This window comes from Candidatus Thioglobus sp. (assembly GCA_028228555.1).
Classification (GTDB): Bacteria; Pseudomonadota; Gammaproteobacteria; order PS1; family Pseudothioglobaceae; genus Thioglobus_A.
In genome coordinates, this window is sequence record JAOJBP010000006.1 from 1 (window position 1) to 56,854 (window position 56,854).

Annotated in this window: 67 protein-coding genes, 1 tRNA gene and 1 riboswitch (1 of these 69 cut by a window edge); of the genes, 32 read left to right on the forward strand and 36 right to left on the reverse strand. The window is 37.3% G+C overall.

Features of this window, described 5'->3' with window-relative positions:
- The 8 genes from N9Y32_04145 to fdx all read left to right on the forward strand — a co-directional run.
- Positions 1-550 (forward strand): serine O-acetyltransferase (locus N9Y32_04145; GenBank protein MDB2590203.1); only part of this gene is annotated, 550 nt, incomplete at its 5' end.
- A gap of 112 nt (positions 551-662) precedes the next feature.
- Complete coding sequence (locus N9Y32_04150) at positions 663-1,082, forward strand: Rrf2 family transcriptional regulator (GenBank protein MDB2590204.1); 420 nt, start codon at positions 663-665, stop codon at positions 1,080-1,082.
- 4 nt (positions 1,083-1,086) lie between these two features.
- A complete protein-coding gene (locus N9Y32_04155; protein MDB2590205.1) occupies positions 1,087-2,301 on the forward strand; it encodes an IscS subfamily cysteine desulfurase in 1,215 nt (404 codons plus the stop codon).
- A gap of 75 nt (positions 2,302-2,376) precedes the next feature.
- The gene (iscU, locus tag N9Y32_04160) at positions 2,377-2,754 is read left to right on the forward strand and encodes a Fe-S cluster assembly scaffold IscU (protein MDB2590206.1); all 378 of its coding nucleotides are present in this window, start codon (positions 2,377-2,379) and stop codon (positions 2,752-2,754) included.
- 6 nt (positions 2,755-2,760) lie between these two features.
- Complete coding sequence (iscA, locus tag N9Y32_04165) at positions 2,761-3,084, forward strand: iron-sulfur cluster assembly protein IscA (GenBank protein MDB2590207.1); 324 nt, start codon at positions 2,761-2,763, stop codon at positions 3,082-3,084.
- A 25-nt stretch (positions 3,085-3,109) separates the two neighbouring features.
- Positions 3,110-3,625 carry a Fe-S protein assembly co-chaperone HscB gene (gene hscB, locus N9Y32_04170; protein ID MDB2590208.1) on the forward strand — a complete coding sequence of 172 codons (516 nt, stop codon included), beginning with the start codon at positions 3,110-3,112 and terminating at the stop codon, positions 3,623-3,625.
- A 3-nt stretch (positions 3,626-3,628) separates the two neighbouring features.
- Positions 3,629-5,473, forward strand: coding sequence for a Fe-S protein assembly chaperone HscA (gene hscA, locus N9Y32_04175; protein ID MDB2590209.1), 1,845 nt, complete (start codon positions 3,629-3,631; stop codon positions 5,471-5,473).
- 25 nt (positions 5,474-5,498) lie between these two features.
- Positions 5,499-5,837, forward strand: a complete 339-nt coding sequence (gene fdx / locus N9Y32_04180) for an ISC system 2Fe-2S type ferredoxin (protein MDB2590210.1) — start codon at positions 5,499-5,501, stop codon at positions 5,835-5,837.
- 130 nt (positions 5,838-5,967) lie between these two features.
- Here the strand turns inward: fdx and N9Y32_04185 are convergent, their stop codons facing one another.
- Both N9Y32_04185 and apbC read right to left on the reverse strand, forming a co-directional pair.
- Positions 5,968-6,390: a hypothetical protein gene (locus N9Y32_04185; protein MDB2590211.1), complete on the reverse strand. Its 423-nt coding sequence runs from the start codon at positions 6,388-6,390 to the stop codon at positions 5,968-5,970.
- A 78-nt stretch (positions 6,391-6,468) separates the two neighbouring features.
- Complete coding sequence (gene apbC, locus N9Y32_04190; GenBank protein ID MDB2590212.1) at positions 6,469-7,554, reverse strand: iron-sulfur cluster carrier protein ApbC; 1,086 nt, start codon at positions 7,552-7,554, stop codon at positions 6,469-6,471.
- Between the two features lie 83 nt (positions 7,555-7,637).
- Here apbC and metG point away from each other — a divergent pair, with 83 nt between their 5' ends.
- From metG to N9Y32_04210, 4 genes are all read left to right on the forward strand, one after another.
- A complete protein-coding gene (gene metG, locus N9Y32_04195; GenBank protein ID MDB2590213.1) occupies positions 7,638-9,641 on the forward strand; it encodes a methionine--tRNA ligase in 2,004 nt (667 codons plus the stop codon).
- 193 nt (positions 9,642-9,834) lie between these two features.
- Positions 9,835-9,922 (forward strand) — tRNA-Ser (locus tag N9Y32_04200).
- A 99-nt stretch (positions 9,923-10,021) separates the two neighbouring features.
- On the forward strand, positions 10,022-11,941 hold the full coding sequence (locus N9Y32_04205) for a M3 family metallopeptidase (protein ID MDB2590214.1): 1,920 nt from the start codon (positions 10,022-10,024) through the stop codon (positions 11,939-11,941).
- Between the two features lie 36 nt (positions 11,942-11,977).
- A complete protein-coding gene (locus tag N9Y32_04210) occupies positions 11,978-12,193 on the forward strand; it encodes a hypothetical protein (protein ID MDB2590215.1) in 216 nt (71 codons plus the stop codon).
- A gap of 49 nt (positions 12,194-12,242) precedes the next feature.
- On the opposite strand, the gene fabF is transcribed toward N9Y32_04210, so the two are convergent.
- The 11 genes from fabF to N9Y32_04265 all read right to left on the reverse strand — a co-directional run bounded on the left by fabF (position 12,243) and on the right by N9Y32_04265 (position 24,079).
- Positions 12,243-13,481, reverse strand: a complete 1,239-nt coding sequence (gene fabF / locus N9Y32_04215; protein MDB2590216.1) for a beta-ketoacyl-ACP synthase II — start codon at positions 13,479-13,481, stop codon at positions 12,243-12,245.
- 79 nt (positions 13,482-13,560) lie between these two features.
- Entirely contained in the window at positions 13,561-13,788 is a 228-nt protein-coding gene (acpP, locus tag N9Y32_04220; GenBank protein ID MDB2590217.1) for an acyl carrier protein, read from the reverse strand.
- 85 nt (positions 13,789-13,873) lie between these two features.
- Positions 13,874-14,560: a 7-cyano-7-deazaguanine synthase QueC gene (gene queC / locus N9Y32_04225; GenBank protein MDB2590218.1), complete on the reverse strand. Its 687-nt coding sequence runs from the start codon at positions 14,558-14,560 to the stop codon at positions 13,874-13,876.
- Entirely contained in the window at positions 14,553-16,436 is a 1,884-nt protein-coding gene (gene parE, locus N9Y32_04230; protein MDB2590219.1) for a DNA topoisomerase IV subunit B, read from the reverse strand. Before parE ends, queC begins: the two co-directional genes overlap by 8 nt.
- A gap of 90 nt (positions 16,437-16,526) precedes the next feature.
- Positions 16,527-18,155 (reverse strand): chaperonin GroEL, encoded by a 1,629-nt coding sequence (gene groL, locus N9Y32_04235; GenBank protein MDB2590220.1) that lies wholly within the window; start codon positions 18,153-18,155, stop codon positions 16,527-16,529.
- Between the two features lie 11 nt (positions 18,156-18,166).
- Entirely contained in the window at positions 18,167-18,454 is a 288-nt protein-coding gene (groES, locus tag N9Y32_04240) for a co-chaperone GroES (protein MDB2590221.1), read from the reverse strand.
- A 147-nt stretch (positions 18,455-18,601) separates the two neighbouring features.
- Positions 18,602-19,453 (reverse strand): formyltetrahydrofolate deformylase, encoded by an 852-nt coding sequence (gene purU, locus N9Y32_04245; protein MDB2590222.1) that lies wholly within the window; start codon positions 19,451-19,453, stop codon positions 18,602-18,604.
- Positions 19,450-20,634, reverse strand: a complete 1,185-nt coding sequence (gene argJ, locus N9Y32_04250; protein ID MDB2590223.1) for a bifunctional glutamate N-acetyltransferase/amino-acid acetyltransferase ArgJ — start codon at positions 20,632-20,634, stop codon at positions 19,450-19,452. Before argJ ends, purU begins: the two co-directional genes overlap by 4 nt.
- Before the next feature lie 42 nt (positions 20,635-20,676).
- Positions 20,677-22,284, reverse strand: a complete 1,608-nt coding sequence (locus N9Y32_04255; protein ID MDB2590224.1) for an iron ABC transporter permease — start codon at positions 22,282-22,284, stop codon at positions 20,677-20,679.
- Positions 22,285-22,368: 84 nt separating this feature from the next.
- Positions 22,369-23,388 (reverse strand): extracellular solute-binding protein, encoded by a 1,020-nt coding sequence (locus N9Y32_04260; GenBank protein MDB2590225.1) that lies wholly within the window; start codon positions 23,386-23,388, stop codon positions 22,369-22,371.
- A gap of 40 nt (positions 23,389-23,428) precedes the next feature.
- Positions 23,429-24,079, reverse strand: a complete 651-nt coding sequence (locus N9Y32_04265; protein ID MDB2590226.1) for an ABC transporter ATP-binding protein — start codon at positions 24,077-24,079, stop codon at positions 23,429-23,431.
- Between the two features lie 156 nt (positions 24,080-24,235).
- Between N9Y32_04265 and N9Y32_04270 the strand changes: the two genes are divergently transcribed.
- Entirely contained in the window at positions 24,236-25,375 is a 1,140-nt protein-coding gene (locus tag N9Y32_04270; GenBank protein MDB2590227.1) for a cation diffusion facilitator family transporter, read from the forward strand.
- On the opposite strand, the gene ruvC is transcribed toward N9Y32_04270, so the two are convergent.
- The gene (gene ruvC, locus N9Y32_04275; protein ID MDB2590228.1) at positions 25,372-25,842 is read right to left on the reverse strand and encodes a crossover junction endodeoxyribonuclease RuvC; all 471 of its coding nucleotides are present in this window, start codon (positions 25,840-25,842) and stop codon (positions 25,372-25,374) included. The two genes, N9Y32_04270 and ruvC, sit on opposite strands and share 4 nt — an antisense overlap.
- A gap of 100 nt (positions 25,843-25,942) precedes the next feature.
- Between ruvC and trxA the strand changes: the two genes are divergently transcribed.
- On the forward strand, positions 25,943-26,299 hold the full coding sequence (gene trxA / locus N9Y32_04280) for a thioredoxin (GenBank protein MDB2590229.1): 357 nt from the start codon (positions 25,943-25,945) through the stop codon (positions 26,297-26,299).
- An 8-nt stretch (positions 26,300-26,307) separates the two neighbouring features.
- Here the strand turns inward: trxA and N9Y32_04285 are convergent, their stop codons facing one another.
- The 13 genes from N9Y32_04285 to N9Y32_04345 form a co-directional block, all read right to left on the reverse strand.
- On the reverse strand, positions 26,308-26,637 hold the full coding sequence (locus N9Y32_04285) for an arsenate reductase (GenBank protein MDB2590230.1): 330 nt from the start codon (positions 26,635-26,637) through the stop codon (positions 26,308-26,310).
- An 8-nt stretch (positions 26,638-26,645) separates the two neighbouring features.
- Complete coding sequence (locus tag N9Y32_04290; protein ID MDB2590231.1) at positions 26,646-27,164, reverse strand: hypothetical protein; 519 nt, start codon at positions 27,162-27,164, stop codon at positions 26,646-26,648.
- 101 nt (positions 27,165-27,265) lie between these two features.
- Complete coding sequence (locus tag N9Y32_04295) at positions 27,266-27,676, reverse strand: PGPGW domain-containing protein (protein ID MDB2590232.1); 411 nt, start codon at positions 27,674-27,676, stop codon at positions 27,266-27,268.
- Positions 27,670-28,107, reverse strand: a complete 438-nt coding sequence (dtd, locus tag N9Y32_04300; protein ID MDB2590233.1) for a D-aminoacyl-tRNA deacylase — start codon at positions 28,105-28,107, stop codon at positions 27,670-27,672. Before dtd ends, N9Y32_04295 begins: the two co-directional genes overlap by 7 nt.
- 6 nt (positions 28,108-28,113) lie before the next feature.
- Positions 28,114-30,153 carry a glycine--tRNA ligase subunit beta gene (glyS, locus tag N9Y32_04305; protein ID MDB2590234.1) on the reverse strand — a complete coding sequence of 680 codons (2,040 nt, stop codon included), beginning with the start codon at positions 30,151-30,153 and terminating at the stop codon, positions 28,114-28,116.
- Positions 30,154-30,161: 8 nt separating this feature from the next.
- Positions 30,162-30,875: a septum site-determining protein MinC gene (gene minC / locus N9Y32_04310; protein MDB2590235.1), complete on the reverse strand. Its 714-nt coding sequence runs from the start codon at positions 30,873-30,875 to the stop codon at positions 30,162-30,164.
- Positions 30,872-31,288: a DUF2384 domain-containing protein gene (locus N9Y32_04315; GenBank protein ID MDB2590236.1), complete on the reverse strand. Its 417-nt coding sequence runs from the start codon at positions 31,286-31,288 to the stop codon at positions 30,872-30,874. Before N9Y32_04315 ends, minC begins: the two co-directional genes overlap by 4 nt.
- On the reverse strand, positions 31,288-32,214 hold the full coding sequence (locus N9Y32_04320; protein ID MDB2590237.1) for a TonB C-terminal domain-containing protein: 927 nt from the start codon (positions 32,212-32,214) through the stop codon (positions 31,288-31,290). Before N9Y32_04320 ends, N9Y32_04315 begins: the two co-directional genes overlap by 1 nt.
- Positions 32,214-32,666, reverse strand: a complete 453-nt coding sequence (gene tolR / locus N9Y32_04325; protein ID MDB2590238.1) for a protein TolR — start codon at positions 32,664-32,666, stop codon at positions 32,214-32,216. The genes N9Y32_04320 and tolR overlap by 1 nt, the downstream gene beginning before the upstream one ends.
- A gap of 9 nt (positions 32,667-32,675) precedes the next feature.
- Complete coding sequence (gene tolQ, locus N9Y32_04330) at positions 32,676-33,344, reverse strand: protein TolQ (GenBank protein MDB2590239.1); 669 nt, start codon at positions 33,342-33,344, stop codon at positions 32,676-32,678.
- Entirely contained in the window at positions 33,334-33,735 is a 402-nt protein-coding gene (gene ybgC, locus N9Y32_04335) for a tol-pal system-associated acyl-CoA thioesterase (protein MDB2590240.1), read from the reverse strand. The genes tolQ and ybgC overlap by 11 nt, the downstream gene beginning before the upstream one ends.
- The gene (ruvB, locus tag N9Y32_04340) at positions 33,732-34,754 is read right to left on the reverse strand and encodes a Holliday junction branch migration DNA helicase RuvB (protein ID MDB2590241.1); all 1,023 of its coding nucleotides are present in this window, start codon (positions 34,752-34,754) and stop codon (positions 33,732-33,734) included. Before ruvB ends, ybgC begins: the two co-directional genes overlap by 4 nt.
- Before the next feature lie 22 nt (positions 34,755-34,776).
- Positions 34,777-35,286, reverse strand: coding sequence for a hypothetical protein (locus N9Y32_04345; protein ID MDB2590242.1), 510 nt, complete (start codon positions 35,284-35,286; stop codon positions 34,777-34,779).
- A gap of 96 nt (positions 35,287-35,382) precedes the next feature.
- Between N9Y32_04345 and hemA the strand changes: the two genes are divergently transcribed.
- Together hemA and prfA are read left to right on the forward strand one after the other, a co-directional pair.
- Positions 35,383-36,633 carry a glutamyl-tRNA reductase gene (hemA, locus tag N9Y32_04350; GenBank protein MDB2590243.1) on the forward strand — a complete coding sequence of 417 codons (1,251 nt, stop codon included), beginning with the start codon at positions 35,383-35,385 and terminating at the stop codon, positions 36,631-36,633.
- A complete protein-coding gene (gene prfA, locus N9Y32_04355; protein ID MDB2590244.1) occupies positions 36,633-37,724 on the forward strand; it encodes a peptide chain release factor 1 in 1,092 nt (363 codons plus the stop codon). Before hemA ends, prfA begins: the two co-directional genes overlap by 1 nt.
- Here prfA and N9Y32_04360 read toward each other — a convergent pair.
- On the reverse strand, positions 37,716-38,504 hold the full coding sequence (locus N9Y32_04360; GenBank protein MDB2590245.1) for a metal ABC transporter permease: 789 nt from the start codon (positions 38,502-38,504) through the stop codon (positions 37,716-37,718). The genes prfA and N9Y32_04360 overlap by 9 nt on opposite strands.
- A 15-nt stretch (positions 38,505-38,519) precedes the next feature.
- Positions 38,520-38,927, reverse strand: coding sequence for a ferric iron uptake transcriptional regulator (gene fur, locus N9Y32_04365; protein MDB2590246.1), 408 nt, complete (start codon positions 38,925-38,927; stop codon positions 38,520-38,522).
- Positions 38,928-38,990: 63 nt separating this feature from the next.
- Here fur and bamE point away from each other — a divergent pair, with 63 nt between their 5' ends.
- The 11 genes from bamE (at position 38,991) to miaB (ending at position 49,598) form a co-directional block, all read left to right on the forward strand.
- On the forward strand, positions 38,991-39,782 hold the full coding sequence (gene bamE, locus N9Y32_04370) for an outer membrane protein assembly factor BamE (protein ID MDB2590247.1): 792 nt from the start codon (positions 38,991-38,993) through the stop codon (positions 39,780-39,782).
- Positions 39,783-39,788: 6 nt separating this feature from the next.
- Positions 39,789-40,391: a cytochrome c biogenesis heme-transporting ATPase CcmA gene (ccmA, locus tag N9Y32_04375; GenBank protein MDB2590248.1), complete on the forward strand. Its 603-nt coding sequence runs from the start codon at positions 39,789-39,791 to the stop codon at positions 40,389-40,391.
- A complete protein-coding gene (ccmB, locus tag N9Y32_04380; protein MDB2590249.1) occupies positions 40,388-41,053 on the forward strand; it encodes a heme exporter protein CcmB in 666 nt (221 codons plus the stop codon). The genes ccmA and ccmB overlap by 4 nt, the downstream gene beginning before the upstream one ends.
- 156 nt (positions 41,054-41,209) lie before the next feature.
- The gene (gene metK, locus N9Y32_04385; protein ID MDB2590250.1) at positions 41,210-42,343 is read left to right on the forward strand and encodes a methionine adenosyltransferase; all 1,134 of its coding nucleotides are present in this window, start codon (positions 41,210-41,212) and stop codon (positions 42,341-42,343) included.
- 33 nt (positions 42,344-42,376) lie between these two features.
- Positions 42,377-42,454: riboswitch (S-adenosyl-L-homocysteine riboswitch) on the forward strand.
- A 21-nt stretch (positions 42,455-42,475) separates the two neighbouring features.
- On the forward strand, positions 42,476-43,846 hold the full coding sequence (ahcY, locus tag N9Y32_04390) for an adenosylhomocysteinase (GenBank protein MDB2590251.1): 1,371 nt from the start codon (positions 42,476-42,478) through the stop codon (positions 43,844-43,846).
- Positions 43,847-44,069: 223 nt separating this feature from the next.
- Positions 44,070-45,053 carry a hypothetical protein gene (locus N9Y32_04395; protein MDB2590252.1) on the forward strand — a complete coding sequence of 328 codons (984 nt, stop codon included), beginning with the start codon at positions 44,070-44,072 and terminating at the stop codon, positions 45,051-45,053.
- Between the two features lie 120 nt (positions 45,054-45,173).
- Positions 45,174-46,073 carry a glycine--tRNA ligase subunit alpha gene (gene glyQ, locus N9Y32_04400; protein MDB2590253.1) on the forward strand — a complete coding sequence of 300 codons (900 nt, stop codon included), beginning with the start codon at positions 45,174-45,176 and terminating at the stop codon, positions 46,071-46,073.
- Positions 46,074-46,079: 6 nt separating this feature from the next.
- A complete protein-coding gene (locus N9Y32_04405; GenBank protein MDB2590254.1) occupies positions 46,080-46,652 on the forward strand; it encodes a VTT domain-containing protein in 573 nt (190 codons plus the stop codon).
- Entirely contained in the window at positions 46,642-47,208 is a 567-nt protein-coding gene (locus tag N9Y32_04410) for a M23 family metallopeptidase (GenBank protein ID MDB2590255.1), read from the forward strand. The genes N9Y32_04405 and N9Y32_04410 overlap by 11 nt, the downstream gene beginning before the upstream one ends.
- A 17-nt stretch (positions 47,209-47,225) precedes the next feature.
- Positions 47,226-48,263, forward strand: coding sequence for a mechanosensitive ion channel family protein (locus N9Y32_04415; protein MDB2590256.1), 1,038 nt, complete (start codon positions 47,226-47,228; stop codon positions 48,261-48,263).
- 15 nt (positions 48,264-48,278) lie between these two features.
- Positions 48,279-49,598: a tRNA (N6-isopentenyl adenosine(37)-C2)-methylthiotransferase MiaB gene (gene miaB, locus N9Y32_04420; protein ID MDB2590257.1), complete on the forward strand. Its 1,320-nt coding sequence runs from the start codon at positions 48,279-48,281 to the stop codon at positions 49,596-49,598.
- Here the strand turns inward: miaB and N9Y32_04425 are convergent.
- The 4 genes from N9Y32_04425 to N9Y32_04440 all read right to left on the reverse strand — a co-directional run bounded on the left by N9Y32_04425 (position 49,591) and on the right by N9Y32_04440 (position 51,631).
- Positions 49,591-50,049 carry a hypothetical protein gene (locus N9Y32_04425; protein MDB2590258.1) on the reverse strand — a complete coding sequence of 153 codons (459 nt, stop codon included), beginning with the start codon at positions 50,047-50,049 and terminating at the stop codon, positions 49,591-49,593. The two genes, miaB and N9Y32_04425, sit on opposite strands and share 8 nt — an antisense overlap.
- A complete protein-coding gene (locus tag N9Y32_04430) occupies positions 50,039-50,728 on the reverse strand; it encodes an SCO family protein (GenBank protein ID MDB2590259.1) in 690 nt (229 codons plus the stop codon). Before N9Y32_04430 ends, N9Y32_04425 begins: the two co-directional genes overlap by 11 nt.
- Positions 50,729-51,223, reverse strand: a complete 495-nt coding sequence (locus N9Y32_04435; GenBank protein MDB2590260.1) for a copper chaperone PCu(A)C — start codon at positions 51,221-51,223, stop codon at positions 50,729-50,731. It lies immediately after the preceding gene.
- A gap of 69 nt (positions 51,224-51,292) precedes the next feature.
- A complete protein-coding gene (locus N9Y32_04440; protein MDB2590261.1) occupies positions 51,293-51,631 on the reverse strand; it encodes a hypothetical protein in 339 nt (112 codons plus the stop codon).
- A gap of 154 nt (positions 51,632-51,785) precedes the next feature.
- On the opposite strand from N9Y32_04440, the gene N9Y32_04445 reads away from it, so the two are divergent.
- The 5 genes from N9Y32_04445 (at position 51,786) to N9Y32_04465 (ending at position 55,061) form a co-directional block, all read left to right on the forward strand.
- Positions 51,786-52,703, forward strand: coding sequence for a PhoH family protein (locus N9Y32_04445; protein MDB2590262.1), 918 nt, complete (start codon positions 51,786-51,788; stop codon positions 52,701-52,703).
- Positions 52,696-53,781 carry a tRNA 2-thiouridine(34) synthase MnmA gene (gene mnmA / locus N9Y32_04450; protein MDB2590263.1) on the forward strand — a complete coding sequence of 362 codons (1,086 nt, stop codon included), beginning with the start codon at positions 52,696-52,698 and terminating at the stop codon, positions 53,779-53,781. Before N9Y32_04445 ends, mnmA begins: the two co-directional genes overlap by 8 nt.
- Positions 53,774-54,415 carry a high frequency lysogenization protein HflD gene (gene hflD / locus N9Y32_04455; GenBank protein ID MDB2590264.1) on the forward strand — a complete coding sequence of 214 codons (642 nt, stop codon included), beginning with the start codon at positions 53,774-53,776 and terminating at the stop codon, positions 54,413-54,415. The genes mnmA and hflD overlap by 8 nt, the downstream gene beginning before the upstream one ends.
- 81 nt (positions 54,416-54,496) lie before the next feature.
- Complete coding sequence (gene rpsT, locus N9Y32_04460; protein ID MDB2590265.1) at positions 54,497-54,757, forward strand: 30S ribosomal protein S20; 261 nt, start codon at positions 54,497-54,499, stop codon at positions 54,755-54,757.
- Positions 54,758-54,821: 64 nt separating this feature from the next.
- Positions 54,822-55,061 (forward strand): TIGR02450 family Trp-rich protein, encoded by a 240-nt coding sequence (locus N9Y32_04465; GenBank protein ID MDB2590266.1) that lies wholly within the window; start codon positions 54,822-54,824, stop codon positions 55,059-55,061.
- 19 nt (positions 55,062-55,080) lie between these two features.
- On the opposite strand, the gene N9Y32_04470 is transcribed toward N9Y32_04465, so the two are convergent.
- The 3 genes in view from N9Y32_04470 to N9Y32_04480 are tightly spaced (at most 20 nt apart) and all read right to left on the reverse strand, a layout consistent with a single transcriptional unit that may run on beyond the window.
- Entirely contained in the window at positions 55,081-55,944 is an 864-nt protein-coding gene (locus N9Y32_04470; protein ID MDB2590267.1) for a DUF6279 family lipoprotein, read from the reverse strand.
- A gap of 1 nt (position 55,945) precedes the next feature.
- Entirely contained in the window at positions 55,946-56,626 is a 681-nt protein-coding gene (folE, locus tag N9Y32_04475; protein MDB2590268.1) for a GTP cyclohydrolase I FolE, read from the reverse strand.
- Positions 56,627-56,646: 20 nt separating this feature from the next.
- Positions 56,647-56,854: the 3' portion of a glutathione peroxidase gene (locus N9Y32_04480; protein MDB2590269.1), read on the reverse strand. It continues 344 nt past the right edge of the window; the window shows 208 of its 552 coding nt (coding positions 345-552); its start codon lies beyond the right edge, outside the window — the gene reads right to left on this strand; the stop codon is at positions 56,647-56,649.

Genomic DNA, 56,854 nt, shown 5'->3' on the forward strand with positions numbered 1-56,854 from the left:
TGCTCGTTTTATCTCGATGCTTTCTCGCTGGATTACTGGTATTGAAATCCATCCTGGTGCGATTATTGGCCGTCGATTTTTTATCGATCATGGTATGGGTGTAGTGATTGGTGAAACGGCTGAAATTGGCGATGATGTTACCCTTTATCATGGTGTTACTTTGGGTGGAACTACTTGGAACAAGGGTAAGCGTCATCCAACTTTAGGTAACAATGTTGTCATTGGTGCTGGCGCTAAAATCTTAGGCCCTATCACTTTAGGTGACCATGTTAAGGTGGGTTCAAATTCTGTTGTGGTTAAGTCCATTGAGGCTGGAAAGACAGTTGCTGGTGTACCAGGGAGAGTTCTTAAAGATAAGACTATTAAGTCAGATAAGTTTGATTCTTACGCAGTAGGCGGTAGTGAAGATGATCCTACTGTTAAAGCGATTAATTCAATTTTGTTGCATTTGCATGATGTAGACTCTCAATTGCATAAAGTTTCTAAAGAATTAAATATTAAAGATCAAAAAGATAGCTCTGTTAACGACTTAGAAATAGAGAGTAAATAAGCTTATTTTTAATGAATTATATACCTGACTAAAATAGTGTATTTTTTACTTGACTAAAAAAGTTGGTTAAGTATATAATGATATTCTGTTTACTTTTATATACGAGACCAATATGCAATTAACAACAAAAGGACGTTACGCAGTAACTGCTATGTTAGATTTAGCATCTAATGATACGGGCAAGCCTATTACCCTAGATATTATCTCCCAACGACAAAATATTTCTTTGTCTTATTTAGAACAACTTTTTGCTAAATTGCGTCGTGCAGAATTAGTCAAAAGTGTTCGTGGCCCTGGTGGCGGGTACTTGCTAGACGCTGAAGCTAAAGATATTAATTTAACTCAAATTATTGAAGCAGTTGATGAAAATATTGATCTACGTCGTTGTAAAGGCATGTCGACTTGTCATAATGGACGTCAGTGTATTTCTCACCAATTATGGTGTGAAGTAAGCGAACAAATTAGAACTTTCTTGATCGGCAAAACCTTGCAAATGGTGATGGACGATCACAACTTAACTAAAGGATTATAAGATTATGGCAAACCCTATTTACATGGATTACTCATCAACTACTCCAGTTGATAAACGTGTTGCAGAAGAAATGATGAAACACTTGACAATGGAAGGTGATTTTGGCAACCCCGCTTCAAACTCTCATTTTTATGGATGGCAAGCAGATGCTGCAGTTAAAAAAGCTCGTCAGCAGGTTGCAGATTTAATTGGTGCTGATACGAAAGAGATTGTTTGGACTTCTGGCGCAACTGAATCAAATAATTTAGCTATTAAAGGTATTGCACATTTTTATCATAAAAATGGCAAACATATCATTACCCTAAAAACAGAACATAAAGCTGTTTTAGATACTTGTCGTCAGCTTGAGCGTGAAGGCTATGAGGTAGATTATCTTGATCCATTGCCTAATGGCTTATTAGATATCAATGTCTTGAAGGCTGCTATGCGTGAAGATACAATCTTAGTGTCAATCATGCATGTGAATAATGAAATTGGTGTGATTCAGGATATTGAAACAATTGGTAACTTGTGCCGTGAAAATAAAACTTTCTTTCACGTTGATGCGGCACAATCTGCAGGAAAAGTTCCAATTAATTTAAAAGAACTTCCTGTTGATTTAATGAGTTTTTCAGCTCATAAAATTTATGGTCCAAAGGGTATGGGTGCATTGTATGTGCAGCGTAAACCAAGAATCCGTCTAGAGGCTCAATTGCATGGTGGCGGCCATGAGCGTGGTATGCGTTCTGGTACATTAGCAACACACCAAATTGTTGGCATGGGCGAAGCTTTCGCTATTGCTAATGCTGAAATGGCTGATGAATATATAAGATTTGGAGCGTTGCGTGATCGCTTACTTGCTGGTTTTGATGGCATGGAAGAGGTAGTTATTAATGGTGATATGGATTCTCGTATTCCGGGCAACCTAAATATTAGTTTTAACTATGTTGAAGGCGAGTCTTTAATGATGGCAATTAACGATATTGCTGTATCTTCAGGGTCTGCTTGTACATCAGCAAGTCTTGAGCCTTCATACGTATTACGTGCGTTAGGATTATCAGACGAACTGGCCCACTCATCAATTAGATTTAGTATTGGCCGTTACACTACAGAGCAAGATATAGACAAGGCAATCGACTTAGTGCGTGAAAAAGTTCAAAAATTACGTGATTTATCACCACTTTGGGATATGTACAAAGACGGTATTGATATTAGTAAAGTTGAATGGGCAGCTCACTAAATTACTTAAAATATACAAGGGTTAGTAATAACTAAAAAGATTACAATAACCCAATAAACATAAAGGAGAAATAACATGGCATATGGTGAAAAGGTATTAGATCATTATGAAAATCCTCGCAACGTTGGTGTTCTAGATAAAGATGCAAAAAATGTAGGTACTGGCATGGTCGGTGCACCTGCTTGTGGCGATGTAATGCGTCTGCAAATTCAGATTAATGATGAAGGTGTCATTGAAGATGCTAAGTTTAAAACTTACGGTTGTGGTTCAGCAATTGCATCTAGCTCGTTATTAACAGAATGGGTAAAAGGTAAGACACTAGATGAAGCATCAGAAATTAAGAATACTGATATTGCTGAAGAGCTAGCTCTACCGCCTGTTAAGATACATTGTTCAGTTCTTGCTGAAGATGCGATTAAGGCTGCGATTAACGATATTAAAAGTAAAGCATAACTCGCTATGGCAATAAGCTTAACAGACACTGCTGCCAAGCGTGTTGTCAATTTTTTAACTAATCGCGGTTCTGGTATTGGTATACGTCTTAGTGTGCAAACGACTGGTTGTTCAGGATTAGGCTATAACATCGAATTTGTTGATAGCACCAATAATGACGACACAGTGTTTGAAAATAACGGTGTTCAAGTTATTATTGATGCGAAAAGTTTGATCTATCTTGATGGTACTGAAGTTGATTACGTTAAAGAGGGGTTGAATGAAGGTTTTGAATTTAACAACCCTAATGCTAAAGCCGAATGTGGCTGCGGTGAATCATTTACTGTATAGCTAGTAGCATTACCCATTAAGACCTATGAAAAACTATTTCGAGTTATTTTCATTAACGCCGAATTTTAATACCGACCTAACCAAGCTTGAATCTGCTTATCAGCAGCAAGTGGCAAAGTTTCATCCTGATAAATTTGCTATCAGTAGCGATAAAGAGAAGAATCTTGCCCTGCAAAATACTTCTTTAATCAATACAGCTTATGACACATTAAAGTCGGCATTATTGCGTTCAACTTATCTTCTTGAATTAGAAGGCATTAATGCTTTTGATGAAAAAGATACACAAATGGATGTAAGTTTCTTAATGTCACAAATTGAGTTAAGAGAAGCGTTAGAGGCAATTGAAGCTGATAAAGATGAACTAGAGCTGGACGAATTTATTGAAAAAATATCCGGCAAGATTAAGAAAAATGTCGATAATATTAGTGAAGCGTTTAATTCCACTCAAAACAAAAGTCAAATTAAAAATATGGTCAGAGAGCTAAAATTTTATGAGCAGCTAAATCTTCAAGCGAAGCAGCTATTGGACGAGTGGATATAGATAATGGCTTTATTACAAATATCTGAGCCTGGACAATCTAGCGCTCCTCACCAACATAAATTAGCCATTGGTATTGATCTAGGTACTACAAATTCATTAGTAGCTTCTGTAAAGAGCGGAGTAAGTGTTGTTCTTACTGATGAAAACAATGAATCAATTTTACCTTCTGTTGTACATTGTGGCGAAGACAACAAGCTAACCGTTGGTTGTGAAGCTTGTCCTTATGCGAAAACCGACCCTACTAACACCATTGTCTCTGTTAAGCGTTTTATGGGATTAGGATATAAAGAAGTAAAAGAATTTAAAAATTGCCCTTATCAGTTGGTTGAAAATGGCAATAATGTTTTATTTCATACAGCCATGGGTGATTTATCCGCTGTTGAGATTTCAAGTAGTATTTTATCTGCCTTAAAGCAGCGCGCTGAAGAGTCACTAGGTGGAGAGTTAGTGGGAGCAGTAATTACTGTTCCTGCTTATTTTAACGATGCACAGCGTCAAGCCACTAAAGATGCGGCAACCTTGGCTGGACTAAATACGCTTCGCCTACTTAATGAGCCAACAGCTGCTGCAGTGGCTTATGGCTTAGAGTCTGGTGAAGAGGGCATTCATGCAATTTATGATTTAGGTGGCGGTACTTTTGATATCTCTATCTTGAGCTTTAGCAAGGGTGTTTTTAAAGTGTTAGCTACTGGTGGTGATTCAACGCTAGGCGGCGATGATTTTGATCAGCTAATTATTGATGACTGCGTTGAAGAAATGGGTATTACTGAGCTCACACCAACTCAAATACAAAAAATCAAGCAATTTTCTCGCGTGGCTAAAGAAACTTTAAGTTCTAAGGATTTTGCAGAATTTGATTGCATTGAAGCTCCTTATAAAATTACACGAGAAAAATTTGACGAATTATCCACAAAACTTATTAAACGCACCTTGTTGCTTGTTAAGCGCGCGCTTCGTGATGCACAAGTAGATATTGGTGATGTTAAAGATATTATTATGGTTGGTGGCTCTACCCGTATGCCATTGGTCCGATCAATGGTGAGTGGGTTATTTGATAAGCCAGTACTGTGCACTATTAATCCAGATGAAGTTGTTGCCAAAGGTGCCGCTATTCAGGCTAATTTGTTAGCAGGCAATAAGTCAACCGATGAGATGTTATTACTTGATGTATTGCCATTGTCGCTAGGACTAGAAACTATGGGCGGACTAGTGGAAAAAGTGGTTCATCGCAACACTTCTATTCCTATTACTCGCGCTCAAGAATTTACAACCTTTAAAGATGGACAAACTTCCATGAGCATCCATGTTTTACAGGGTGAACGTGAGCTTGTTAAAGACTGTCGATCTCTAGGTAGATTTGATTTAAAAGGAATCCCACCAATGGTTGCTGGCAACGCTCGCATACGCGTAGAATTCCAAGTAGATGCTGACGGTTTATTATCAGTTAATGCTTCAGAGCAAATATCGGGTGTTAAAACCGAAGTTGTTATTAAGCCTTCATACGGTCTAACTGATGGTGAGATGGAAAAAATGCTCAAAGATTCTATTCTTTTTGCAAAATCTGATATCCAAGCAAGACAACTTCATGAAGTACAAGTAGATGCAAGTAGAACGATTGAAGCCATTGAGTCTGCGCTTGATAAAGACCAGGGTATGCTTGATAAGAAAATGCTCAAAAAAATATTAGAGGCTAAAACTGAATTAGAAGTTGTCGCACTTGACAACGATGAGAAGATTATTAAAAGTAAAATAGACAATCTTGAAAATGTCTGTGGAAAGTTTGTAGAAATGCGAATGAATACTGCAGTTATGAAAGCCATGAAAGGCCATAATGTCGATGAATTTTAACCCACTAAAAAATTAGGAAATTAACATGCCACAAATTATCATCTTACCTCATCATGATTTATGCCCAGAAGGTATCGTTATCGAAGCCAAAGTTGGTGAAACAGTTTGTAACGCTATGCTTGCAAATGATGTTGAAATTGAGCATGCTTGTGAGATGTCAAATGCTTGTACAACTTGTCATATTTACGTACGTGAAGGCTTTGATTCACTAGCTGAATCTGATGAAATAGAAGATGATATGCTTGATAAAGCATGGGGTTTAGACCCAGATTCGCGACTATCTTGCCAGTCAGTTTTGAGTGATACTGATTTGGTGGTAGAGATTCCAAAGTATACAATTAATCAAGTCTCTGAAAACCATTAAGCTTCGACTTTCTCATTTTACTTTGTTAGATTTATTTTTTATTTTAGACGTGTAGATATTACTATACTCTTTCACTTAAAAACAAATCTGCCTTATAAAATAAAAAACTCCTTATTTAGAATTGTGTTTTTTAAAATTTTAGATATTTGGAGGCAAATCCTTCAGGTGCTTCTTGTACGCCAAATTCGGCAACAACATCCATTGGCTTTTCTTTAGAAATAAGCCACTGTGGTATTGGAGGATTTTCGCTACTACCACAGCTTTTTCCTAAGTTTTTAGGATGGAATATCTTAACAAAGGTGGGATTTTTCAAATCATCTGCATACACAATTCCGCAATATCGTTCATCGTGTTCCTCATCTACAATAGACTTTATTTGTTTAATGCTATCAACAAATTCACCAGTAGCGAGCACCTCAGTTGGTATTGACTTTAATGTGTCATACACAAACCAATCATTTGGATTATCAATAAGTACTTGCAGTAATTTATCACAGTCGTCTAATTGCATAATGCCAATAAAACGACCTTTAAATTTTTGAAAATAGTCCATACGAAAAAAAAGCCTGATTAAGGCTTTATAGTTTAATGGCTTTTAAGCTGTTTATAAGACTATAAACAGCTTAAAGGCTTATTCTTCAATAGTAATACTTGGGAATGAACTCATAGCACGATTTTGCTGAGTTAGCTTAGCACTCACTTTTCTAGCAATCTCTTTGTAGATTTCAGAAACTCTGCTATCAGGATTTTTAGCAACCGTTGGCGTACCTTCGTCCACATCAGTTCTAATGTCCATTTCTAGTGGCAATGCACCTAAGAAGTGAACATCTGCTTCTTTAGCCATTAATTCACCACCACCTGTGCCGAATATAGCTTCTTCATGGCCACACTTAGAGCAAATGTGTAGTGACATGTTTTCAACAATACCTAGAATTGGAATGTTAACTTTTTCAAACATTTTTAAACCTTTTCTAGCATCTAACAAGGCAATATCTTGAGGTGTAGTCACAATCACAGAGCCACTAACAGGGATCTTTTGTGATAATGTTAACTGAGTATCACCTGTACCTGGCGGTAGGTCAATAATCATGTAATCAACACCGCGCCATAATGTATCACGTAGCATTTGCTCTAATGCTTGAGTAACCATAGGGCCACGCCAAATCATTGGATTATCTTCATCAACTAAATAACCAATCGACATACTCTGCATACCATGACCAAGAATTGGCAACAGTTTACCTTCGGCAGATGTGTCTGGCTTAAGCTTACTAACACCAAGCATTCTTGGCTGTGAAGGACCATAAATATCAGCATCTAAAATAGCAACTTTCGCACCTTCTGCTTGCAAAGCTAATGCAAGATTAACCGAAGTTGTAGATTTACCAACACCACCCTTGCCCGAAGCAACAGCAATAATGTTTTTGACTTCTGAAAGAATTGCAACGCCTTTTTGGGTTGAGTACTTAACGATTTTAGTGTCAACAGTAACACTAACATTGTTAATACCATTTTCAGCTAAAACATCTGTAATTTGCTTGCTTAGCTCATCATGATAACCTTTAGCTGGGTAGTTTAGTTCAATCGTGATTTCAACTTTATCACCATCAATATTGATGTTGTTAATTGCATTCGAAGAGAAAATGTCTTGCTCGGTATATTTGTCAACAACACTGCTTAAAATGCTATTAATGTTATCAATGGTTAAATCTGCCATATTAGTGCGCCTGATTAAGTAAAATGATGCTATTTTATCGTATTAACGATATCACACAACCTTAATATTAATAAGCTTATCTTATGAATTCAAGAAAAATTTTAGTTACCTCTGCACTACCTTATGCCAATGGTGAAATTCACCTTGGTCATCTACTTGAATATATCCAAACTGACATCTGGGTTCGCTTTCAAAAAATGATGGGTCATGAGTGTCATTATGTCTGTGCAGATGATGCACATGGCACACCAATTATGCTTAAAGCAAATGAGCTAGGTATTACCCCTGAGGAATTAATTAAAGGCGTAAGCGAGCGTCATCAAGCAGATTTTAAAGAATTTTCAATTGGCTTTAGTCAGTATCATTCAACGCATAGTGAGGAGAATAAAGAGATCTCAGCTGGCATTTACAATAAACTAAATGATGGCGGCTTTATTAAAACACGTACCATTTCTCAAGCGTTTGATCCTGAGAAAAAGATGTTCTTGCCAGATCGTTTTATTCGTGGTGAATGCCCTAAGTGTGGCGCAAAAGATCAGTATGGCGACAATTGCGAGGAGTGCGGCGCAACTTATGCTCCGACAGAACTTATTAATGCCAAATCAGCTGTCTCAGGCGCAACACCTATTACTAAAGATTCAGAACATTATTTCTTTGACCTTCCGCAGTTTGAAGATCAGCTTAAAGCTTGGACAGAGGCAGGGCACTTACAAACAGAAGTAAGCAATAAGCTTGCAGAATGGTTTGAGCAAGGCCTGCAACAATGGGATATTTCTCGCGATGCGCCGTACTTTGGTTTTCAAATTCCGGGCGTGGAGAATAAATATTTCTATGTATGGCTAGATGCACCAATTGGCTATATGGCTAGCTTTAAAAAGCTGTGTAATGAAAAAGGCTTGGATTTTGATGAATATTTCAACAAAGATTCTAAAACTGAGTTGTATCATTTCATTGGCAAAGATATTGTCTATTTTCATGCCCTGTTTTGGCCAGCGACCCTTATGGGATCAAACTATCGCACACCAACAGCGATTTATGCGCACGGATTCTTAACCGTTAATGGTCAGAAAATGAGTAAATCTCGTGGTACGTTTATTCAAGCAAGAACTTATTTAGAAAGCCTTAATCCTGAGTGCTTGCGTTATTATTACGCTTACAAACTCTCAGCTAAGATTGATGATATTGATCTTAATCTTCAAGACTTTAAGCAACGCGTAAATTCTGATTTAGTTGGTAAAGTGGTTAATATTGCTTCTCGATGCTCAGGGTTTATTGTCAAAAAGTTTGATAAAACTCTATCTGCTTATTCGATCGAGCCAGAGCTTTACAATGAATTTGTTAGCCAGGGTGAGGTAATTGCAAAGCTATATGAAGCCCGCAATTACAATCAAGCAATGCGCGAGATTATGAAACTGGCTGATAAAGCCAATCAATATATTGACGAGCACAAGCCTTGGCAATTAATCAAAGAAGAAGGTAGCGAGGCGCAGGTTCATGACGTCACCTCACTTGCGCTAAATTTATTTAGAGTTCTGATGACATACCTAAAGCCAGTTTTGCCTGATATGGCCGAACAAGCTGAAGATTTTTTAAATGTTGATGCACTTAATTGGAGCGATATTAAGCACCCATTAACTAAGCACAAAATCAATAGATTTAAGCCATTGATGTCACGCATCGAGGATGAGCAGATTGAGCAAGTAATTGAAGCCTCAAAACAAACAATCATTCAACAAGAGCCAGAGCAAAAAGAGGATGACAATATGATTAGCATTGATGATTTTACGAAAATAGATTTACGCATTGCCAAGATTTTAAAGGCCGAGCATGTTAAAGGCGCTGACAAATTATTACAGCTAACCCTTGATATTGGTGAAGAAAAAACTCGTAATGTATTTGCCGGCATTAAAGCGCACTATAAGCCAGAGGATTTAGAGGGTCGTTTTACCGTTATGGTAGCTAATTTGGCACCAAGACAAATGAAATTTGGCCTTTCTGAGGGTATGGTTCTAGCTGCGGGTGATGGTAAGTCATTACACATTTTATCGCCAGATTCTGGCGCTAAAGCTGGTATGAAAATTAGCTAAAAATTTAGCAAATTTTGAAAATACCCTTTTTTTGTCGAAATTTACATAAATTATGGGTAAAAATACCTGTTTAGGCCCGATATTACCCTGTTTTCGGTAATATTTTGACCAAAAAGCAACATCCTTACAAAATTTTACAAATTCCGTAAATGAGCAGTTTTCAGGCTATATTAAAGTAAAATATTCTTTTTATGGAGAGATGTCAGAGTGGTTTATTTTGCTCGCTTGGAAAGCGGGTGTACGGCAACGTACCGAGGGTTCGAATCCCTCTCTCTCCACCAAATTACTTATTGTTTTAACTTCACTTCAGACATTTATGTATTTATAAATGTCTTGAAGAATATCAAAAACTATACTCGATTGTTATCGCAAAGGAAAATATGAATCTCACGCCAAATTTCAAACCTAAAAATATTGTGCAATCTATTGAAAGTCTTGCACAAAAAGGACTTAAGGTTGTCGCACAAGCCCAGAAGGGGGTTGATTGGGATGATGTCATCACTGCTACAGATGATTTTGAGTGTGAACTAGGCAGATTAACCAGTGTTAACTCTCATTTAAATGCTGTTATGTTTACGGATGAGTTTAATGAGCAGTACGAGCAAACTTTACCCATTATTACTAATTTTTATTCAGATATTTCTAGCAATAAAGCACTATATACGGCTTACAAGAATCTTAAGAATACCAACCTAAATAAACAACAGCAGTATATTTTGCAAGAATCTATTGATGGATTTGAACTTTCTGGTGTGGGTTTAGAAGGGGAGGTATCTGATCGATTTAAGGCCATTAAAGAGCTCTTAAGTATTCTTAGTAATACTTTTTCAAAGCATGTATTAAAGTCTACCAATGAATGGAAAAAGACAGTTACCCTAGATATGTTAAAAGGTTATTCAGAGGTTGAACTGGCCAAAATTCAAACTGACGAGGGTTATGAGCTAAATTTACAAGTTCCTGTGTATATGGATGTGATGACTTATCTTGATAATCGTGAGTTGCGTGAAGAGGTTTATAGGGCATATGTGTCGCGTGCTTCTGAATTGGGCATTACATCAAGTGATTATGACAATAAATCCGTTATGGATGAAATCCTGACGCTAAGACAGGAAATGGCCAGCATTTTAGGGTTTGAGAATTATGCACAGCTTTCGATTGAATCAAAAATGGTGGAAAGTGTTGAACAGATTATTGATTTTTTAATGAATTTGGTTAAATGCTCAAAGTCACAAGCGAAAGCAGAACTTGATGAGCTAACTAAGTTTGCAGGGATTGAACTCCAGCCTTGGGATTTAGGCTTTTATAGTGAGCAACTAAAAGAGCAAAAGTTTGGCTTTAAAAAGTCAGATCTTACGCCATATTTTCCAGAGAAAAAAGTACTAGAAGGTTTGTTTTTAACGATTGAACGCTTGTATCAAGTGAGCGTTACATCAATCAATGAAACGACGTATCATCCAGATGTACAAGTATTAGAAATAAAAAAACAAGGTCAATTAATTGGTAAGATCTATTTAGATTTATATGCCAGAGAAGATAAACGCGGTGGTGCTTGGATGGCAGATTATCAACCTTTGACAAAGGCTGATAAGCCGATTGCATTTGTAGTATGTAATCTTAATTCGCCAAGTAAAGGCAAGCCAGCATTATTTGAATTTGATGAAATAGTAACCATTTTTCATGAGTTTGGTCATGCATTACATCATGTATTGACGAAGGTGGAATATCCTTGCGCAGCAGGTATTTCTGGCGTTCCTTGGGATGGGGTCGAATTACCTAGCCAATATATGGAATTCTTTTGCTATGAGAAAGATGTAATTAAGCAAATGTCTGAACATATTGATACGAAAAAACCTTTGCCTGATGAGTTATACAGCAAGCTGATTGACTCTAAAAATTTCCAATCTGCAATGGGTATGTTGCGTCAATGTGAGTTCTCACTATGGGATTTGAAAACACATCTTGGTGCGGGCGATACTTACGAAGTTTTAAAAGAGGTACGTAAGCAAACAGCGATTATTCCAGCTATAGATGAAAATAGATTTTTAAATACCTTTGGGCATATTTTTTCGGGCGGCTATGCGGCTGGCTACTTTAGCTATAAATGGGCTGAGGTTTTAGCAGCAGACGCATATTATTATGTGCAAGAAAATGGTGGTATCGGTTCTCGAGCATCTCTTGATTTCTTGCATAATATCTTAGAGAAGGGTGGAAGCCAGGACTTTATGGTTAGTTATGAAGCTTTTAGAGGTAAAAAACCAGAGATTAATGCTCTGTTACAATCAAATGGCATTGCGACTTAGGTACAATGTTTTTTTATTTAATTTTAGGAGTGAGCAATGATTAAGTTTATTTTAAGCGTTATTATTATTTTGGCATTAATTGGTGGCGCAGTTCAGTTTGTTTCTACCGCAGAAAGTTGGGCGCTTGTTGTTAACAAAGAAACTGTTTTGAGCAGTGTTCAAAATGGCGCTATGGTTATTGTTGAATTTATTCAAGAGTTAGTTGCTGATGCAGACCAAATTAAAGGTGTAGATCTTACAGTTGGTAAGTAATCTTTAAAGTCTGTTAGTAAAAATGCCCAACTAGATGTTGGGCATTTTTTTATATTTTTGAAAGTAAGATACTGCCGTTGGTTCCGCCAAATCCAAAGGAATTGGATATGGCATGCTCAATTGGCATTTGTCTTGCCTCATTGGCGCAATAATCTAGGTCGCAATTTTCATCTTGGTTGAAAATGTTAATAGTTGGTGGCACAACTTGATCTTGAATGGCTAAAGCGGTAAAAATAGCTTCAATGCCGCCTGCTGCTCCGAGTAAGTGTCCAGTCATGGATTTGGTAGAGCTCATAACTAAATTATAAGCGTGATCACCCAAAGCTAATTTAGCTGCATCTGTTTCTGCTTGATCTCCAGCAGGAGTAGAAGTACCATGTGCATTGATGTAGTCAATTTCATCGGCATTGACGCTTGCATTTCTCATGGCATTTTTCATACAGCGCGCTGCACCTTCACCACCTTTTGAGGGTAATGTCATATGATAGGCATCACCACTCATACCATATCCAGTAACTTCAGCATAAATTTTAGCGCCACGTGCTTTAGCATGCTCATATTCTTCAAGAACTACAACACCTGCGCCATCACCAAGAACAAATCCATCACGATCTTTATCCCAAGGGCGAGAGGCGGTTGCTGGATCATCGTTGCGAGTTGATAGAGCGCGTGCTGCAGCAAAACCACCTAAACCACAATTAGTAGTTGACATTTCAGCACCACCAGCGATCATTACATCAGCATCGCCATATTCTATTAAGCGCGATGCATCTCCAATATTATGTGTACCTGTTGTACAAGCGGTAACAATCGCAAAATTTGGACCTTTAAGACCATATTTAATAGATAAGTTACCAGAAATCATATTGATGATAGAAGAGGGGACAAAGAAAGGAGAGATGCGTCTAGCGCCCTTTTCTCTGAAGAGGTCGACAGTATTTTCAATAGTGCCTATGCCACCAATACCGGCACCAATGGCTATACCGATACGCTCAGAGTTTTCTTCTGTAACTTCAATGCCACAATCTTCAAAGGCTTGAATGCCAGCAGCCATACCATAATGAATAAAAGTATCCATTTTTTTGGCTTCTTTAGGCGTTAGATAATCAGAAATTTCAAAATTCTTAACAGAGCCACCAAATTTTACTGACTGGCCTTCGGTGTCAATATTTGTCAAAGGGTTGATACCAGATTTTCCTGCTAAGATATTTTTCCAAGATTCTTCAACCGTATTCCCAACAGGAGACACAATACCCATACCAGTAATTACAACTCTTCTTTTGTTCATAATATAACTTTTTTAAAAATAAAAAAGGCGCTTTCTTCTTAGAAGTAAGCGCCTTGTTGTTTAGCAAGCTAAACGGAAATTACAAATTGTTGTTAACGTAATCAATTGCTTGCTGAACCGTTGTAATGTTTTCTGCCTGATCATCAGGAATCTCACAGTCAAACTCCTCTTCAAGAGACATTACTAATTCAACAGTATCTAGAGAGTCTGCACCTAAATCATCAATAAATGAGGCGTTGTTATCAATATCACCACTTACGTCTAATTGTTCAGATACAACTTTTTTAACTCTTTCTTCGATGCTCATTTGTAATTTCCTGTTTTGGTTTAATTAAGTTATTATTTTATCGATTATTGACTATAAAACAAGGCTAAATTGTAAAAAAAATGAATTAGGTTTGATAGCGAGTTGGGTCGGCTATTTTTGCTTCTTGAAAGCCTAGTTTTCGATATTCACAAGCATCACAAACCCCGCAAGCTTCTCCCTTTGCGTTAGCTTGATAACAAGTGGTGGTGTTAGCATAATCAATGCCTAATGCTACTCCTTGCTGAATAATCTGAGCTTTGTTAAGATTTATTAAAGGGGTTTGTATGTTAATTTTTTGCCCTTCAACACCTTGCTTAGTAGCAAGGTTTGCCATAGTTTCAAAAGCATCAATGTACTCTTGTCTGCAATCTGGATAACCAGAATAGTCTAATGCATTGACACCAATGAAGATATTTTGACAATCAAGCACTTCAGCCCAAGCAAGTGCATACGATAAGAGAATAGTATTTCGTGCTGGTACATAAGTAATTGGTATTTCATCACTTTTTACAAAATCAGGCACATCAATGCTTTCATCTGTTAAAGCAGAGCCACCAATATCTGATAAAGATATCTTCATAACTCGATGCTCTGATGCGTTAAATTCTTTAGCGATTCTAGCAGCAGCGTCTAATTCTGATTTTTGTTTTTGACCATAGTCAAAGCTTAGTGCGAAGCAATTATAGCCATGAGATTTTGCAATAGCGAGTGTTGTAGTGGAGTCAAGCCCACCAGATAAAAGTATGACAGCTTTTTTTTTGGTATTAGACATTAGCAAGATTACCTTTTTCTTCTAGCCACTTCTTACGATCACTGGCGCGTTTTTTACTAAGTAGCATGTCCATAGTTTGCTCAACTTGCAATGGATTGTCCAATGTTAGCTGGATAAGACGCCTGGTATCAGGCAGCATGGTTGTTTCTCTTAACTGTGAAGGGTTCATTTCACCCAGCCCCTTGAAACGCTGTACTTGAATTTTGACACGCTTATTCTCTTGTTCAATCTTACGAATAATTGCGTCACGTTCGCCATCATCCAAAGCATAGTAGACTTGCTTACCTGCATCGACACGATATAAAGGCGGCATGGCAACATAAATGTGACCTTCTTTAACCAATTTAGGAAAATGCTTAACAAATAATGTGCAAATGAGCGTGGCAATATGAGCGCCATCAGAGTCAGCATCAGCCAAGATGCAGATTTTTCCATATCTAAGATTTGATAAATCTTGACAATTAGGCTCCAGACCAATAGCAACACTAATATCATGAATTTCATTACTAGATAAAACTTGGTCAGAATCAACTTCCCAAGTGTTTAGTATTTTACCTCTGAGTGGCAAGATGGCTTGATACTCTTTATCTCGAGCTTGTTTAGCAGAACCGCCAGCTGAATCACCTTCCACTAAGAATACTTCAGTTTGGGTTAAATCGGTGCTGGTGCAGTCAGAGAGTTTTCCAGGAAGGGCGGGACCACTAACAATCTTTTTACGAATAATTTTCTTGTTAGTCTTAAGGCGTGTTTGAGCATTTAAGATTGCCAATTGAGCAATTTGTTCAGCAACATCGGTATGCTTGTTAAGCCACAAACTAAAGGCATCTTTAGCAACATTAGCTACAAAAGCTGCACACTCTCTAGAAGAAAGTCTTTCTTTAGTTTGACCTGAAAACTGAGGATCTAAAATTTTTATTGAAAGCACGTAAGCAATTCTTTGCCAAACATCATCTGGAGTCAGTTTAATGTTTTTTGGAATTAGATCTCTAAATTCACAAAACTCTTTAAGTGCATCTGTTAAACCTGAGCGCAATCCATTAACATGAGTACCACCATTGATAGTAGGGATGAGGTTGACATAGCTTTCTGCAACGACATTGGTATTGTATTGGGTCCATGCAAGTGAGCAGTTGAGCTGTTGTTCCTCAGAAGTAAAATCTACCACAAAAGGTTTTTCTGGTAAGTTATCAAGCCCATCTAAAGCCATTGCAAGATAGTCTTTTAAACCTTCTTGATACATCCATTTATCAGTTGTATCATCAATTTCATTATAAAAATTGACCTCTAATCCAGGGCACAAAACAGCTTTTGAGCGTAAATTATGACGCAGTTTAGAAGCTGAAAATTTGACCATATCAAAAAACTGGGCATCTGGTGTAAATTTAACCTTAGTACCTGTATTTCGCTTTCCAACTGTTGCAATAACTTCTAACTCAGTTTTTTTAGACCCACTTGCAAAGCTAATATAATGCTCTTTAGCATCACGTTTAATCCAAATCTCAACCAAAGTTGATAGGGCGTTAACCACTGAAATACCCACACCATGTAAGCCACCAGAAAACTGATAAGAATCATTTGAAAACTTACCACCAGCGTGTAATTTAGTCAAAATCACTTCTACACCTGATTGACCTTCACCTGCATGAATATCAACAGGCATTCCTCGACCATTGTCTTCGACAGAAAGAGAGCCGTCTTTGTAAAGAACAACGCTAATTTTATTTGCATGACCCGCAACCGCTTCATCAACACTATTATCAATCACTTCTTGAGCTAGATGATTTGGTCGCTCAGTTTCGGTGTACATACCCGGTCGTTTTCTAACAGGTTCTAATCCTGTTAAAACCTCGATCGAGGAGGAATTATAATCACTCATATTGTAGTTACCCAAGGATATATTTGCTAAGTATCATACCAAAAAAAAGCCCCAAAAAATGGGGCTTTTATCAGCTTTAAAAAATGATTGCTACATCATACCATGCATTGCATCACCACCCGCTGCAGCAGGCGCTGCATCTTGAGGAATGTCTGTAATCATAGCTTCAGTAGTAATCATTAATCCAGAGATACTTGCAGCATGCTGTAAGGCAGCACGAGTCACCTTAGTAGGATCTAAGATACCCATTTCAAGCATATCACCATAAACTTCATCACCAGCATTGTAACCAAAGTTACCTTTACCGTTAGAAACCTCATTTAAGACAACAGAAGCTTCACCACCGCCATTAGTAACAATTTGGCGTAATGGTGCTTCCATTGCGCGTTTGGTTATATTAATACCAATGTCTTGATCGTGATTGTCACCTTTTAAGTCGTTTAGGGCAGCAATAGCTCTTACTAGTGCGACACCACCACCTGGAACAACACCTTCTTCTACTGCAGCACGAGTAGCATGAAGTGCATCGTCTACACGATCCTTCTTCTCTTTCATTTCAACTTCAGTTGCTGCACCAACTTTAATAACTGCAACACCACCAGATAGTTTAGCCAAACGTTCTGAGAGTTTCTCTTTATCGTAATCAGAAGTTGTTGTTTTAAGTTGTGCTTGAATTTGCTTAACTCGTCCATCAATATCAGCTTTTTTACCCATACCGTCAACAACAACTGTCTCATCTTTACCAATTTCTACGCGTTTAGCACTGCCAAGCTGATCTTCAGAGATACCTTCTAAAGAGAGTCCCACTTCTTCAGAGATCACCATGCCGCCTGTTAAAACTGCTAAATCTTGTAAAATTGCTTTACGTCGATCACCAAAACCTGGCGTTTTAACTGCAGCCACTTTCACGATTCCTCTCATATTGTTAACCACAAGAGTTGCTAGCGCCTCACCTTCAATATCTTCGGCGATTATCAATAAAGGTCTGCCAGATTTTTGAGCAATTTCTAATGATGGTAGCAAGTCTCTAATATTTGAGATTTTGGCTTCATTTAATAAGATCAGCGGAGAATCTAAATCTGCACTCATTGAATCTTGATTGTTGACAAAATATGGAGATAAGTAGCCTCTTTCAAATTGCATACCTTCAACAACATCTAGCTCATTGTCAAAGCCAGAGCCTTCTTCAACGGTAATTACACCAGCATTACCTACTTTGTCCATAGCTTCAGCAATAATATCACCAACATTACTGTCAGAGTTTGCAGAGATAGTACCTACTTGTGCAATAGCTTTTGTGTCATTACAAGGCTGAGATAGATCGCGTAATGCATTAACTGCAGCTTCAGTGGCTTTATCAATACCGCGCTTTAAATCCATTGGGTTCATGCCAGCAGCGACAGCTTTAACACCTTCTGTTATTAACGCTTGCGCAAGTACCGTTGCTGTTGTTGTGCCATCACCAGCAACTTCGTTGGTTCTAGAAGCAACTTCTTTAACCATTTGTGCACCCATGTCTTCAAACTTACCTTCAAGCTCAATTTCTTGTGCAACTGATACACCATCTTTAGTAATGGTAGGTGCACCAAATGATCTGTTTAAAACTACGTTTCTACCCTTAGGGCCTAGTGTTACTTTAACTGCATTAGCAAGCATATTAACGCCATCTAGCATTAAGTTTCTAGCATCTGATCCAAATTTAATTTCTTTTGCTGACATATTGATCTCCTTTATTCGACAACTGCGACAATATCGCTTTCACGCATTACTAATAATGTTTCACCATCAACTTTAATTTCAGTGCCGGCATATTGGCCAAATAAAACTTTGTCACCAATTTTTACATCTAGTGCAATAATAGAGCCGCTATCGGATGTGTTACCTTTACCAACTGCGATAATTTCACCTTCAGAAGGTTTTTCAGTTGCTGAATCAGGAATAATTAGACCACTTGCTGTTGTCTTTTCTTCTTCTACTCTTCGCACGACCACGCGGTCATGAAGGGGACGGATGTTCAATTTTTTCTCCTAGTAAATAATAAATGATTAGGTAATTCTACCTTTCAAACTATGTAGTGTTGTTTTTTGGCTTATCAAGTCTTTAGATGTAATAATATAATTTAATAATTAAATAACTTCTTTAAAAAAAATTAAATAAAGTAATTCCTAAGAAAATACAATCGTTTTATTATTACAAACTAACACCCGATCTTCTAAGTGGTATTTCAAGCCTTTAGCGAGTGTAATTTTTTCAACGTCTTGGCCCATTTTTTTCATATCATCAGCACTATCTGCATGATCGACACGAACAACATCTTGCTCAATAATCGGGCCTTCATCTAAATCAGCTGTCACATAATGACAAGTAGCACCAATTAGTTTTACACCTCGTCCAGCAGCACGCTCATAAGGATTGGCGCCAACAAATGATGGCAAAAATGAATGATGAATATTAATAATTTTGCCACTATATTCAACACACATCTCTTCTGGAATGATTTGCATATAACGTGCAAGAACAATAACATCTGGATTAAAACTATCGACCATTTTCATCATTTTGTTCATGTCAGCCTCTTTTGTGTCTTGACTGATACTGACTTTTTTAAACGCCACATCATACCAACTGGCAAGTTTAGATAATCTGTTATGATTGGATAAAACACCAACAATTTCGCCTTCAAGTTCGTTTTCATGGCCTCGATGCAAAAGATCTGCCACACAATGTGATGCCTTAGACCCCATAACCAATATACGTTTAAGCTGCGCTGCATCACTAAGCTGCCACACCATATTACACTGATCAGCTAAAACTGAAAATGCATTTCTAAAGTCATCCAAAGAACAAGAAATAGAGTTTGACTCAATCTCAATACGCATAAAGAAATGCTGGTTTTGCTCATCTAAATGATGGTGCGCCTCTTTAATATTGCCGTTATATTCAAGAATAAACTGACTTACAATAGCCACCAATCCATGAGTGTCTGGGCAAGAAATCAATAATCGATAAACGCTCATGTACGATACTCTGCATTAATCTTTATATAATCATAAGAAAAATCAGTAGTCCAAACGCTTTCTTGTATATTACTATTACCAATTTCAATGGTAATTACAATATCTGTCTTTTGCATTTGCGCACTACCCAATGCTTCTGTATAAGCAGGATCTGGTTCACCTAATTTAACGATACTCACCTGATTCAAATAGATGTTAATATCTTCAATGTTTAGCTGTTTAATGTTCGCCCTACCAACCGCTGCCAAAATTCGACCCCAGTTTGCATCGCTTGCAAATAAGGCTGTTTTAACCAACGGAGAGTGGGCCACTGTATAAGCCACTTCTAAACAATCTTCATTACTCGATCCGCCTTTAACGCGTATCTCAACAAATTTAGTTGCCCCTTCACCATCTTTAATAATTTGATGCGCTAAAGATTTAGTCACTTCATAAAGTGCACTTTGAAATTCCTCTTTGCAATCAGCAAGATTAACATCACTTGCTCCTGTTGCACTGAGCGTACAAGCATCATTCGTAGAGGTGTCGCCATCAACGGTAATTCGATTAAAAGACTGATTAGTCGCCTGGGTTAAACAAGCTTGCAACTGATTTTGAGTCGCCTTAATATCAGTAAAAACGAAACTTAGCATAGTGGCCATATTAGGACGGATCATGCCTGAACCTTTAGCAATGCCACTAATAGTAACCGTTTGCCCAGCCACATCGAATGTCTTGGAATGAGTTTTTTCTAATAAATCTGTGGTTAGTATGCCTTTGGCCACCTTATCCATAGCGTCTTCTGATAACTGGGCAGCCACACTTGGAATGCCTACTTCAAACTTGGATAAATCAAGCTGCTGGCCAATCACACCCGTTGAAAAAGGCAATACTTGTTCTGTTTTAATATTTAGCTCATTAGCTAATAGCTCACACGTGTTAAGCGTATTTTCCAAACCTTGCACACCCGTACCCGCATTCGCATTGCCACTATTAATTAAAAAGGCTAATGGAGATTGCTGTAAGTGATTTTTGGCGACCAATACGGGAGCAGCACAAAATACATTTTGCGTAAATACTGCTGCTGTTGCAGAGCCTTTGGTAAGTGAGACAATGGATAAATCCAAGGCGTCATTATTTTTAATATGCGCATTAATTGCACCGAAAATTACGCCCTTGACCTTTAATAATGCTTGACTCATGATCGAAAAAAAATCCTTAATAATTAAGGGTATTTTACTGACTTACGAAGTTTTTGAAGATTTTTTATCCAGATATTGAAAAACACTCATAAGAATTGCGCCAAACACAACCATAATAAGTGCCGGAACAGCGGCGCGCTCATATAAACCTTCAGCACTGAGCTCATAAACTTGAATAGCCAATGTATCCCAGCCAAATGGACGCAGCAAATACGTAGCCGGTAACTCTTTCATCACATCAACAGCTACTAACAAACCTCCTGCCAGAATCCCCGGCGTCATCATCGGCAGATATACTTGCCAAATAAGCCTTGGACGCGACGCCCCTAAAAGCCTTGCACTTTGAGTAAACACAGGTTTAATTTGCTGAGCTGATGCATCAATCGAACTATAAGCAATGGCCATAAATCGAGACACATAAGCAAAAATCAACAAAGCAATAGATCCAAAAATAAGATGATTAACGCTCTCACCACCCAGCTGGATATTAATCTCCGATATTTGATTAACACCATACAACAGCCCAACTGCCATTACTGAGCCGGGCAGAGCGTAGCCCAATGTTGCTAATCGAATCACACTTTGAAGCCAAATATTGCCTCGCTTGCATCCTCCAGGGAGCGCTAATATTGTAGCAATCGCAACAGTTATTAACACAGCAGAGAGGGTTAAAATAGAAGTTGAGGCTATCAAATCAAGGTATTTAGAGCTCCATTCTTCACCAATCGATGACCAGCCCCAAATTAATAGCTGCAACATTGGCATGGTAAAAGACAGCATAAATATGCTAAAAACAAAAAAACTAATCAACCAGGCAGCAACACCTCTTGCTTGATAAGGTTTTTTATTGAGTATATCTGCTGAATAATATTTAGCTTGACCGCGCGCTTTTTTCTCAAAATAAATAAAGAAGAATGCCACCAAGACTAATAATGATGCCAACTGCGCCGCAACCTCAATTGAGCGAAAATCAACCCAAGCAGAATAAATAGCGGTTGTAAATGTGTCATAATTAAACAAACTCACAACGCCAAAATCAGCCAAGGTTTCCATCAGCGTTACTAGTAGTCCTGCTGCTACTGCTGGCCTAGCCAATGGCAAAGAAATTTTAAAGAAAACTCGAATAGGCCCCGCACCGAGCAATTGCCCTGCCTCAATCATGTTGATTTTTTGGCGCTTGAATGATGCCCTAGTCATCATATAAACATAGGGGTAAAACACCAAGACAAACGTTAATATAATGGCCCATGAGCCAGCACGAATATCAAACCCTGGCAAGCCTAAAGCTTCGCGCATCCAAACTTGAGCATAGCCTGAATAGTCAAACACACCCAAATATACAAAAGCCAAAACATAAGCAGGAATAGCAAAAGGCAAAAACAGTGCCCATTCTAACCAACGCCTGCCTGGAAACTCAACCATCACCACCAAATAAGCTAATATCGTACCTAGCAATGTTACACCAACACCAACACCTAGCAACAAAATAATGGTTGAGCTGATTAAATTTGGCAATAAATTTTGTGAAAAATGCGGCCAAAGCTCCTGTTCAGGCAAAGCCCAAGAAAATGCCACCACAAAAATTGGCATTGCCACTACTAAAGCTAGCAGGCTAATCCAAATTTTTGAGCTAAGACAGTATTTTTTCAAAATTTTTCTCTTGTTTTTTTAATTTAATACTAAACAAAAAACCAAACATCTAGCCTAGGTTTTGTTGTTCAGCTTAGTCTTAGTTTATCGATAGCCTTTGATCTGCATCAACTTAACCGCTTCAGACTGCAAAATACCTGCTTGCGATAAATTCATGTTATCTTGTTTAAAAGCTCCCCAAGTGGACACCACCTCATCTGCTGCAATATTTTGATTAGCTGGATATTCTTTATTCAAAGAGCCATAAATCGCTTGCGCCTTTACAGATGACAACCATTCTAACAACTGTATAGCACCAGCTGTATTAGATGCATGCTTAGTCACGCCTGCACCAGAGACATTAACATGTACACCTGTTGTATCTTGATTAGCCCAAAATAGCTTGAGTGGCGCTTCCGGATTTTTCTCAATTAGATCGCCAAAGTAATATGTATTGACCAGTCCAACATCACATTGGCCTGCCAAAATAGCATTCATGACATGCGAATCTTTAGCATTCGGCGTAGCACTCAAATTATTCACCCAGCCACTAACAATCTCACCCGCTTTTTCCTTGCCGTGGTGGTAAATAACAGAAGCCACTAACGATTTGGTATAAACTTTTTTACTCGTTCTCAAACATAAGCGCCCATTCCACTTTTCACTAGCAAGATCTTCATAGCTTGACAATGTTTCAGGATCAACACGATCTGTTGAGTAAACAATCGTACGTGCACGAACTGACAAACCTGTCCATAATCCTTGTGGGTCTCTCAAATACGCTTGAATATTATTTTTTAAAGTGTCAGTTTGAACACCTTGAAATAAATCTTGTGAGCCTGCATACCAAAGATTACCCGCGTCAACTGTCATAAACATATCCGCTGGCGTATTGGCACCTTCAAGTTTCAAACGCTCAATCAAGGCACCGCCCTCGCCTGTTAGATAATCGACCTTGATGCCTGTATCTTTTGTAAAGGCTTGGAATAATGGCTTAATTAAATGTTCTTTTCTAGCACTATAGACAGTGACTGAATCATCACTTGCTGCTTGCACTGCTGATATACTTGACACTAATACCACTGATAGCATAATAGCTGATGAAACCCATTTCCTAATATTCATTTTACTTTTTCTCCTGATTTTTTAAAAAAAATAATGATTATCACTTAACAGTCAAGCGCTTATCCTGGATTTTTCCGACTTTATCGGCAAGGGCGTTGGCTTCATTAATATCATGTGTCACCAAAATCGAGGTTGTATTAGTTTGTTTAAGAATATGACGCACTTGCGCCACAAGTTGATCACGATGGATTTTGTCTAAGCTAGAGAAAGGTTCATCCATTAATAAGATTTTAGGCGCTGGTGCAAGTGCTCTAACCAGAGAAACTCTCTGCTGCTCTCCGCCTGATAATTGGTGTGGATATTTTTTCTCAATCCCTTTTAAACCAATCATATCTAGCAGTTCTGTAACTCGCTGTTTTTGTTCAGATCTAGATAGATGATGAATGCCAAAGCTAATGTTTTTTTCAACGTTCATATGTGGAAATAGCACATAATCTTGAAACACCATACCTACCTCTCGATGCTCTGGCTCTGTTAGATGAGTACCATTTTTTGATAATAGTACACCATTCAACTCAACCTCTCCCTGAGCCCCTTCATCAAGCCCTGCTATAAATCTAAGTATTGAGCTCTTACCACTACCACTATCACCTAATAGTGCAAAAATTTCACCTTGCTTAAGGTTTAAATTAAAGTTATTTAAGACTTTATTATTTTGATAAATTACTGATAAATCTTTAACTGCTAACATTTAATAATGCAAATACTAATAAGAATGATTATCAATATTATATAAGATTATCCTAATAGAATTAGATTATTTATGTTGATTTACTATAAGTACATATTAATAGATATATGTCATAAAATAAAGACTTAAAGATTAGCTAATAGAATTCGTATATAAATGAACAAACAAGATAGAAGAAAAGCCAGTCAAAAAGTAACCTTAGTTGGTGCTATTATTGATCTCGCATTAGGTATCTTTAAAGTTATAGCTGGCGTACTAGGTAATTCTGGCGCTTTAATTGCAGATGGTATTCACTCATTTTCAGACTTATTATCTGATGGTGTTGTGCTTTATGCTTCAAAACATTCAGCTGAAGAGGCGGATGATGAGCATCCATATGGCCATGAAAGATTCGAAACTGTTGCAACTTTAGGGTTAGCCATTATTCTGGCTATTATAGGCGTTGGTATTATTTATGATGCTTTTGAGAGATTATTTAATCCCAGTGAGCTTTCACATAGCACCTTACTACTAAGTGTAGCTGCTTTATCAATTTTTTCTAAAGAAGCTTTATATTGGTATACCTTAAAAGTTGCCAGTACTTATAAGTCTAGCATGCTTAAAGCCAATGCATGGCATCATCGCTCAGATGCCCTATCTTCAGTAGTTGTCTTTATTGGAATTTTGGGCAGCCTTAATGGTTATCTATTTTTAGATGGTGTTGCAGCTGTTGTGGTTGGATTCATGATTATTTATATAGCTTGGGAGTTAGGACTAGGTGCAACTAAAGAGCTAGTGGATTCTTCGATTGATGCTGATAAAGTTAAACAACTGCGAGACTCTATTGGTCGGATTAGTGGTGTTAATAATGTACATTCACTTCGTACTCGCAAAATTGGGCATACAATATCTTGCGATGTGCATGTTCAAGTTGACCCATACCTAAGCGTGAGTGAAGGACATATTATCAGCGTAAGTGTTGAACGCGTTGCTAAAGAATGCCTAGAAAATCTTAACGATGTAACTGTTCATATCGACCCTGAAGATGATGAAACTGTTGCACCTTATGAAGCGCTTCCAGAGCGAGCTGAAGCATTGGGAATTTTAACAAAAGCTTTGTTTAATAATAAATGTGATGGTGAAATTGAGCGAATCCAATTACACTACCTAGACAGCAGAATTCACGTAGATTTTTACTTACCATTAAGCTGTCTAGATTCTGGACAAAGTGGTGATGAAATTCTCGCAAAGCTTCATAAAACAGTCGACCCTCTAGAAGGGTTTGGAAAAATTAAGGTCTACTTTAGTAGATACTAAAGACAATGATAAGCATGGCATATTGCCCCAGCTAATGCATCAGCTGCATCTTCCTGGGGTGCCTTGTTAAGCTTTAAAGCATCACATACCATATAAGAAACCTGATCTTTGGCAGCATGCCCTTTACCAACAACTGCCTTTTTAATTTGATTGGGGCTATATTCAACCATAGCAATGCCATTCATTCCCGCAGCAGAAATAATCGCACCTCTAGCATGGCCTAGTTTAATCGCAGCATCAGGGTTTGGCCTATCGGGGCGCATAAATGCACGCTCAATAACAACCACGTCAGGTTGATATTTTTTAACCAATTGATCAATTTCTAAAAAGATTGTGGTGATGCGATCTGTCAATTCACCCTTGGTACGAATACAACCACTAGCAACATAGCTAAATTTAAGCTTTTGAGCTTCAATTAAACCAAATCCTGTAATTCTTGAACCAGGGTCAATCCCTAAAATTTTCATAATGGGTATTGTATAGAGTTGATAAAAATTAAGCAATATAAACATACATATAAGGCATTTATGATATACTTTAAATTTATAAATTAAACAAGGATAGACTATGGCAGTATTGGAGCTAAACAAAGACAACTTTGACGAAACCATTCAAAATAACGAACTAGTTATCTTAGATTTTTGGGCACCCTGGTGTGGTCCTTGTAAATCATTTGCACCAACTTATGAAGCCATGAGTGAAAAAATTGATGGTGTAACATTTGCCAAAATTAACACCGAAGATGAGCAAGATTTAGCCGGTAAATTCCAAATTCGCTCTATTCCAACTTTGATGATTTTCAGAGATCAAATCGCCATTTTTTCGCAACCAGGTGCAATGGCAGAATCAGATCTTGAAACAGTATTAAATAAAGCTAAAGAATTAGATATGGATATCGTACGAAAAGAGATTGAGGAGCAGTAAGCTAAAAGTTAGCTCAAGTCTGAATAACTTTTTTCACTAAACCCAACCCTAAAATTAGCACCTGTTACTAAAACAGGTCGTTTTATAAGCGTTGGGTTTTTTAACGTCAGCTCTATAGTGATGTTCGTTTTTTGTTCATCAGTAAAATTTCTATAGGTAGTTGAACGCTTGTTAATAAGCTTATCCCAGCCAATTGCGTCGACAAAACTTTGCAAAATACTTTTATCAATAGGTTGATCACGAAAATCAATAAATTCGAATTCAATATTATTGTTACTTAAAAATTGCCTAGCTTTTTTAACAGTATCGCAATTTTTAATACCATACATTTTGATCATTGATATACCTACTGATTAGAAAATTCAAGAATCTCTTTATGCTCATCATCTACAATAATGCGTAAGCCTTTCTGAGGATAGTGCCAATAGGTCACTCCTGGATAAGCAAGTTCAGTGCTATCTGGCTTTCCAAATAAATTTAACATTGCCTCTTGACTGAGGTTAGTCTTAGGAACGAAGCTTAGAGATTTAATTTGATAACGAGACATTAGCGCCTCACCAGTTGTTATAAAGGTGGTTTTCTTAACCCCTGAAGGCATTAACATCGACTGATCTATATACTCTCTAAGTACTTCAATGCGTTGATCGTTTAATGCAAGATTTACAATAATATTAGCACCAATACCGCCGACCTTAGTACTTGGAAAATACACTTCCAATTCAGGCTCTATGTTTTCCTGCTCAAATAATGACGCTTCAATTTCTATTCCAAAATAACGGGCTGCATCAATCAACTCACTATGCTCCATGGTGAGCTCAAAAACAACTGTTTTTCCCTGTTTATTAATATAACTTTGCCAGGGCATAGCCTGATTTTTTGGCATTTCAATATTACGCGTTAATAAAAATATTAATAAAAATACTAGAATAGATCCCAATAAAGTATAGGCAACTATATATCTTTCTTTCATCTATTAAAGGGGGGTTTTCCAGCTTTATGACGCAGCCAATTTAGAGTTTTATAAGTTGGGGTGTGGCTAATAAATTTTAACTCTAATTCACGTTTTCCTGGAAATTCCAATAAAAATAATCCAAGCAAAATTGAAATAACACCTTGGCCTGGGGTCACCAACATAATAATGCCAGCTAACACTAATAAAACACCTATGACTGTGGTGACAATAAATTTAACAAAACCCCAAACTGATTTAATTTCTATAGCGTTTTTAGGTTTTGATGAGAAATAATCAACTGGCATAAGGCCCAATAAATATGGCGTTAACAGAAGCGTCAACACAAAAATAGCTGCAGAAATAACACCAATCATTATGAATAATTCTTCGTATTGATCTAAGTATTGAATTATCGTATCTAGCATGATAATAAAAAAGTTACTGGCCCATCGTTAGTCAAAGACACTTGCATATCGGCACCAAATATGCCACTTTGTACTTTTGGATACTGTTGTGAAATATTCGACAAAAAATATTCATAAAGTTTTTTAGCTTCTACAGGTTTTTTTGCAGTTGAAAATCCTGGTCTAGTGCCTGAGCTTGTATCTGCCGCCAAGGTAAACTGTGAAACAAGTAAAAGGCTGCCATCAATATCTTTAACTGATAAATTCATTTTTTCATCAGTGTCATAGAACACTCGATAAGACAATATCTTTTTAATCATCTTATACATTTGAACCTGTTCATCGTTTTTTTCAATTCCAAGAAATACCAGTAAGCCTTGGCTAATTTCGCCTGTAATTTGACCATCAACTTCAACTTTAGCACGAGAGACACGTTGAATTAAGGCTTTCATTGGAAATTAAGCACTAAGATGCGATACATCTGCAACAGATAAGAATAAGCTTCTAACCCAATTAATTAAATTAAGACGCGCTTGTTTTAATTCAGCTACATCACTGTTAACCATGACTTGATCAAAGAAATTATCAATACTGGCTTTAAGAGAGATAAGCTCATTCATACTAGCTGCATAATCTTTAGAGTTTGATAACTGATCAGACACAGATTGGGTTGCAGCAAATAAAGCTTTTTCAGCATCTTCAACCAGTACCGAAACATCTACCTCAATTGATAAATTATTCTGATCTTTGAGCATATTGGCAATTCGTTTATTTGCCTCAATTAGACTGTTTGAAGCTTTATCTTGAGTAAAAATATTTAATGCCTCAACACGAAGGTGGAAATCATATGGAGATTCTGGCTCAACTGCTAATACTGCTTCAAAAGCTTTAGCGCTGACTTGTTTATCCTTGTAATAGGCACGCAAACGATCCATCATGAATGTATAAATGGCTGATGAACAGTGCGTATCTACGTCTGATGAATGCGCAGATAATGAATTCTCAATTAATGTTTTAAGATTTAAATCAAGTTTACTTTCTACCATGATTCTTAATAAACCCAGAGCCATTCTACGTAATGCGTATGGATCTTTAGAACCTGTCGGTCCTTGGCCAATACCGTAAATACCAGTGATAGTATCAAGTTTATCGGCAATGGCGACTACCAAGCCTTCTTGAGTTGAAGGTAGTATATCACCGGCAAATCTAGGATGATAATGCTCACTAATCGCTACTGAAACAGTTAAGCTTTCACCATCATTCTTGGCATAGTAGCCACCCATCACTCCTTGGAGATCAGCAAACTCACCTACCATTTCTGATACTAAATCTGACTTACATAATAATCCTGCTCTTTTAGCATTCACCACATTAGCGCCAATCATTGTCGCAATAGAACCTGATAACATTTCAATACGTTTGGCTTTATCTCCCATTGATCCTAATGACTTCATAAATAATACGCGATCTAGTTTTTCAAGGCGAGATTCAAGTGTTTGACGCTTATCTTGTTCCCAAAAAAACTCTGAATCTGCCAATCTTGGACGAATAACACGCTCATTGCCACCAACAATAACACTGACATCGCTAGATTCAATATTAGCAACCGAGATAAAGCTTGGTAATAATTTATCATTGTCATCAAGCATATGAAAATATTTTTGATGAGATTTCATGGCTGAGATAAGAGCTTCTTCTGGTACCGCCAAAAATGACTCACTAAAGCCTCCTGAAAAAGCTCGCGGATACTCAACTAAGGCACAAACTTCACTCAAAAGCGCTTCATCAATCACTGCTGTGGCTTCGTTATCATTTGCTATTTGAATCACCTGCTGTCGAATCGTTTGCTTACGTGTATCAAAATCTACTTCAATTTTCGCCTGTTCCATCATAATTTGGCGGTAATTTTTAGCCTGATCAATAGTTAATGTTTTTGGACCAGTGAAGCGTAAGCCGCGTGTGATATTTGTTGCGCTCAGACCCATAATATTTGCCTTTATCACATCTGCACCCAAAAGCATGATCAGCCAATGTGTTGGGCGTACAAATTGTGTATCAGAACTACCCCAGCGCATTGGTTTGGCAATGGGTATGTTTTTAATGGACTTATCAACAACCTTTTCAAGCAATGTTTTAGTTTCTAAGCCCTGCTGCTCTTTAGTAAAGAAATAATAATCTGACTTTCCAAACGCCTTCTTCTTAAGCTCAGATACCGATACACCACAAGACTTTGCAAAGCCTGAGACGGCTTGATCTGGTGCAGAAACCGAAGGACCTTTGCGCTCAATTATTTGATCTTCTTGCTGACACTGAAGATCGTGCACTAGCACCGCTAAACGACGCGGGGTAGCAAATGACTCAACTTTTAAATAGTTTAGTTTTAATTCAGCTAGTTCTTTAATTATATTATCTGTCAATGCTTTTGAAAGCTTTGGAAGTAATTTAGGTGGCAACTCTTCTGTGCCTAGTTCTAGTAAAAAGTCTTGTGTATTCATCATAATAAATTTTAAATAATTTGGAATCGAAGTTGACCATTGAATAAATCAATCATCACTGAACGTGCATATAACTTGGTTGGCACTACATCAAACTTCTTATATACGCCAGCAATTGAAACCAGTTCAGCATTAAATGACTGCACGAAGATGGTTGATTTTTCATCTCCCTGAATACCGGCAAATAAACTACCTTGAACTTCCTTATAAGCAGAAATGGAACCAAATGACATTACATCAGCACCTGCTTTAACTTTAGCTAATAATACTAAATCCCTATCTTGTGAAATAACTTGCTGGAACGAATAAACCTTATTGGTTACAATCTTTGGCGCTTGATAAGTTTTATCTTGATGAGGATTTGACACACTTGATGCTGACTGTTTAACTGCTTGAGTTTTAATTTTAACCTTACTACTGGGTGACAATGATTTTCCAAACACAGCCAAGCCAGAAAATTTTGCAAAATCAATTAACTCTTGCTTGAGTGATCGAATACCAACCGCTACCATTTCATTTTGAGCAAGAATTTCGATCAAAACTGCAAGTTCATTAGCTTGGAAATTTTTATACTCAATTTCTAAAATAACAGGTGCATGTTGGAATTGTGCCTTATTACTACTTGCTAGCGCAGTGATTTCATCCATCAAGGTGTCTGTATTATTAGTTAAAACTCTTAAGGTGTAAAGTGCCTCTGTTTGAGTAATAACTTCAATTTTATTCAACTACGCCACCCCTGGGTACAATCCAGAAAATTCCACACGCGATTCATGCCTGTATCACCACTCAACATCAGCTCTAATGGGCTTTTGTGTTTGAATTTCTTCACACTACGTTTAAGCCAAACACTGGCATATTCTTTATTAGTTGGGAATGTAGTGCCTAATGATTCATCGATACCTAAAATCATTCTAGTACGGGTCACCATAGCGTCATTAAATTCAAACGATTTATCACCACGACGATACATGTATAGGTGTCTAGGCTTAATGATTTCTTCAAGGCCTAAAATAATCAATTGGTCAGAATCTTCCAATTTCCAATTTTCTAAAATCTGAGAGAGCTGAGAAGTTAATTGATTTTTTTCATTATCACTTAGATTGATAATATCTTGCTTTGGGGAAGTATTCTTGTTCATTAATTTACTCTAAAATGGAATAATATTTCACGATCATATACGCTTTTATCGGGTGCAGGTGGAAGTGGAGAGGCCTTATAAACCGCTCTTTCAATGGCATCTTTAAAGGCTTTCGCTTTAGCACCATTAGTTACATTACACGACTGCAAATTAACACTTTGCACTTTACCGTTTAAATCTTGTAATATGTAGACATCACAACCCCAGTTATCTTTTGCACCTTGATAGCGCCATTGCTCTTTAACTCTTGAGGCAATTTGGTTAATATAGTTAGCTTTTAGCTCATTTAAAATATCTTCTTGAGCAAATTCTCTTTCTTGATCCTCCTCAGCCTGAATTTCTTTCTTTAAAGAACGGGTGTCTTGTTCTTTTTCAAACTTATTAGCCTCTACTTTTCTTAATTTTTCAATTTTTTGTTTTTCTTGTTCTGCTGCTTTTGCTTTTTTCTCAGCTAACTTTTTACGTGCTTCAGCTTTATTGGCCTGCTCTTCTGCCAACCGCTTCTCTTTCAATGCTAATTTCTTCTTTTGTTCAGCTACTTTTCTACTTTTTTCAGCTTGAGCTTCAGCCAACTTTTCTTTTTTTGTTTTCGCTTTTAATTTTTTCAAACGCTGCTGCTCTTTATAGCGTTCATTTTCAACACGTTTTTCAGCACGTTTAAGATCTTCTAAGCGCTTTTCTCGCTTTTGCTTAACATTAATCAGTCGCTGTTTTTCTTTCTTAATCTCAGTTAGGTCAACTGTAACGGCTTTAGGCACTGCCTTAGATGACTTAGGTGTCGTTTTAGGAATCTCCCAGCGCTGAACACTAGAAAACACTAAACCAACAACTAAAGCAAGATGCAAAGCAATGGCTGTCCAAAATGCGATAGGATGCTTATTGGCAATTTTAGGTAGTTTGATATTTTTAATCCAATCAGCTTTCATTATTTTGCATCGCCAGATTCAGTCACAATACCAACCTTATCCACGCCATTTTTTTGTAAAAAAGACATCAGTGAAACAACTGATCCATAATCCACACTTGCATCCCCTCGAACAAAAACCTTCATGCTTGGATAGATCTCTAAGCGTGCGCTAACTCGTCCAGCGATGATACCTAATGGGAGTTTTTCACCTTTGGACACATCAGAGTCATCTTCATCCAATGAATTGATAAAGTACTCGCCCTCTTTGTTAATGGTGATAATGGTTGGTTGCTGTTCAGAAAAGTCCACCATTTTGGCGTCAGCCGTTGGTAAATCCACTTCAATACCTTGCTCAATAATGGGCGTTGTCATCATAAATATGACTAACAAAACTAGCATGACGTCAATATACGGAACAATGTTAATATGACCATCAACACTAGGTCTGCGACGTTGTGGCAATCCTATCATAGCTTAACGTTACTTTTGTCGTTGAAAACTAACAAATAACTCTTCAACAAAGGCGGTGTATTTGTTTTGAATTTCGCCCACTTGAGTAATTAGACGGTTATAAGCAATGGTGGCAGGAATTGCTGCAAATAGACCAAATGCAGTCGCAATTAACGCCTCAGCAATACCAGGTGCAACAATTGAAATAGTTGCCTGCTTAACAGAGGCCAATCCAATAAACGAATGCATAATACCCCAAACCGTACCAAATAAGCCGATATAAGGACTCGATGATGCAATCATAGCTAGCACACTTAATCCATGGTCTAGACGATCTACTTCATTGTTAACAGCTGTATTCATTGAACGATACGCGCGCTCTGAATTAATTACTAAGGCTTGATTAGAAGTCGATGTTGTATGAGTAAATTCTCCATAACCTGCGCCAAAAATATGCTCCATTGGCGAACGATTAGACACTTGATCTGGAATTTGTCCATGTAGTATTGACAGATCCGTGTCTGCCAAAAAATTATTATGAAAACTCTTGATATCTTTGCTAGCATCCATTAAAGTTTTTTTCTTAGACATGATAACTGTCCAAGAATAAATACTCATTAACACTAAAACAAACATAATCACTTGCACAACAAAACCTGCACTGATAATTAAGCTAAAAATTGATAAACTACTGTCCATTTATTTTCTCCAGAATGTCGCTTGGAATGGCACATGCCTTAAACTTTTTCGCATCCAAACAAGCAACGGTAACTTGTGCCTCAAATAATACCTTATTTTGCTTAAGATCCGTTATTTTCTGAGAAAAAATCAAACTTGCATGGCGAGATTTTTCTACTTGAGTGTAAACCACCAACATATCATTAAATCTGGCAGGTAGAAGATACTCAGCTTTAAGTGATCTAACTACAAAGATAACCCCTTGGCTTTCAATCAGCTGATCTTGTTCAAAGCCCATATCGCGCAAAAACTCGCTACGCCCACGCTCAATAAACTTTAAATAATTGGCATAATAAACCACGCCGCCGCTATCTGTATCTTCGTAATAAACCCTAATATTTAAAAGACTCAAAATAAATCTTGATGATTAGATGGCTTAGCAAGTCCTAAATGTTCATAGGTTAGATTTGTGGCGCTTCGACCTCTAGGTGTTCGCTGAATAAATCCTTGTTGAATTAAATAAGGTTCAACCATATCTTCTAAGGTGCCTCGCTCCTCACCAATAGCAGTAGCTAATGTGTCCAGTCCAACTGGACCTCCAGAGAATTTATTGGTCATAATGGACAAATAGTCACGATCAAGCTGCTCAAGTCCTGCTTCATCCACCCTGAGTATACTTAATGCCTCACACGCGATTTCTTTATGAATAATGCCGTCAGTTTTTACATCAGCAAAATCACGCACTCGGCGCAATAATCGATTGGCAATTCGCGGGGTTCCACGAGAGCGTTTGGCAATTTCATGCGCCCCGCTTGGTTCGATTTCAATGTTTAAAATTTTTGCTGAACGCTCTATAATAACTTGCAAGTCTTTATTATTATAAAACTCTAAGCGCTGAATAATACCAAAACGATCACGAAGTGGTGATGTCAGCATACCTGCTCTAGTGGTTGCACCAATCAAAGTAAACGGTGGCAGGTCCAATTGAACTGAATGAGCGGCTACACCCTCGCCCACCATAATATCCAATTTAAAATCTTCTAAAGCTGGGTATAGAATCTCTTCAACGACAGGATTTAGACGGTGGATTTCATCAATGAATAAAACGTCATAAGGGTCTAATTTTGTCAAAATAGCAGCTAAATCACCTGAACGCTCTAAAACAGGCCCAGAAGTCTGTTTCATGCCAGCGCCCATTTGGTTAGCAATCACGTTAGCCAAGGTTGTTTTTCCTAGACCAGGTGGTCCATAAATCAAACAATGATCAAGTGCGTCTTCGCGTTTTTTGGCAGCTTCAATAAAGAGTGACATCTGAGATTTAACATCATCTTGGCCAATATACTCAGATAGACTATCTGGACGCACTGAAGCAATAACAATATCTTCGTTACCTTGATCTTCACCACCTACTAAAGAATCTTCTTCAATCATACTAATTTAATAAATTTTTAAGTTATTTTAACTGATTAACTTCTTGTAACAATAGTTTGATTTTGATTGGCTTATCTTGATGTTGCAATATAATCATCTTGGCAACACTTGCGCCTTCATATGGCATGAATTTATTAATCTCAACTTGCCATTCATCATTTATATCTGATCGATGTTCAAATATGATACTAGGCAAGGTATTAAGTGGAAAATACCAGCCTAACTCTTGCTCCATCCATTGTTGAAGCTTTAACGGTGTTTGGACATGATCTACTAGCAAGCCTTGCGCAGTTGAACCAAGAGTAACTTCGCCCAATCCTAGCGCACCCACCAACACCATTTCGAATTCTTCATCGATAAATTTAATATCAAAACTAATACTTTGATGGCTATCATTTGCCAAAATACTCGCTCTACCTTTAGCGAACCATGCATTTGGAATGGCGCCTGGCGCATTGTATTTAGTCTGAGTATTAAGCGTTTCACATCCTTGCAGAAACAAAAAAACGCAGCATGTTAAGAGTAACTTCATAGGGTGGGTATTCTAACATTGGTCTTATAATAGCGAACGCCTAAAAATTACCACTTAGGTATAATTATGTGCTTATTGAGTTTGTTATTTAAGTTTATGTCACGCATTGCTATTTTAAGTGTTAATCATGCACAGGCGCCAGTTTCGGTGCGTGAACGTGTTGCTTTTGCGCCTAATCATTTAAGTAGTGAATTGCAAAAATTAGTGGACACTCCAGGGGTTCAGGCATGTGTTATTTTGTCTACCTGCAATCGCTCTGAAATTTATGCGGTTATCGATGCTGACAATCCTCAGGAAATACTGAGTCAATATTTAGCTGACACACACAAAATCTCTAGGCAAGAAATAGATTCTTATTTGGTTTATTTTGAAAATAATGCTGCCTTAGAGCACATTTGTAATGTGGCTTGTGGATTAGACTCTTTAGTATTAGGAGAGCCTCAAATATTAGGTCAACTAAAAGATGCTTATCATATAGCCAAGCAAGCAAAAACTCTAGATAAAAAACTAGAAAAACTATTTCAACATGCTTTTTCAACAGCAAAAAAAGTACGCACTGATACTCAAATTGGATCTTCGCCAGTCTCTATTGCCTATTGCGCTGTCAAACTTAGTGAAAAAATCTTTACAGATTTATCAGAACAAACAGTTTTATTAATCGGTGCAGGGGAGATGATAGAACTATGTGCCCAACATTTGAGCCAAAAAGGTATTAAAAATATCATTGTTGCCAATAGAACACTTGAAAATGCACAAAAAATTGCTTCACTTTACAATGCACAATCTATTAGCTTAAAGCAGTTTTCATCTGTCATTCATCAAGCTGATATCATCATTTCATCAACAGCTGCCTCTGTTCCTGTTATTGGAAAAGGACTTATTGAAAGTGCTCTAAAATTACGCAAACATAAGCCTATGTTCATGCTTGATATTGCCGTTCCAAGAGATATTGAACCTGAAGTTGGTCAATTAGATGATGTATATCTCTACACTATTGATGATCTTGAGCAAGTGGTAAGTGACAACATTGATTCACGCGAAAAAGAAAAGGTATTAGCTCAAGAAATTATCATTAAACAAACTCAAGTTTTTAACAAATGGCTGTCTGTTTTACCTAATGAGCAACTGATACAAAGTTATCGTAGTAACGTTAATAAAATTAAAGAAGATGCATTAGAAGATGCTATAAAAAGTCTTAATAATGGCGGTGCTAGTGAGCAAATTATAAAAAAATTGGCAGACCAATTAACCAATAAAATACTTCATACCACCTTTAAAAACATTAAGCAAACCCCTCATAAAGGATTATCCCAATGTGAAGGCTGCATACCCAATATTAAAAAATAATGAATGAATCTATTCTTGCTAAATTAGAACAAATGTCCATGCGCCTTGAAGAAGTTGGTGCCATGTTGAGTGATCCAAGTATTGCTAGCGATATTAAAAGATTTAGAGAGCTATCTATTGAACATTCTCAGCTTACGCCTGTCAATGAGCAGTACCAAGAGCATCTCACCACTGTTCAAAATCTTGAAGATGCAAAGATGATGCTTGAAGAAGATGATGCTGATATCAAGGCAATGGCTAAAGAAGAAATTAACGACGCTAAAGACAATCTAGAGCGTTTAGACCTTGAGTTAAAAAAATCCTTATTACCCAAAGATCCAAATGATTCTCGCAATATTATTCTGGAAATTCGAGCGGGTACAGGTGGCGATGAGGCTTCAATTTTTTCAGGGGATTTATTTAGAATGTATTCACGTTACTGTGAAAAACAAAAATGGCAGATAGAAACTCTCAGTGCAAATATTGGTGATCATGGTGGCTATAAAGAGATTATCGCCCGTATCAGTGGTGTTGACGTTTATTCCAAGCTTAAGTTTGAATCAGGCGCACATCGAGTTCAACGTGTTCCAGAAACTGAAAGCCAAGGTCGTGTCCACACTTCTGCCTGCACAGTTGCAGTTATGCCAGAAGTAGAGAATATTGAAGATATCGATATCAACATGGGTGATGTTCGTGTTGACACATTTAGGGCAAGTGGTGCAGGTGGACAGCATGTTAATAAAACTGACTCGGCTGTTCGTGTCACCCATATTCCAACAGGGACAGTAGTTGAATGTCAAGATGGACGCTCACAACACAAAAACAAAGCTCAAGCAATGTCAGTTCTTGCGTCAAGAATTTTAGATGCTCAGCAACAGGTTCAACAAAAAGAACAGGCAACTGCTCGCAAAGAACTAGTTGGAAGTGGCGATCGATCACAAAGAATTCGTACTTATAACTACCCTCAAGGGCGCATCACTGATCATAGAATCAATCTGACTCTGTATAAATTATCTGAAATTATAGAAGGTGATTTAGAATCTATTATTGAGCCACTGATTGTTGAGCAACAAACTAATCAATTAACAGAACTTAACGACGCTCTAGCTTGATTTCTTAGGAAATAATTGTGATAAGGTAAATAGCACACCTAGTGCAATAACAATCGTTGGGCCTGTCGCTAAATCATAAAATACAGAAGCACTCAATCCCATTATCACAGCCACAATAGAAATACCGATCGACTGAATTACCATACTTAATGGCGAGTCAGCAAAAACTCTTGCGACTGCTGGTGGAATAATCAGTAAAGAAGTGATTAACAAAACGCCCACAATTTGCACAGAAATTGATACAGTTAAGGCGATCATCAACATAAATAATAATTGATAAAAGGTTCGGTTTAAACCCTGAGAAACAGCTAACTCTTCATTTAGCGTTAATAATAGTAATTTTTGCCAAAAAACAACCAGTAGGCTAATAACAATAATAAGTACAGCATAAATCCAAACAATATCTTGATCATCAATTGACAAAACATCACCAAATAATAACGCAAAATAATCTGTATTTTCTCCGCCCACAATACCCAAAATAACAATACCAAGAGATAGCGCAAGGTGAGAGAATATGCCTAAAATAGCATCACTAGATAGTACTTTTTTTTGCTGCAAAATAACAATCAAACCTGCAAATATGACGCCAACAATTACTAATCCTGCATGCATGCCTAAACCACTAGCCAAGCCAAGGGAAACGCCCAATAAGGCAGAATGTGAGATAGATTCAGAGAAATAACTCATGCGCTTCCAAATAACAAAGCAGCCAAGAGATCCAGCAATAATAGAGATACCAAGTGCCGCTATGAGCGCTCTTAAAATAAAATCTTCCATAATTAAATTATCTTATTATTGACAGTCTTGACACAAGCCATATAAATATAAACAATGATCGGTTAACTGAAAGCCATGTTTGGTGGCTATGTCATGCTGATGTTGCTCAATGACTTCATCATTAAATTCATCAATTTTTCCGCATTTAACGCATACCAAATGATCATGATGCTCCGTATTGGATAACTCATAAACACTTTGACCATTATCAAAATTCAGCTTATGAATCATGTCTGCCTCTTCAAACTGGGTGAGCACTCGATAGATAGTTGCCACACCGACTTCCTCACCCTGCATGATTAATGCACGATAAATATCTTCAGCACTCATATGGTGATTTTCACTTTTTTCTAAAATCTCCAGAATCTTAAGTCTTGGTAATGTAACTTTAAGACCTGCAGTTTTTAAATCTTGGGCGTCCATATTCGAATCCTTGAGGTAAAATCAGAAAATTATTTCTTAATCATTTTAATCAATTAATTACAAATGAACAAACTAACTTTAGTTGCATTCTCATTCTCATTACCATTTTTGTCTGCTTGCACTCCTTCTATGCCGACATTACCGGACATGCCAAACCTTTTGCCGGATATGTCGCTACCAACCCTGTACAAAGATGACGTTCAGCAAGGTTCTGTCTTAACAAGATTTAAGATTAACCAGCTTAGAGTTGGTATGTCAAAAGCACAAGTGCAAGACCTGATTGGCTCTCCAAGTATTATTGACCCCTTCCATAGTAATCAATGGGATTATATTAACCATACAACACGACATGAGCTAGACGATATTCATTATCGTCTAGCTCTAAAATTTACCCAGGAAAAATTAGCAACCATCGACTCTTCAGGCATCGTTAGTCTAGCTAAGATGACCGATAAAGAAAAAGCACTTGAAGAGAAATACCTTGTTGAGGAAAAAGCAAAAATAGAGGCTGAAAAACAAGCAAAAATTAAAGCAGAGAAATTAAAGAAAGCTCAAGCAGATAAACGCATAAAAGATGAGAAGTTAGCTGCTGAAAGGTTAGCTATTGCCAACGCTCAAGAAGCTAAACGAATTGAAGATGAGAAATTAGCTACAGAGAAAGCACAAGCTCAAGTAAAGGCTGCAGCAAAGGCAGAGGCAGAGGCATTAAAGAATAATACCAAACTAGAGCAAGCTAAACAGCAAGAGACTGAAGCTCCAAAGGTTATTAAAACACAACAGCCAAAGCAAGAAGCGCTGATCAAAAAAGAGCAGCAGCCTAACAAGACGCCTTGGTATAAATTCTGGTTGGATTAATTAATCGTGTCATCTCTTGTTGTTAATAATCTTGAGTGTCAAAGAGGATACAGCCAGATTTTTCACAATCTTTCTTTTCAAGTTAACGCCAAAGAAGTTCTTAGAATTACAGGTACAAATGGCAGTGGAAAGACCTCACTTTTAAAAATATTAGCAGGTATCAGCATTCAAGAGCAAGGCGATGTAAAGTTAGATGAACACCCTGTTAAAAGTGACGAATATCAGCAAGAAGTTTTCTATTTAGGCCATCAATCAGCACTCAGTGCTGAGCTAACTAGCCTTGAAAATCTTGAATTTTTAAGTGCTTTAAATCACCCCATTGACCAGTCCCTTCTTATTAAAGCATTAGATGACGTTGGTCTTAAAGGTTATGCAGATGAAACTTGCGCCAATCTTTCTGCTGGTCAAAAACGACGTGTTATTCTAGCCAGTTTATTTATCTCTAAATCTAAGGTTTGGCTACTTGATGAACCTTTTACTGCGCTGGACCCAAAAGGAGTTGAAATTGTTGAAAATATAATTTCGCAACATTGTGCGAATGGCGGGCTATGCTTATTCACCACGCATCAAGATTCAGCACTACCTAATCAACGCGTTATTTCGTTATGAACATCTACCTACAAACTTTAAGCCGAGATTTGCGCATAGCCATTAGAAATCCTTCTAGCATTCTAAACCCTTTGTTATTTTTTATTATATCTGTCTCACTTTTTCCGTTAGCCATAAGTCCAGAAGCAGCAACGTTATCTCAAATTGCTGCTGGCATTATTTGGGTTGCTAGTATGTTGGCCGTACTTCTATCTCTAAACACTTTATTTCATAACGATTTTGAAAATGGCGTCTTAGAACAAATGATCGCATCACATCAATCATTGCCACTACTCATACTTTCAAAGATTACCGCTCATTGGCTCTTAACTGGTATTCCAATTATTTTGCTATCGCCTTTTTTAGGTGTGCTTTTATTTTTAGACAATGAGAGTGTTAAAGTATTAATGATCACCTTATTACTCGCCACACCAAGTTTAAGCCTCATTGGTAGTATTGGCGCTTCTTTAATTGTTGGTGTTAAGAATTCAGGCATGCTGTTATCTTTACTTATTTTGCCACTTTATATTCCTATTTTAATATTTGCTTCAAGTGCAGTCTCCCAAGCGCAATTTGGCCTGGATATTAGTTCTCAGCTGTATTTCCTGGCCCTATTTCTAGTGCTCAGTTTAATGAGCGCGCCCTTTGTGAGTGCCGTCGCCTTAAAAATAAGTTTAGAATAAAGCTTTTTTATTTGTTATAATGTTTTCATACACGCTGATTTGTCCCGATTGCTAGCGTTACTACCCAGAGTAGTTAAATTAAGCTAAAGCAGGTGTTTTTCTTCATTAAAAAACCCTTCTTGATAAGGGTTTTTTAATGTTCATATGGAGAACAAAATGATATTTACTTCTGAATCTGTTTCGGCAGGACATCCCGATAAAGTTTGCGATCAAATTTCTGATGCTATTTTAGATGCAGCACTCACGCAAGACAAAAATTCACGCGTTGCTGTGGAAACTCTAGTCAAAGATAACCATGTTGTTTTAGCGGGTGAAATCACCACAGGTGCTGACATTGATTACGAAAAAATCGTACGTGATACAATTATTGGTATTGGCTACGACAAAGAAGAGTATGGTTTTAATGGTCATACTTGTGACCTTATCAATCTGTTAGGCGAACAATCTCAAGATATCGCCATGGGCGTTGATGAATCATCAGATCATGAGCAAGGTGCTGGTGATCAAGGCTTAATGTTTGGTTATGCTTGTAATGCGACTGACGTTTATATGCCGGCGCCAGTGTTATATGCACATCGCTTAGTTGCTAAACAAGCTGAGTTGATGAAAAATGGCCAACTACCTTGGTTACGTCCCGATGCAAAATCACAAGTCTCTTGTATTTATAAAGATCATAAAATCGTTGGTATTGATGCGGTAGTTCTATCAACTCAACACGATGCAGATATCTCTCTTGATGATTTACGTGAAGCAATTTTAGAAGAAGTTATTAAGCCAGTTCTTCCTAGTGAATGGCTAAGTAACTCAACCAAATTTCATATCAATCCAACGGGTAATTTTGTCATTGGTGGCCCTGTAGGAGATGCAGGTTTAACGGGTCGAAAGATTATTGTTGATACTTACGGCGGCATGGCTCGTCATGGTGGTGGTGCTTTTTCTGGAAAAGATCCATCAAAAGTTGACCGCTCTGCTGCTTATGCAACCCGCTATGTTGCTAAAAACATTGTGGCAGCTGGATTAGCTGAACGTTGTGAAGTTCAGGTTTCTTACGCCATTGGTGTTGCTGAGCCCACTTCAATTAGTGTTGAAACTTTTGGTACAGGTAAAATTTCTAATGATGCTATTGAAACACTCGTTCGAGAACACTTTGACTTACGCCCTAAAGGTCTAATCGCTATGCTTGACCTTAAGCGTCCTATTTACCAAAAGACAGCAAGTTATGGTCATTTTGGTCGTACGGAAGATGATATTACCTGGGAAAAAACTGACCGGACTCACTTGTTGAAATAGTTTTTAACACATAAGATTTGGTATAATAACCAAACTGCCAAGGAGCGTTGCGTTGAATTTTTTTTTCAATCAGGCTTGGTGATCTTCATAATCAAACGACGCTCATTTTTTAAATTTCCTAAAGGAGAAAAAATGAGCAACTCAACAATTAAAAACAACGACTTTAAAGTCGCCGATATGTCGTTAGCCGATTATGGACGTAAAGAAGTAGAAATGGCTGAAGCAGAAATGCCTGCTTTAATGACATTACGCGATAAATATCGTGACGAACAACCACTAAAAGATGCTCGCATCTTAGGTTGTATTCATATGACTATTCAAACAGCAGTTCTTATGGAAACCTTGGTTGACCTGGGTGCACAAGTGCGCTGGTCAAGTTGCAATATCTTTTCAACTCAAGATCATGCAGCAGCAGCAATGGTTGCTGCGGATATTCCAACATTCGCCTGGAAGGGTGAAACTGAAGAAGAATTCCTATGGTGTATTGAGCAAACTATTTTAGAAAATGGTAAGCCTTGGAATGCAAACATGGTACTTGATGATGGTGGTGATCTAACTCAGATGTTGCATGAAAAATACCCAGCTATGCTAAATGACATTCACGGTATTAGTGAAGAAACTACTACGGGCGTTCACCGTCTACTTGAGATGATGGAGCTAGGCACACTAAAGGTACCAGCTATTAATGTTAACGATTCTGTCACTAAAGCAAAAAATGACAACAAGTACGGCTGTCGTCATTCACTTAATGATGCTATTAAGCGTGGTACTGACATGCTAATGTCTGGCAAAAAAGCATTGGTTATTGGTTATGGCGATGTGGGTAAAGGCTCTGCACAATCGTTACGTCAAGAAGGCATGATTGTTAAAATTTCTGAAATTGATCCAATCTGTGCCATGCAAGCTTGTATGGATGGCTTCGAGATCGTTTCACCTTATATCGATGGTATTAATACCGGAAAAACTGAGAATATCAATAAATTATTATTATCAACCACTGATCTTATTGTCACCACCACTGGCAACATGAATGTTTGTGATAGCGCTATGCTACAAACTATCAAAGAAGGTTCTGTAGTATGCAATATTGGCCATTTTGACAATGAAATCGATACTCAATTTATGCGTGATAATTGGCGTTGGGACGAGGTAAAACCTCAGGTTCATCGTGTTTATCGTAGTGATGATAAAAATGATTACCTAATCTTATTATCTGAAGGTCGCTTGGTCAACTTAGGCAACGCTACAGGACACCCAAGTCGTATTATGGATGGCTCATTTGCTAACCAAGTATTGGCACAAATGCACTTATTTGACGCAAAATTTGCAACTAGAGGTGGCGATATCTACGTAGAGGTTCTTCCTAAGAAACTTGATGAAGAAGTGGCCGCTGGCATGGTTGGTGGTTTTGGTGGTGTGTTAACAACACTGACAGACGCACAAGCAAGTTATATTAAGGTTAATAAGGAAGGCCCATTCAAGCCAGAATCTTATAAATACTAGATTCAACCTTTAGTAAAATAAAAGTGCGACCTTTAGGTCGCATTTTTTATGCCATTTTGATTATTTGCCAAATTTATACATAAATAATAAAAAAAACCTAAAAAAGACCATAAAATAGAGAAAATATCTTAAAAAAGACTTATAAATAGCACTTTTTATCTCTTTTTAGGTGTTTTTTAAGATAAATTATCAGTATTTTCATTTTTTCTTAAATAAATTAATCATGATAGATCCATTATTTACCAGCAACACTCAATTTGAACAAAATTTCTATCAGAGCTTAGACGCCATGCTCAAGCATAATGAACCTGGCGTATTTATTTTGGTATTGGCTAATGCTTTGGCTGATGAAAAACTATGGCGCCAACTCAAGCCAAAGTTATCTGAAAAGTTCGAACAGCTTAAAGCTAAAAAAATAGCAGGATCAGCTGATGATATTGCAGTTTTTGATCAGCTAAAAAAAATAGATTTTGCCGAGCTTGATATTATTAAATACAAGCAGATTGGTGGGTTTGAATTGCAATACAACCCGCTTCGGGCTTTGCGTCCTCAGCGAATGTCAAATGCTAAAACCAAAGGTATAAGTGAAGGTTTTAATGAGAGTGGCTTTCACTTTAATAAAGATTTCTTACAAAAAGAGTTGTTTTTTAAAGGTCAGCTTTTCTCTAAAGACATCTCACTTTTTTATAATAAATTTCCCTTTGCAAAATACCATGGTCTTGTCGTTGTTGAGGCAGATAAAAATCATCCGCAACTTCTCACCCTGCAGCTTCATCAATTTGCTTGGATGATGGCAAGTGCTATTGGGCTTAATATTAAAGGTTTTACTTTGGCATACAATTCTTATGGCGCCTATGCTTCGGTGAATCATTTTCACCTGCAATGTTTTATTCGAGAAAACCCACTACCCATTGAAAATGATGAAAAATATCCTTTGATCAGCCATTGGTTTAATTCAATGGGTGATGCTTGGGAGTTTATTGAAAGTTTGCATCGTGATGAACAACCTTATCATCTAATTTATCGAGATCAAGCTGTTTTATGTGTGGTTCGCCAGCGTCAGGATGATTATAAACATGAAAGCTGGACATCTGGCTATGCGTGGTATGAAGCATGTGGTGGCATTAACACAGCTACTTTAAATGACTATGATCACCTAACAGAAAATGAACTTAAAGCAGAATTACTTAAACTTAAAATAACCTAGTTTAGTTTTTTAGTATTTCACAATCCCTATCAAGGTTTATCTATTGATAAAAGCCCAATCTAATAGCGCTTGATGCGGTAAAATTTTTGTAATTTTTAGACTAATTTCAACCGACTTATTATGTCAATTTCAGATTTAGATGCAAGCGCATCGTTTCAAAATTTAATCTTAAAACTACAAACTTTTTGGGCCTCAAAAGGCTGTACATTATTACAACCTTTTGATATGGAGATGGGCGCAGGCACCTTCCATCCGGCTACTTTTTTAAGAGCTGTTGGTCCGGAACCTTGGAAAGCGGCTTATGTGCAACCTTCGCGCCGCCCTACTGATGGACGTTATGGTGAAAATCCAAATCGTCTTCAGCATTATTACCAATTTCAAGTTATTCTTAAACCGTCTCCTAAAGATATTCAAGATTTGTATTTAGAATCTTTAAGTGAGATTGGTATTGATTTAAGTAAGCATGATGTGCGTTTTGTTGAAGACAATTGGGAATCTCCAACATTGGGCGCTTGGGGTTTAGGCTGGGAGATTTGGCTGAACGGCATGGAAGTTTCTCAATTTACTTATTTTCAACAAGTCGGCGGTCTAGCTTGCAAGCCAGTATCTGGTGAGCTAACTTATGGCTTGGAGCGTCTTGCTATGTATCTCCAGGGTGTTGACAGCGTATTTGATTTGGTTTGGACTGAGGGCGTTAGTTATGGTGATGTTTTCCATCAGAATGAAGTTGAGCAATCGACTTATAATTTTGAAATTGCTGATACCGATGTATTATTTAAGCAATTTGACGAAGCAGAATCAATGAACGAACTACTCATCGAAAAAGCTCTACCCTACCCAGCTTATGAGCAAGTGATGAAAGCCTCTCATTTATTTAACTTGCTTGATGCACGTCACGCTATTAGTGTGACAGACCGTGCAAGATTTATTCGCAGGGTGCGTGCTATGAGTCAAAAGGTAGCGCAAACTTACTTTGATTCACGAAAAGCTTTAGGCTTTCCAATGGTTCAAGACTCTTAAACCTTAATGCAGATTTTTTCTAGAATTTACCAAAAAACTCTGGACTGGGCGCAAAGTAAGTTTGCCATTTATTGGCTATCGATTATTAGCTTTTTGGAATCTTCAATTCTTCCTTATCCACCACCTGATGTTTTATTAGCGCCAATGGCACTAAGACGCCCTAACAAAGCTTATCAATTTGCTTTGATTACAACCCTATTTTCAGTTTTGGGTGGTCTTGCTGGGTATTTGTTGGGCGATGTGTTGCTTGACTTTTTACTAACTGCTGAGCTAATCAAGCCAGATGCCATTACATCAGTTAAAGGATTTTTTGATCAATATGGTATTTGGGTTGTCGGTGTAGCGGCTTTTAGCCCCATTCCTTATAAATTGGCCACCATTACTGCTGGCAGTATGGCGATGGCACTATTGCCTTTTATTTTGATTTCGTTACTCGCTAGAGGAGCGCGTTATTATTTAATAGCTGGCCTGGTTAAAGCTTACGGAAGTCAATGTGATCAGTGGTTACAAAAATACATTGATCGTTTAGGTTATGGTTTAATTGTTATTGTTATTTTTGGAGCTTGGTATGCTAGTTAAATGGTTAAGCGTTATTTTGTTAGTATCACTCAGTGGGTGTTATTCCTCAGCACCTAAGCAGACTGTTATTGTTGTTGAAAAATCTAGTCATTTAGAAAACATTAATCAACAAAACTCTCAAGTTGAACGCCCAACCAAGAAAACCAAAAGGGCGACAGATGAATACGCCTCAAAAACTCCACAAAATAAACCTCAACAGGCGAATAAAAAACAGCTTAATAAATGGCAAATTCCAGTTAATGCTAGTGTGAGCAAAGCCTTTTCTAAAAATCATCAAGGCTTAACTTTTAACACGCAAGCAGAACAAGAGATTCACGCCATTCGTGAGGGCAAGGTTATCTATATTGGTAATAAAATGAAAAGCCATGGCACTATGGTTGTTATTCGCCACCCATTAGGGTTTTATAGCACTTACACCCAAAGCCAATCTTTGAGAGTTGCTGTTGGCGATAAAATTAAGAAAAATCAAGTCATTGCCAGCACTAATGGTCATCCGTTTTATTTTGAAATGAAAAAATTCAAACAAACGATTAATCCACTCAAATACTTAAAATAAACGCTAAAATATTAATTATGAATGATTACTTACAAAATATGTCGCCCAATCAAGTTATTGGTATTTTACTTATTGTAGCGATGATTGCACATGTGGCTCTTGGCTTCATTTTAAAACAGGTCGGTAAGCACACAAGTAAAACCAAAAACCAGCTTGATGATCATCTGGTTAAGTCAGTTTCTACTCCTTTAAAAACCTTAATTTGGTTTGGTTGGCTCTACTTTTCTATTGTGGCTTTCGAAGGGCAAATCGAGGTACTAACTTCAGTGATTGGATATATTAATATCACGCCAATCTTTATTGTTACCTGGGGTGTGGTTCGCATGATTTCTGGCATCGAGACTTACCTAGTTGAAGAAGATAATAATGTCGATAACGACTCAGTGAGATTGTTTTCAAGATTGATCAAAATTTTAATTGTTACCGCTATTTTATTAGGCATTGCTCAATTTTTAGGTTTTTCAATTTCAAGCTTACTAACATTTGGTGGTGTTGGTGGTATTGTGATGGGTTTTGCTGCCAAGGATATGCTAAGCAATATTTTTGGAGGACTTATGATTCAAATGGATAAGCCTTTTTCTACAGGCGACTGGATTCGCTCCACGCAATTTGAAGGTACCGTTGAAAAAATTGGCTGGCGCATGACACGTATTCGCACTTTTAGCCTAAATCCAGTCTATATTCCTAACTCAATTTTTGCCTCAATCCCTATTGAAACTCCTTCGCGTATGACTAATCGTCGAATCAATGAAGTGGTTGGTATTCGCTATGATGATATCAAGCAAATGCCACTGATTGTTGCAGAAGTTGAAAGTATGCTTAAAGCGCATAAAAGCATTAGTCAAACTCAGTCTCTACGTGTGTTTTTTAATTATTTCAACGCTTCCTCTATTGATTTTAATATCTACGCCTTTACCAACACAACCAGTAAAGATGAATACCAAAAAATTAAGCAAGAAATCTTACTGACTGTGGCAAGTATTATTGAATCTCATAATGCTGAGATCGCCTTCCCAACGCAAACATTGCATGTCCAGAATAGCTCTGCACCTTAGTAGTAAAATTTTATTATGAACAAATTACACATTCGCACCTTCGGATGCCAAATGAATGAGTACGACTCAGACCAAATGGTTAACGTGCTGAAACACTCACACAATTTAGAATTAACCGATAAAGCAGAAGATGCAGATGTATTGCTACTTAATACTTGCTCTATCCGTGAAAAAGCTCAAGAAAAATTATTTCATCAATTAGGTCGCTGGAGAAAACTCAAAGTTAGTAATCCTAATTTAGTGATTGGTGTGGGTGGTTGTGTTGCTTCACAAGAAGGAGAGTTAATCCTTAAACGAGCGCCTTATGTTGATATTATCTTTGGCCCTCAGACTTTGCATCGCCTACCAACAATGCTTAATGAGGTATTGGGTGACAAAAAAACCAGTATCGACATCTCTTTTCCGGAAATTGAAAAATTTGATCACCTACCCGAGCCTAAGTCAGATGGTGTTAGTGCATTTGTTTCTATCATGGAAGGTTGTAGTAAGTATTGTACCTTTTGCGTGGTTCCTTATACGCGCGGAGAAGAGGTTTCTCGTCCCTTTAATGACGTCATTAAGGAAGTAGAAATACTGTCCAAACAAGGTGTTCGTGAGGTTAATTTATTGGGTCAAAATGTTAATGCTTATCAGGGATTAATGGATGATGGAGAATTGGCTGATTTGGCATTTTTGATTAATATTGTCGCACAAATTGACGGCATTGATCGTATTCGTTACACCACTTCCCATCCAGTTGAGTTTTCAGATTCTCTTATTGAAGCTTACGCCGAAGTGCCTGAGCTGGTTTCACATCTACATCTACCTATTCAAAGTGGTTCTGACAAAATTTTAGGATTGATGAAGCGTGGCCATATGGCTATTGAATACAAATCGAAAATTCGAAAATTACGAAAAATTCGGCCTGATATTTCCATTTCTAGCGATTTCATTATTGGCTTTCCAGGTGAAAATGATCAAGACTTTGAAGACACCATGACGCTCATCAACGATATTGGTTTTGACAAATCTTTTAGCTTTATCTATTCTGCTAGACCTGGAACGCCTGCAGGTAGCTTCGTTGATGATGTTGATATGCAGGTAAAAAAAGATCGACTAGCACGCGTGCAAAAAACTATTGATGAGTCAACCGAAGTTATTTCTAAATCTATGGTTGGTAGTGTGCAAAAAATATTAGTAGAAAACAAGGCTAAAAAAAGTGATGGTATGTTCGGTCGCACCGAAAATATGCGAAATACACATTTTGCAGGCGATGAATCGCTTATTGGTCAAATTGTTAATGTTAAGATCACCGCTGCTCGCGGCAATTCTTTAGTAGGTAAGCTTGTTAGTTAGCCTTGTGCGTCTCGAATGGGAATGAAATACGCCAAATAGTTTGCCCTTCTTGAATCCTAACATGCGCCAACCAATGCATAGTATCAAGCATACATAGTGATAAAAAACCCTTTCCCGTATACTTTTCATCATCTATTTTATTGAGCAGGTAAGAAGGCAAATGATGATCAATCTCAATGCCTTCAAAACTAACCGATATTTCATCTGCATCCAAGCCGTGCGTTAATACACTTAGTGATAGAGCTTGAGTGGTAGGAATGCCTCGTGGTGTAATACTAAACTCAATGCTTTTATCATTATCTAAGCTTACCATGCAGATTGATTTTGATATTTGACACTTTGCCACTTGAATATCATGGGTAACAGAGCGTTCACCAATCCATTGATATAGATAACCACCAACAATAAGCAAACTTGCCAAAACGGCCAGAAGGGTATTTTTATTCTTCAAAAGCTTTGATTAATAATTCGATATCATTAGCCATGTCACTCGCCTTATGTGGTGTTGGAAAGCCGGCTAAAACTTGCCCATCAGGACTCATTAAATAGACTCTAGCCGTATGATTAATCACATAGCCCTTATCTATCGCATCCTTAGGTAATGGCTCATGCTTTTTAAGCGTTCTTGGCTTGCCCGCTTCATCATAAACCACGCGCTCGTAATACGCACCTAAATCCTTAACCAATTGATCAATTTGTTGGGTATCGCCCGATACACCGATAAAGGCTTTATCAAAATGAGAAACATAGGTTTTTAACACCTTGGGTGTATCTCTTAGAGGGTCAAATGTAATGGCAACGACTTTAGGAATAATACCTGAGCGCTTATTTTCAAGCTGAGCTTTCAACATGGCCATATTGGCCAGCTCTGTTGGGCAGACATCTGGACAATGAGTATAGATAAACAATACCAACGACCAATCACCCATAAGACTGTTGTTATTAAACACATCGCCATTATGATCACTCAAAGAGAATGTAGATAATGGCCTTTGTGGGTTATACATGATTTGTGCTGAGGCTAATTTAGCATTTAAACTTCTATAATCCTTGCTACCATTTAAAGAATAAAGTACTGCAGCAATCAACAAGATAGCCGCGCCAATAACCATAAAAAACTTGGCGCTCATTTAATGCATCGAATGATGTTTCATCATCATTCTACCTTTTCTAACTGAAGCTTTAATTGTATGAGTACTGCCATTATCAAACTTAAGATTCACGCTAACCTGCTCATCCTCACTTGGCACTTTCTCTGGCCCAATTAACATAATATGCCAGCTACCAGGTTTTAAGTGTAGCTCACCTTGTGCAAGGATTGGCATAAATGCCTGTTTAACCATTTTCATAACACCATGGCTATCAATTGTTCTGTGCAGCTCAATGCGCTTATAGCCCTTAGCATCGGCAGAAATCAGCCTAAGCTCCTGATCAGTATTATTACTAATACTCATAAACAAGCCTAACGCAGGTGCATTAATAGGTGCTGAACGAATCCAGGGGTCTGTAATGGTGATTTGATGATTTACATGATTGTTTTGTTGTGCGTGAGATGCGGCATTTGTCGTTGTTATACTGACGAATGCTACTAACATAAATAGTATTTTTATAATATTGTTTAACATGGTTTTATCCTTTTAACTGTATAGTATTTATCCCACTATCAATCATCAGTAGGATTGTAAAAATTTCTATTAGCTAAAAAAAGGTGGTGCGCGAATGGCAAAAGATTGAAATAAATCGCTTAACTGGGTATTTTTTTGAATCGCTGAAGTGTCAATTACACCCTCATCAAACCTTTTATTAACGCTCTCAGTATTTGGGCTTATAACATCTAGCGAGCTCAAAGCCAATAAACAAATTGGGCAATTTAAATTATCGGCGTGTTGTGGCGTATTATCGTCCCCAATCCAAACTTGCTGATAGCCTTGTATTGTGCAAACAACAGCAAACTTTCCATTTCCCTGTGACTCTGAAATTAACGCTGAAGCTGCTGGAGATAATAGCTGAAATAGCATGACTAATATTGTCATATGAATAGCGTATAGGGATTTATTGCCCATCATTAAACGCATATTTATCTATTTCCCTTGCTATGTATATAAATCATTTTATCATAACGTATTTTTAAATTCTAATAAGACAACTGTTTTTATTGTTGCCAGCAAAAATGCTAAAATATATTTTATGCATATTACTCTAGAAATTGATAATTCTGAACAACTGGCTGATGTTTGCGGCTCGTTTGATCGAAACATACAAACCATTGCAAAAAGTCTTGATGTTGAAATTAACAACAAAGGCGGAGAGTTTGTTATTCATGGCGATAACAAACACTTAGCTGCTCGAATTTTGCAAGATTTAAGTATGCTCAGTAAAACTCAATCTATTGGTGTACATGACGTAGAAATGAGCATTAAAGCCTACACTGATGACGATATATCCAGTGAATCGGTTAACATTAAAACTAAGCGAAAATTTATTCATGTGCGTTCAAAAAATCAACAACATTACGTTAAAGCCATTAAGGAGAAAGATTGCACTTTTGGCATTGGACCTGCAGGCACAGGAAAAACTTATCTGGCGGTTGCACGCGCGGTTGAAGCACTTGAATGTTCAGATGTAAGACGCATCGTATTGGTTCGTCCTGCTGTTGAAGCAGGTGAAAAACTTGGTTTTTTACCTGGAGATCTAACCGAAAAAATTGATCCTTACTTACGTCCAATTTACGACGCTTTGTATGAAATGATTGGCTTTGATAAGGTTAATAAGCTTTTGGATAAAAATACTATTGAAGTGGCGCCTTTGGCCTTTATGCGCGGACGCACGCTAAACGAAGCCTTTATCATTTTAGATGAAGCTCAAAATACCACAACCGAACAAATGAAGATGTTTTTAACTCGTATGGGTTTTGGCTCCAAAATGGTTATTACAGGCGACGTTACTCAAATTGATCTTGCTCGACCTAATCAATCAGGCTTACTTCATGCTATGAAGGTTTTAGAAAGCGAACCTAGAATTTCTTTTTGTCATTTTCACTCAAGAGATGTAGTTCGACACAAATTAGTACAGCGTATTGTTCAGGCTTACGAAATCTTTGAATAAGCCTGAAAAAATTATTGTTGGTCTATCGGGTGGTGTTGACTCATCTGTTGCAACGCAAATGCTATTAGAGCAAGGCTATGAGGTAGAAGCCTTGTTTATGAAAAACTGGGATGAAGATGACAAAGATGGTCATTGTACTGCTGAGCAAGACTTATCAGATGCACAAAAAGTAGCTAACAAACTAGGTGTTAAACTTCATAGTATTAATTTTTCAGCTGATTATTGGGATGATGTTTTTGAGCATTTTTTACAAGAGCATAAAAAAGGTCGAACGCCCAATCCTGATGTTCTGTGCAATCAAAAAATAAAATTTAAAGTTTTTCTTGAGCATGCCCTATCACTAGGTGCTGATAAGATAGCTACTGGACACTACGCCAGAATTACTCATGAAAATGACAGCTACCAGTTAAAAACAGGACTGGATGATAATAAAGATCAGAGTTACTTCTTGCATCTTTTAAATCAAAAGCAACTAAGTAAAAGTTTATTTCCATTGGGTGCGATTAGTAAAACTGAAGTTCGTGAATTAGCTAGAAAACATGGCTTAATTACTGCTGATAAAAAAGACTCAACTGGCATTTGTTTTATTGGGGAGCGTAATTTTTCTGAATTTTTACAAACTTATCTACCTAAACGACAAGGAAATATTGTTGATGAGCAGGGAAAGTTTATCAAACATCATCAGGGCTTGGCTTTTTATACTATTGGCCAAAGAAAAGGTCTGGAAATTGGGGGTGGCTTTAGCGATTCACCTGCGCCTTGGTTTGTAGCCGATAAACGTATTGACTCTAATGAAATTTTGGTAGTCCAAGGTGACCACAAGCTTTTGTATCACAACACCCTTACCACTTCGAATTTACATTGGATCGATATTCAACCAGAGGTACCTTTTAATTGTATGGCAAAAATTCGATACCGACAAGACTCACAAGAATGCAATGTTGTTAAGGATGGCAATTCAATTAAAGTTATTTTTAAAAATCCACAAAGAGCAATCACGCCAGGGCAATCTATTGTTTTTTATCAAGAAGATATCTGTTTAGGTGGCGGAATTATTGAGAAAAGAAGCAATGAATAAATTAGAAAACCAAACCTTAGCCTTAGCGGGAATCTTACAAAGTGCTGCACTCGTTGATCAACTCGCTTCAAAGGGTATTTGTCATAGTGAATGCTCTAGTGCAAGCTTAAGCAGTATTGTTAATACAAGTTCAAATGTAATTGATATCTTTGACTCTAAAGCTGAGCTATCTGTTGGTATGTCAACTTTAAAAGCTGTACTTAGTCAAAAGACTAAGTCTATACAAACTATTACTTTTTACGCTTTATCACTCATCAATCTTGAGAAGAAATTAATGAAAAATCCAGGTTTATTAGATACAATTACAACTGAGATTAATACCTTTAATAAACAAACATTCTTTGAAATCACTCATGCTAACTCAATTGCACGCCTAGGTGAGCTATACAAATCTACCTTAGGTGGGTTAAATCCAAGAATTATGGTTAAAGGTGAGCAGCTATATTTATCTAACAATCGCACTGCTAATCATATTCGAGCATTGCTTTTATCTGGAATACGAGCAGCATCTCTTTGGAAATCCCAAGGTGGAAAGACCTGGCATTTATTCATTTATAAACGCAAAATATTAAAGGCAATAGAGGCAATAGAAAAACCTGGTGGCCCATCAGAAAACCTGGCACAGTCCCAGTAATTTAATTTTCAATTTCACTAGACTTTTGCTCACTAAGACTTTATAATTACGCCTTTAAATATTTAACTATTATATAACACGATGGCTAATTCAGCAGGTTCTAAAAAACGCGCAAGACAAGCAACTAAACGCAATAAGCACAATTCTCAAATTCGTGCTAAAGTTCGTACTTTCATCAAGAAAGTATCTTACGCATTAGATGCTGGCAATAAGGAAGAAGCACAGGGTGGTTTTGCTGCTATGCAAAAAATGATTGATCAATCAGTCAGTAAAGGTCTTATGCATAAGAACCAAGCTGCTAGAAAGAAAGCTCGTATTAATGCACAAATCAAAGCTCTGTAAATAATAATTTAACATTGCTATAATAAAGCCCTCAAATGAGGGCTTTTTTAATACGTAAACGAAAATGATTAATGATAATGCTAAATCGAGTAATCGGCTCAATCCAGAAAAACTATTACTCACCAAATGGACTGCGTTAAATCCAAAAAACAAAGAGCTTCACTTTATTGTCACTAAGCTATTGCGTGATGATAATGATAAAATTATTAGCTGTAATCTTGAAGCGGTAATCAATAAAAATAGTTATGAAATCGACTGGCGAGACCTCAAAGACTCATCAATTTGGAAAACTGACTGGAATTAAATATCAGTCAGTTTTCCGCTCATCGATTTTCTTTTAGCTCCGTAAAAATCTGAATATAGTCATCTGCCTTGTTGTTGAAATGCTGTTTTTGATCCGGTGTAGCAATATGTATTAACTTTACAGTCAGCAAACCTATTGCCTGTATATTTTTATTACGTATATCGGCTAATGTATTAATTCGCTTGACATTAAACTGATTAAAAAAGATATTTAGATTGTCTGATTTAACTTCAATAGTATCTTCAGCTTTTAAAATCTCTTGGATATTTTCCTGCCAATACTTTCTTAGTTGTAGCCTCAGATATGCACTGCTATAAATTGTAGTTGCAGATCTTTGTATCTCATTTTTTTGCTGTTTAGTTAAATCTCCTAACCAGTTTTCAAAATTATCTAGCAATCTCTCTTTATTTTCTTCAGTAATCTCATACTTATCTAGCTCAACATTTTCCTTATAAAATTTATCATTCTTTTTATCAATATTTACAAACAATTCCTCAAGCTGAGTATTATTAAGTAATGGCAATAAAGTTACCATCTCTTCATTTAATTTTTTAACTAATAGCTGCCAAAAAGTCTCTATAGTTTCAATAGAATGAGAGACTTGCTCTTTGGTTAGATGAGAGCCAAAGTCGCGCTTAAGCCCTCTTAATAAGTTAGCATATTGTATGAGTTGGGTGTCACGATGCCAGGTTATGAGACTCAGAGTTTGTTGATCTACACGCTTTTCTAAAATACCATCCAGCGACACCATGCCTTCAACATAAGATGGGATGATATATCCAAGATTATTGTAGGTAAATTTAAAGGTGCAAGCGCTAGTAAATATTATGAAAGAAGCTATAAAAATAAATTTTGAATAAGATTTAATCAAAATTAACTTCATTTCATTTGCATTCTATTCGAGCAAGTGACATAAATTCATTACGTGTTATTGGATCTTTTTTAAATGAGCCGCCTAGTTTGCTTGTTACAGTGCTAGAACCAATATCTTCAACTCCGCGAGACTTGACACAAAAATGCTGCGCATCTATTAAAACTGCAATATGTTCTGTTTGCAATATATAAGAAAGTGTATGCCAAATTTGTTCTGTAAGACGCTCCTGAATTTGTGGTCTTTTACAAAAGTATTCCACTATACGATTCATTTTCGATAACCCTAGTACCTTTTCATGTGGAATATAACCAACAGTAGCAAGCCCATCAATTACAACAAAATGATGCTCACAATTAGATTGTGCATTAATGCCACGCTCCACAACCATTTCATCGTACTTCATTTTATTCAATACCGCTGTGCATTTTGGAAATGCCTTATAGTCTAAACCCCAAAATATTTCATCAACATACATCTTTGCAACCCTTTTAGGTGTGTCGATTAAACTATCATCTGTTAAATCTAGACCTAATGTTTTCATTATGTTTTTGAAATCAGACTCAATGCTATCGATTTTCTCAGTTCTTGAAAGGTCCATTTCTTCAATAGGTGTCTCAACGCCCTGCTTGACAAGATGCTTATGTATTTCTAAACCAAGAGATGGATCTGTTTTTGTCTTGTTATATGACATATTTAATTTGAAGTAAAGAGTTAAAGCTTTACTTTTTTTAGCTCCTTCTTAATTTCACTAATAACTTGCTCATCCATCGGATCGATTGAGCTTCTGTAACTCTTAACAAACTGACCATCGCTATCTATCAAGTACTTATGAAAATTCCATTGTGGATAAGCACCTGAAACCTCCGCCAGTTTTTTATACAATGGATCAGCATTTTGCTCAGTTACTCGCGTCTTACTA

Excerpts from the sequence above, each read along its gene's own strand:
- N9Y32_04265 (MDB2590226.1), bottom strand. The coding sequence starts at position 24,079 with ATGTTAGCAGTTAAAGATTTATCAGTAATTTATCAAAATAATAAAGTC.
- prfA (MDB2590244.1), top strand. The coding sequence starts at position 36,633 with ATGAATGAATCTATTCTTGCTAAATTAGAACAAATGTCCATGCGCCTT.
- hflD (MDB2590264.1), top strand. The coding sequence starts at position 53,774 with ATGAATAAATTAGAAAACCAAACCTTAGCCTTAGCGGGAATCTTACAA.
- rpsT (MDB2590265.1), top strand. The coding sequence starts at position 54,497 with ATGGCTAATTCAGCAGGTTCTAAAAAACGCGCAAGACAAGCAACTAAA.
- N9Y32_04440 (MDB2590261.1), bottom strand. The coding sequence starts at position 51,631 with ATGACAATATTAGTCATGCTATTTCAGCTATTATCTCCAGCAGCTTCA.
- folE (MDB2590268.1), bottom strand. The coding sequence starts at position 56,626 with ATGTCATATAACAAGACAAAAACAGATCCATCTCTTGGTTTAGAAATA.
- bamE (MDB2590247.1), top strand. The coding sequence starts at position 38,991 with ATGAACAAACTAACTTTAGTTGCATTCTCATTCTCATTACCATTTTTG.
- fur (MDB2590246.1), bottom strand. The coding sequence starts at position 38,927 with ATGGACGCCCAAGATTTAAAAACTGCAGGTCTTAAAGTTACATTACCA.
- ahcY (MDB2590251.1), top strand. The coding sequence starts at position 42,476 with ATGAGCAACTCAACAATTAAAAACAACGACTTTAAAGTCGCCGATATG.
- N9Y32_04345 (MDB2590242.1), bottom strand. The coding sequence starts at position 35,286 with ATGAAGTTACTCTTAACATGCTGCGTTTTTTTGTTTCTGCAAGGATGT.
- apbC (MDB2590212.1), bottom strand. The coding sequence starts at position 7,554 with ATGGCAGATTTAACCATTGATAACATTAATAGCATTTTAAGCAGTGTT.
- glyQ (MDB2590253.1), top strand. The coding sequence starts at position 45,174 with ATGTCAATTTCAGATTTAGATGCAAGCGCATCGTTTCAAAATTTAATC.
- N9Y32_04315 (MDB2590236.1), bottom strand. The coding sequence starts at position 31,288 with ATGAACAAGAATACTTCCCCAAAGCAAGATATTATCAATCTAAGTGAT.
- parE (MDB2590219.1), bottom strand. The coding sequence starts at position 16,436 with ATGAGTGATTATAATTCCTCCTCGATCGAGGTTTTAACAGGATTAGAA.
- fabF (MDB2590216.1), bottom strand. The coding sequence starts at position 13,481 with ATGAACAAAAGAAGAGTTGTAATTACTGGTATGGGTATTGTGTCTCCT.
- N9Y32_04270 (MDB2590227.1), top strand. The coding sequence starts at position 24,236 with ATGAACAAACAAGATAGAAGAAAAGCCAGTCAAAAAGTAACCTTAGTT.
- queC (MDB2590218.1), bottom strand. The coding sequence starts at position 14,560 with ATGTCTAATACCAAAAAAAAAGCTGTCATACTTTTATCTGGTGGGCTT.
- trxA (MDB2590229.1), top strand. The coding sequence starts at position 25,943 with ATGGCAGTATTGGAGCTAAACAAAGACAACTTTGACGAAACCATTCAA.
- miaB (MDB2590257.1), top strand. The coding sequence starts at position 48,279 with ATGAACAAATTACACATTCGCACCTTCGGATGCCAAATGAATGAGTAC.
- argJ (MDB2590223.1), bottom strand. The coding sequence starts at position 20,634 with ATGAGTCAAGCATTATTAAAGGTCAAGGGCGTAATTTTCGGTGCAATT.
- N9Y32_04185 (MDB2590211.1), bottom strand. The coding sequence starts at position 6,390 with ATGGACTATTTTCAAAAATTTAAAGGTCGTTTTATTGGCATTATGCAA.
- metG (MDB2590213.1), top strand. The coding sequence starts at position 7,638 with ATGAATTCAAGAAAAATTTTAGTTACCTCTGCACTACCTTATGCCAAT.
- hscA (MDB2590209.1), top strand. The coding sequence starts at position 3,629 with ATGGCTTTATTACAAATATCTGAGCCTGGACAATCTAGCGCTCCTCAC.
- N9Y32_04260 (MDB2590225.1), bottom strand. The coding sequence starts at position 23,388 with ATGAATATTAGGAAATGGGTTTCATCAGCTATTATGCTATCAGTGGTA.
- N9Y32_04155 (MDB2590205.1), top strand. The coding sequence starts at position 1,087 with ATGGCAAACCCTATTTACATGGATTACTCATCAACTACTCCAGTTGAT.
- hemA (MDB2590243.1), top strand. The coding sequence starts at position 35,383 with ATGTCACGCATTGCTATTTTAAGTGTTAATCATGCACAGGCGCCAGTT.
- N9Y32_04430 (MDB2590259.1), bottom strand. The coding sequence starts at position 50,728 with ATGAGCGCCAAGTTTTTTATGGTTATTGGCGCGGCTATCTTGTTGATT.
- hscB (MDB2590208.1), top strand. The coding sequence starts at position 3,110 with ATGAAAAACTATTTCGAGTTATTTTCATTAACGCCGAATTTTAATACC.
- N9Y32_04465 (MDB2590266.1), top strand. The coding sequence starts at position 54,822 with ATGATTAATGATAATGCTAAATCGAGTAATCGGCTCAATCCAGAAAAA.
- purU (MDB2590222.1), bottom strand. The coding sequence starts at position 19,453 with ATGAGCGTTTATCGATTATTGATTTCTTGCCCAGACACTCATGGATTG.
- dtd (MDB2590233.1), bottom strand. The coding sequence starts at position 28,107 with ATGAAAGCCTTAATTCAACGTGTCTCTCGTGCTAAAGTTGAAGTTGAT.
- N9Y32_04410 (MDB2590255.1), top strand. The coding sequence starts at position 46,642 with ATGCTAGTTAAATGGTTAAGCGTTATTTTGTTAGTATCACTCAGTGGG.
- N9Y32_04295 (MDB2590232.1), bottom strand. The coding sequence starts at position 27,676 with ATGCTAGATACGATAATTCAATACTTAGATCAATACGAAGAATTATTC.
- N9Y32_04150 (MDB2590204.1), top strand. The coding sequence starts at position 663 with ATGCAATTAACAACAAAAGGACGTTACGCAGTAACTGCTATGTTAGAT.
- N9Y32_04445 (MDB2590262.1), top strand. The coding sequence starts at position 51,786 with ATGCATATTACTCTAGAAATTGATAATTCTGAACAACTGGCTGATGTT.
- acpP (MDB2590217.1), bottom strand. The coding sequence starts at position 13,788 with ATGAGCATCGAAGAAAGAGTTAAAAAAGTTGTATCTGAACAATTAGAC.
- iscU (MDB2590206.1), top strand. The coding sequence starts at position 2,377 with ATGGCATATGGTGAAAAGGTATTAGATCATTATGAAAATCCTCGCAAC.
- N9Y32_04405 (MDB2590254.1), top strand. The coding sequence starts at position 46,080 with ATGCAGATTTTTTCTAGAATTTACCAAAAAACTCTGGACTGGGCGCAA.
- N9Y32_04395 (MDB2590252.1), top strand. The coding sequence starts at position 44,070 with ATGATAGATCCATTATTTACCAGCAACACTCAATTTGAACAAAATTTC.
- N9Y32_04360 (MDB2590245.1), bottom strand. The coding sequence starts at position 38,504 with ATGGAAGATTTTATTTTAAGAGCGCTCATAGCGGCACTTGGTATCTCT.
- N9Y32_04435 (MDB2590260.1), bottom strand. The coding sequence starts at position 51,223 with ATGTTAAACAATATTATAAAAATACTATTTATGTTAGTAGCATTCGTC.
- N9Y32_04285 (MDB2590230.1), bottom strand. The coding sequence starts at position 26,637 with ATGATCAAAATGTATGGTATTAAAAATTGCGATACTGTTAAAAAAGCT.
- groL (MDB2590220.1), bottom strand. The coding sequence starts at position 18,155 with ATGTCAGCAAAAGAAATTAAATTTGGATCAGATGCTAGAAACTTAATG.
- ccmB (MDB2590249.1), top strand. The coding sequence starts at position 40,388 with ATGAACATCTACCTACAAACTTTAAGCCGAGATTTGCGCATAGCCATT.
- tolR (MDB2590238.1), bottom strand. The coding sequence starts at position 32,666 with ATGATAGGATTGCCACAACGTCGCAGACCTAGTGTTGATGGTCATATT.
- N9Y32_04470 (MDB2590267.1), bottom strand. The coding sequence starts at position 55,944 with ATGAAGTTAATTTTGATTAAATCTTATTCAAAATTTATTTTTATAGCT.
- ruvC (MDB2590228.1), bottom strand. The coding sequence starts at position 25,842 with ATGAAAATTTTAGGGATTGACCCTGGTTCAAGAATTACAGGATTTGGT.
- N9Y32_04210 (MDB2590215.1), top strand. The coding sequence starts at position 11,978 with ATGATTAAGTTTATTTTAAGCGTTATTATTATTTTGGCATTAATTGGT.
- iscA (MDB2590207.1), top strand. The coding sequence starts at position 2,761 with ATGGCAATAAGCTTAACAGACACTGCTGCCAAGCGTGTTGTCAATTTT.
- ruvB (MDB2590241.1), bottom strand. The coding sequence starts at position 34,754 with ATGATTGAAGAAGATTCTTTAGTAGGTGGTGAAGATCAAGGTAACGAA.
- tolQ (MDB2590239.1), bottom strand. The coding sequence starts at position 33,344 with ATGGACAGTAGTTTATCAATTTTTAGCTTAATTATCAGTGCAGGTTTT.
- N9Y32_04320 (MDB2590237.1), bottom strand. The coding sequence starts at position 32,214 with ATGAAAGCTGATTGGATTAAAAATATCAAACTACCTAAAATTGCCAAT.
- glyS (MDB2590234.1), bottom strand. The coding sequence starts at position 30,153 with ATGATGAATACACAAGACTTTTTACTAGAACTAGGCACAGAAGAGTTG.
- N9Y32_04415 (MDB2590256.1), top strand. The coding sequence starts at position 47,226 with ATGAATGATTACTTACAAAATATGTCGCCCAATCAAGTTATTGGTATT.
- N9Y32_04290 (MDB2590231.1), bottom strand. The coding sequence starts at position 27,164 with ATGCCCTGGCAAAGTTATATTAATAAACAGGGAAAAACAGTTGTTTTT.
- fdx (MDB2590210.1), top strand. The coding sequence starts at position 5,499 with ATGCCACAAATTATCATCTTACCTCATCATGATTTATGCCCAGAAGGT.
- metK (MDB2590250.1), top strand. The coding sequence starts at position 41,210 with ATGATATTTACTTCTGAATCTGTTTCGGCAGGACATCCCGATAAAGTT.
- N9Y32_04205 (MDB2590214.1), top strand. The coding sequence starts at position 10,022 with ATGAATCTCACGCCAAATTTCAAACCTAAAAATATTGTGCAATCTATT.